Raw genomic sequence first — 46,899 nt, 5'->3', positions numbered from 1 at the left:
AATCCACACCGAACCCGGAAGGCCCTCACCCGTTCAAGATCCCACGGCCGAGACCTGGCTCACTGTCCACAACCTCCCCGGACAGAACACCTAGGGCGTCTTGCCGATGCCCGGCGATGCGCGGATCTTGCACGTTGGGATAGCGTTCGGTGGGAGGTACGGGCATGAGTTTTCGGCTGGCGGCGTACGCCGTGTGCATCGAGGACGGGCGGGTCCTGCTTGCCCATCACGTCTCAAAGAACTGGACTTTTCCGGGCGGCAGGGTCGAGCACGGGGAGGATCCGTTCGATGCGGTGATCCGGGAGGTTGCCGAGGAGACCGGTTGCGACGCGATGGTCGAACGCCTGCTGGGCGTGGACTCAAGGGTGATCCCCGCCGCCGAACGCACCGTCCCCGGGGGACCAGAGCACCAGAATGTCGGCATCTTCTACCGGGTCCGCATCATTGGCGGCCAACTCCGGCCTGAGCCGAACGGCGAAACCGCCGAGTCCGTCTGGACTCCGATCCCCGACGTGGCCGGCCTGCGCCGGTCGTCGCTGGTCGATATCGGCCTCGCTCTGGCGCGGACCCTTCCGGCAACCGGCCATGTCCCTCCCGTCTCGGTCGGCGGCCTCATCCAGCACTGACGCCACCACCAACATCTTGTGAGGTAAGTACGGGAAGGCGGCGCATGCCTTCTCCGAACTACCGCCAGAGAGGCCGTTTAGCGTCCGACTGCGGCGTGCTTAGTCCGTCTTGTTCAGGTTTTGGGCTTCCCGGACCGCTAGTTGCTTGATCGTCGGCATGCCGACGAATACCGGCGAGCTCTTCCGCCTCTCGCTGGCGTCAATCTGGCTGATCTTGTCGTGGGTTGCGGTGAGGCTGACGGTCAGTTGCTCGACGTCGCCCAGCCATCCTTCCCGTTCGGCTTCGGTGATCCTGGCGTGGAGGTTCTCGCGGATCTCTTCCAGACGGGGCCGTTCGTCCGGCCCCACGATCAGTACCGGGCATCGCACACAGGCGTGCTCGTGGACACAGCTACTTCCGTATGCTCGGCCGCACTGCCCCAGGGCCAGCTTGCGCCGCTCGAAGTGCCCGAGGAACTCCTGCCACTCCTCGTCGGTCACCGCCCGGTATTCCCCGGCGGGTCGTAGACCGCGGCGCCGGGCGATGAAGGCTCGGTGAGCCTCGATGGCATCTTCCGGGTAGATCGCGGCATACCCCATCGTGGTTCCAATGTGGTCGTGACCAGCAATAACCTGGGCGATGTGCGGCGGCAAGCCGTTGAGGATGGCGTCGGTGATGAAGATCCTGCGGAAGTCGTGCGGCTGGAAGGTCAACGGCTGTCCGTGGGCGTCGGTGATGCCGGTATCCGCCAGCAGCGTGTTGAGTGACTGGCGGATCGTGGTGGTGGAGATCGTCCTGTTTTCGCCGCCTACGGGCCACTGGTAGAGCAGCGGCATGGGTGGGTTCCAGACTTTCTCGTGCAGGCCATAGGACGGGATGCTCGGCACCCTGCCGTCATGCCCGCGAACACGGCTGATCACGGCGCTGAGAACGTCGGCGAGCTCAGGGCTGACCAGCAGGAGGCGCTCTTGGTCCGTCTTGGAGGGCGCGATCTGCAGGAGCGGGATCACCTCTCCGGTGGTCGGCAGCTTGTAGCTGATGATGCTGTGGTGGCCGAGTTCCCTGAGCTCTTCGATGCGCATCCCGGTGTGCCGGAGGATCTCCACGGTCGCCCAGCCGTAGAAGGCCAGCTTCTCCTCCGTTCGGAAGTCGCGCCTCGCTCCTGTGGCGTCAACGACCGTTGAAGGTTTGCCGCCGGCTCGCTCGGTAGACCGGGGCAGGGTGAAGCTCTCGTCGAGCACCGTGATGGTGGATCTCAGGTCAGCCGCCTCCAATGCCTCCAGCCGCTCCTTGGCCTCGTTCAGCCGACGGGCAGCTGCCTGTACCAGCGTGGGCAGGACCGGCAGCCTCTCTCGGGTGCGGGCATCGGATCTGGTGCGGACCTCCCGCTCGACGTTCTTGGCAGAGCAGTCGGCTTCTGTCACCGGGGCCGGAGCGGCCCACGGTCCCCAGCGCTCGGGCTCGTCCAGAGCCCACTCGGCGATGTCCAGGTAGAAGCCCCGCACTGCCGTCCTGATACTCAAGGCTGCGATGCGCGGCTCTGTTGTCCTGGCGACCGTGCCGTTCGGCATGCGGTACTTGACCGTCTTGACCGCGATCCGGGCCTTCCACGCGTCGCGCACCTCCGGGGCCAGGTGAAGGCTGTCGATCCCGGGGTGGTGCCGTTCCAGGTCGGCCCAGAAGTAGCCGACCAGATTGCTCGACAGTTGCACCAACGTGACGTAGTCGATGGAGGGCTGTCGCTCGGTCAGGTAGCTGACAAGCAGGTCGCGGATCGGCTTGCACTTCACGTCGAACCGGTCGACGAGCTGGGCCGGGCTCACCTGTCCGGCACGTATCTCGATGCTCCGCAGGGTCTTGGGTGCGTCAGGGGGAAACTGGCCGCGCCTCTGAAGCAGGGCGTAGGCGATTCGCGTGTGGCTCGTGGAGGTCCCCGTGGCCGCCAACAGCAGTTCGAGGACATCGCCGACCACGATGTCGTCGGTGCCGCCGCCCTTCGCCGCGAAGATGCGGGCCACGGCCTTGAGCGCCTTCGATGTGCGCCGCGGGTCCGGCTGTCCGGGCATGCGTGCGTCACGAAGTTCGGCAAATCCCTTGGGATCGCGGGCGGCTTCGATGGCTTCGCGCAGGTGGGGAGAGAGGCTGCTTGCGAGCCACGGCATGCTGGGACGGATGACATCAGCGCAGACCAGGGCCAGCAGCCCGGACCCGAGCCCTGCCTTCTGCGGCCTCCTGCCGTGAACGATCCCCCAGGCAAGCGGGGCCTCGGTCCAGCCGACCGAGGTGGCGGAGCCCGGGCTGGCGTTCCAGCGTTGCTGCCAGGTCTTCCCCTCGAAGGTCTCCAGCCATCGCAGCAGCAGGCGCGCACCGACCATCCGCATCTGGTGGGTGGAGTCTTTGCCGTTCTTGAACGGCGGCCGCTCCAACCTGTGGAGAACCTCCTCGCGGGAGATCCGGGTAGTGGGCCAGTCGGTTCCCGGGCTACGTGGCGGAAACCTCTGCAGCTGGGCATCGATCTCGCTGCCGGCCAGGCTCTTCGCGGTCAGGGCCGGCGGGGTGACGAGCGGGACGGTGGTAGTTGTCACCCGGGGCTCCCGCCGAAGAGGACGTCGAGGGAGTCCCGGTTGTAGGCCGGCGCGGGCGGGGCCGGAGGCGGGTTGTTGCGCTTGTGCTCCTGGCGGGCGTGGTGTGCAAGCCCTGCCGAGATCACGTCGTCCCTGGTGGGCCGGTTGTAGATGTCCAAGGTGGACAGATGCTTATGGCCGAGGATGTGCTGAACGTAGACCGGCGGCATGTTCGGATCGTCGAGCATCAAGAACGTCGCCGATCAAGTTGTGTCCGCAGAGGCTGTGTGCAGATGGGTTCGTGTGTCATTGAGCTGGGTGGTGGAGGACGACGCGTTCGCGACGCTGACAACTGGCCGTGTTGCATTCCGATGGCCCGAATGTGAGGCAAGCCACTTCCTGGGTGACCGGATCGAGTGAACCGATGGGTGTGTGGCACGGGTCTCTGGGGCCATCGCTAGCTGTACTGACCGGGCACGTTGATTGAGAACAGGGGACCTGATCGGCAATCACGATGCGGGGGTTGAGTGTCTGTCAGCCAGGTCCCTGGCGAGCTGACTGATGCGTGCGCGGGCCGTCTCAGGGGCGAGCACCTCGATGTGGTCGCCGAACTGAAGAAGCTGACGCACCGACTCGATGTCGGGGTAGCGCACGACGACGACGCACGAGCCTTTTTCCGCGTCGGAGACATGGTGGATGCGGGTGCCGAGGATGCGCCGCGCCAGGTCGAGACCCTTTTCCGGCAGGCGGATGGTCACGCTCACGCGATCTTGCTCCTCAGTGCGTTTCTTCAACACGGCCCATCTGGTGCGGAGGGTTTCGCCTGGTTGGAGCACGGCTGGTGCGTCTAGCTGTTCGAAGGCCGACAGTCGTTCCAGAGCGAGCAGCCGGCTGTCGCCCTGGTCATCGGCGACGAGATACCAGCGACCTGATTTCGCCACGATCCCGTACGGGTCGACCACCCGTGTCGAGGCCTGGCTCTCGGCGCTGCGCCGGTACAGGATTCGAAGGCGCCGCCGGTGTCGCAGGGTCGAGGCCAGATCCGATACTTCGACCGCTGCCTCGGGGGCAGCAAACCACGCGGTGCTGTCGACAAGCACAAGGTCAGCCAGCCGCAGCGGGCTCGGCGACTCAGGTGCTGCAGCCTGGCGGGCGGCGATCTTGCGCTCGGCCGACTCCCACGCCGCAGTTAGGCCCATTCGCTCACGTAGTGCGCTGTCCAAGCCGGCCACGGATAGGGCCTCCAGTTCTGGTGGTTCCAGATGGGATGCGCTGAGCCGTGCACCGGGGAGCAGGACGATCCCGCCGTTCCGCCCACGTTCGGCATAGACGGGCACGCCCGCTGTCGATAGCGCCTCGACGTCCCGCAGCACAGTCCGCCGGGACACCTCAAGACGCGCGGCGAGCTCCGTGGTAGTGAGCCGCTGACGGGTCTCCAGGAGCAGCAGGAGATGCAGGAGTCTTGAAGCCTTCATGCTTACCCATGTTCTCAGAAAAGGTGACAGGTTCCGTCGCGATTGGGTGATCCACTGAGTGCTGGACCGAGAAATCAACGAGTTGAGGAGCACTCCATGCCCGCACCGAACCTGTTCCTGATCGGCGTCCGCGACGCCGAGGCCGCCACCGCCTTCTACCGCGACCTGTTCGAGATCGAACCGACCTTCACCAGTCCCCACTACGTAGCCTTCGAAGCTGCCCCCGGTGTCCTGTTCGCACTGTGGACGGGCTACAGCGAGCACGCGGTCCCGAGCCTCCCTCGTACGACAGAGATCGGACTCATGGTGCCGGGGCCATCGCAGGCGATTGACGAGATCTTCACGAGGTGGGCCTCGAAGGGCGTCCACGTTGTGCAGGAGCCGCATGATGCTGTCTTCGGCCGCACGTTCGTGATTACGGACCCTGACGGCAACCTCATCCGAGTCTCCCCGGTCGACTGACCTGCACTATCCCTCCCCGCATATCTCCAAGCTGAAGGGCCGGCCACACACCATGGTCGGCCTTTCAGCCTGTCTAGGAGCTCAGAAATGTCGCATTCGAACGTGGCCCTCACCCCGCGCCACCGGCTGAAAGTCGCTCGACTCGTCGCTGACGACGGCTGGCCAATCAGCGAAGTCGCGGCCCGCTTCCAGGTGTCCTGGCCGACCGTGAAGCGCTGGGTCGATCGCTACCTCGCAGGCGAGTTCATGCAGGACCGATCCTCACGACCGCGGAGCTCTCCGGCCAAGACACCCAAGACCGTGACGAAGAGGTGCGTCAGCCTGCGACTACGTCTGCGGGAAGGGCCGGTCCAGCTCGCTGCGAGACTCAATATCGCCCCGTCGACAGTGCATCGAATCCTGCGATCGGCCCGCCTGAACCGACTCGCCTACGTCGACCGTGAGACCGGTGAGCCCGTCCGCCGGTATGAGCACGACCATCCGGGATCACTGGTGCACGTGGACGTGAAGAAGCTCGGGAACATCCCCGACGGTGGCGGCTGGCGCTACGTCGGCCGCCACCAAGGCGAGAAGCACCGCGCCGCGACGCAGAGCAAGTCACGCAACGCCTACGGCGGCCCGAAGGTCGGATACGCATTCGTGCACACCGTCATCGACGACCACTCCCGCGTCGCCTACACCGAGGTCCACGACGACGAAACAGCCGTCACCGCCGTCGGCTTCCTGCACCGGGCTGTCGACTGGTTCGCTGACCGTGGCGTCACCATTGAGAGGGTCCTGTCGGGCAACGGCGGCGCGTACCGCTCGTACCTGTGGTGCGACAACTGCGAAGCGCTTTCGATCACCTCGAAGTTCACGCGCCCTTACCGCCCGCAGACGAACGGGAAGGTCGAGCGTTTCCACCGCACCATGGCCGATGGCTGGGCCTACGCCCGCTGCTACACCAGCGAGCAAGAACGACGCGACACACTGGCCGGTTGGCTCCACCAGTACAACCACCACCGGCCCCACACCGCGTGCGGCAACCAGCCGCCATTCTCACGATTGATCAACGTGCCCGGTCAGTACAGCAGCGTCGCGGTATGACCAGTACGAATGACGACCTTGTGATCCGGCTCGAAGCGCGGGCCGAGTTTGAGAAGGTCTATCTCCGGGTTTCCCCGACGATCTCCAAGGAGGCCATGGAGGTCCTCCGTGACGTGGGTGCCGAGGCTGGTGAGATCCAGGAATTCGAGCTCGAACCGGTGCACGTTGTTATCGGCGTGACAGCCGGGCCGGGAGTCTGGCTCAACCTGCGCGTCGCGATCAACGCCCTGGGAGCCCGACACAAGGAAGAAGACCTTCCGACTGGAACTGTCCGGAGAGGAGTCCATCGAGGCGAACGGACATTCCGCCAAGGACACCGAACGGCTGCTGAAGGCCAGCATGGAGTTGTATGCCCAGCGTGCGGCCCTCGATGAAGCCTGGCGGCGCCGTGCGCGCGGAGAGGAATGAACCAGCAGCACGCATCAACTGCACGACCCGATGACCTTGCTTGCTGAGCGGGTTGTGGGGAGTCGGGTGACACGGTCGGCCCTGGCGGCGGCTTCGCGAAGGCGGCCGATCTCTTCGTGCTGTGCGGCGAGCTGGGCCAAGGACTGGGTGCGGAAGTCCGTTAGGTCGTCGATCGTCTGCTCCGACTGGGCCAGTCGCTCCTTGAGCTTGGTGTTCTCTGTCTTGAGGCGGGCGATCTGAGCCTCGCGAGGGTCGGGGATCTCGCCGGCGTCTTGCAGCGCCTGGACCCGTCGTTCGAACTCGATGCGGAGGTGAGCGTAAGGGCGGGTGCCGTAGAACGCGGTGCGGTCGACGCCGGCTTCGTTGGCGAGTGTCTTGATGTCGCATTTTGCGCCGGGCGGGATCTCGCCGCGCAGGAGCCGGTCCATAGTGGCCCGGATGCGGTTCTCGTTCTCGGTCCGTTGGGCTGCGGAGATTCTCATGCGGACTCCTCGTCCTTGATGGTGCTGGCGGCGTCGATCTCGGCGACGACGCGGAGGGCCCGGTCGTAGTCGGCTTGGAGCCGGGTGCGTTCGGTCTTGCGTGGTGCGCCGAGCTGGCCGAGGAAGGTCTTGGTGCGTTCGGCATGCTCGGCCCAGACGGGGCGGTGACAGGGATGGTGGGTGGCCTGCGGGCAGCGGGCCGAGTCACACATGCCGACAAGCGGGCGGTCGGCGGTGGGGGTGCCGGCGAGTTTGAGGCAGAGCGCGCGTGAAGGGTCGGTGAACCAGCAGTAGTTCGCCGGCCCGAGGTGGAGGGTCCTGGCCCGTTTGGCCAGCAGGTTGAGCACATCGCGGTCACTGCGCTGGGTCTTCGGCGTCGGCGCTGCCATCGGGTCGAGCTTGGCGTCGATGCTGGCGAAGAATTCGGTCAGGCTCCGGGCTCCCGGCCCGGACGGGAGGACGCCCTGCTGGTAGTTTCGGAACTCGGCCAGGACCAGGTCGAGGTTGCGGTCGCCTTCCAGCTTGCTGACCTCGGCCAGCAGTTCGGCTTGGGCCCCGCCGGGGCGAGAACTGTAGCCCTCGGTTGTCGCGACAACGATGTGCTTCAGATGGATCTTGGTCGCGCGGACGCCGCCAGGCCGGTAGGCCATTTCCAGTGCAAGGGTCCTGCGTAGTCGCCGCAGGTTGACGAGGCCGTCCGGGATGGGGGCGAGGCCGAGCCGTACCCCGGCTTCGGAGTTGACCCAGTTCCGGAACCACCGGTAGCGGACATCGAAGGCGAACCGCCCCAGCAGTGTCGCTCCTTCGACAGGGGCGGGGTGCAGGCATTCGATGAGTTCCACAGCGCGGTAAGCGGGTTCGATGACCACCCATTCGTCGACGACGCCGCCGAGTCCCTGGCCTTTGATTACCTTGCTGACCAGCCGGTAGCGGATCAGGCCGGGGCGGGTTCCTCCGACGGGCGGCAGCCGACTTCCAGTTCCATCAGCTCGGATGAGCGCATCCCGGAGGCCGCTGCCAGGACGATGACTGCGGCGGTACGGACGATGCCGACCAGCGCGACAGCCTGCTGTCGGTGCAGCGGCGACGTCCACGGCACGGTGGTGTCCCCGGTGGCCACCGTGACCGCGACCGCGTTCCTGCCGAATTCCCGCTCCGCGCCGACCGACGCAAGAGTCTCCTCCAACGGCCCTCGCAGCGCGGGCAGCCACCGAGGGCTGAAAAAGCTGAACCCGGCCCGCCGTGCGAGGAGGTCCAGAGAGATGCCCACCAGTGGATCACGCTTCGACCAGCCCTTGGCGATCCTCTCCGTAACGTGGTGGTCAGGCAGCAGCGCCAGCGGATCGCTCGTCCGTCTGTGCTCGGCGAGCAATGCGGTGATCTTCGGTTCCGGATCCTGAGCCCGGGCCTTCTTCCGTCCCTGGACCCGTCTGACGTCGCGGGACTTGCGGGCTCCGAGGCGGTCGGCTTCCCGTATCTGCTCGGTGAGCGAGATGGCGTGCGGGCCGAATACTGTCAGCAGGTAGAGAGCGGCAGCGAGCATCGGCTGCAGCACGCCGTCCTCGACGGGCTGGGTCTTGTTCTCGTCCCTTCCGTTGGGCATCTCGGCGACGGCCGAAGGGGTGGCACCGCCCCACGGAATCAGGTCGGCGGTAGGCCGGTCGGCGGTGAAAAGCTCGCGGTAGTTGACCAAGTCGACCGGGACCATGGCGGCAGCCCGCCGGGTTGCCGGGCTCTGGCTACCGACCACGGTGCCGTTCTCGTCGAGCACGTAGCGCCGGTGCCACAGATATGCCTCACAGCACTCCGTGTCTACCTGGCCCAGCGAGGTGACGCCCCGAACGTCGAGCCAGCGGAAGAAACGGCTGAGCTCGGCGAGGCGCCCCGCGCACGTCCACAGATGCAGCGCGGTGCGGTAGGCGCGAGGCAGCGGCGCGACCACCGGGTGCCGCGGTGCCACCATGGCCATCACGAGTTCTTTGGCGACCAGGCGCCAGTCCGGAGACGCAATGGTGGCGAAGTCCAAGCGTCGGGTGCTCAGCGGCATCTGGACCGGCAGTCCGATCACTTCGGTGAAGTCCCACAGGTCGTCGTCGAAGAACACGCGGTCAGCCCCTGCGGGCAGCTGGAGGCCCGCCTCCTTGCAGACGTCTGCGAGGACGAAGGGGGACGCGGCATGCGCGCTGTGTGCGAAAGTCGAAGTCATGCCGGTCACGCGGTCAACTCCTCTGGCCTCAGGGGTAGTTCTTCATCCTGATCGGTGACCTGGGTGGCGGCCTGCGCCAACGCGGTCCGGGTCGAAGCGGTCCAGGACTTGCTGGATTCGGGTGGCGTAGGGGCCGAAGACGGCCATGAACTGGGCGGCGGGCATCTGCTGCCACTGCCGGGAGAAGAACGCCTTGAGCCGCAGCAGGTTCGCCGCGTGCCGAGGTGCGAACACCGCGAGTGGGCAGAGCAGGCAGACCCAGGGGCGGGCTGGGCAGGGCTTGCCCTTCGGACCGTGCAATCCGGAGAGCTGGTCGCCGCAAGCCGCGGAGAACACATCGCGCTGCCCGCCGACCAGTTCGGCGAGGGCTGTTTCGCCCATATCCATCGCGGCCACGAGCTGCGGATAACCCTCGGCCAGGATGGCGGCGTCTTCGTCGGTGAGGACCGTGGGCGGTTGGGCGCGTGCGAGCAGGTCGTGCTGGGCGTCCTCGACGATGGCCTCGACAGCTCTGCGCTGGGCCGGCGTCGTGGCAGTGAGATAGTGATCGCCCTCAACGGCCGGGCTGTGGTTCGGATCGATCGTCGCCCGCCCGCCCGCTGCCGGTCCAGGTCTGCTTGTCGCGCATCGCGTGGTGGGTGGTACGTATCCTGGCCCGGTGGATTTTCAGAGGTCTGCCGTCAGCACCGATGATGCCGTGACGCTGGGCCCACCTCTGCCGGGGGCACTCGAAATCTTCTGGGCCGCGAGGGCGGGGTTGCCCGGACGAGCCAGGCAGAGCCAGAGCCGATCCCGGTCTCCGGGCGGCATGAAGCTCCTCAGCAGCGCGGAATGCGCGAGCCACTGTTCCAGCAGGCGCACGGCCCGGCGTGGCAGGTTCAGGCTCTCGGCCGCGGTGCGGCCTTTGACGTAGGACAGCAGGATCGAGGCGTCCCCGGCCCAGTCCACGTCTCCGATCCCCAGCCCGTCGATGCCGTCCGGCACGATGCCGCAGTAGATGCCGAACAGCAGCCGGTAGGCGATCGCCGCGTCTAGGTGAGGGAAGAGACTTTGGAGAGCTTCGTGGAAGTCAGCGGCCCCCTGCCGGTGGACGACCTCGAACGTCACGCCGAGGGTCCGTGCAAGGTCGGGGGTTCCGATGGGTCCGACCCGGGACAGCAGCCATCGGAAGTTCTCCGGTGTCCAGCCGCCTTCGACAGGATGTCGGCCGCGTGTGGCGGTGACGAGGGCCTGCCGGTGAGCGGCGTACGTTTTCTCGACCACGGTGCGGCAGACGGTGGTGAGGCGGTCCCACTCCTCCTCCGGGTAGGGCGGCAAGGGCTTGCGATAGGGCTGCGGGTTGAAGTTCCTTCCGTTCGCGAATTCCTCCACCCCGGGTGCAAGGCCCCCACCGCCTGCGGTGAAGCCCATGATCATGCGGCGCGTGTGGGCCTCGCGGCCCATCGAGGTGCCCATCCAGTACCCGGCGAGCACGCCACGGCTCAACTGGTCGGCACCGCCGGTGAATCCTCGGCTTGCGAGGGTCCGCACCATGTGACGGGCGGAACTGACGTAGTGCATGACACTGCCTGCGGCATCGACCGTCCCGTGCGGATGGACGAGTTCGGCCAGGCCGCAGGCCAGATCCCGGGCCAGCTGGGGGTTCGGTAGGCCGTCCAGGGCGAACTCCGCGCGGCGGCCGTCGCTGAACACGCAGGCGATACCGAGCGGTTCATCGATGGGCATCGCCGGCATCAGGCGCCCCCGTCCTCGAAATCGTCGGAGAACTCCGCCGCGGCCTCGCGTTCGGCCGTCGCGTCGCAGGTCAGCCCAGCCGCAGCCCCGGCACCCTCGTATGCATCCCGGTAGATGAGAGTCGTATCCAGGCGCCGGAGGTACTTTTCCGTCGTCAGAACAGTCGAGTGACCCAACAAATCACGCAGCACCAGCAGCGGGTCCGCCCTGGAGAGGTAGAAGATCAGCGCGGCGTCCGCGTCCGTGTCCCGCACCAGCTTCGCTGCCTGCCGGTAGTGCCCGGTGACCAGGTACTCAAGGGTCCTCATCGAAAACGTGTGACGGCATCGGTGCGGCCAGACATGCGGGAAGCGGGGCTCGAAGCGGGCCCGGATCCGGTCCGAGGTCCGTTCGAAGACCGTCGCCCAGGCAGTGAAAGGGCCACCCCCGTTTTTCACCGCGAGCAGGCACGAACCACCGCTCGGGGCGACCAGACGGCGGCGCTCGGCCGGGGTGAGCAAGTCCCACGAGCGGCGGACTCCGTTGACCCGACCGCCCCGCGGGTCGGGGTGGGTGACCATGAGCGGTTCGCCCCACCGGCGCGGCGGCATCCAGCCGGAGCCCTCCGTGGTGGCCGCGCGGTCCAGTTCCAGGTAGTCGTGCAGCCCGGCGAGGGCCTCGTAGGAGGTCCACGTGGTACGGAACTTCTTGCCCTTGGTGATCCCAGCCGGCACCGGGAACGGGATGGGAACCCCGGTCGGCTCCGGCGGCAGGGCGGGGATCTCCCAGGGCAGGAGGTAGGTGAACTCCTGCAGCCGCATCCCACTGGCCAGCGCGTGATCCCCGACCGCCCCGTTGCGGGTCAACTCCCGCCCATGGAAACCAGTGTCCTGCGAGCCGTCCGGGGCGAGCCCGCGTAGCCCCTTGCGGAACAATTCGGTGAAGTCCGGCTCCAGGTACTTGATCGTCACGTGCGGCTTCGGGGTGCGGCGCACCGCCAGATTCACCCGCACCTCCCGGCTGGTCCCGGCGAACAGAGCCCGCGCGGCCCGGTAGGTGAACGGCTCAGCCGCCGCGTACCCCTCGTGCATCGCCCACCGGTAGAACAGCGACAGGATGCTCATGTGCTGGCCCCCGCGTCGTCGCCGCGAACCGAGCCTTCAACGGACCCGCCGCCCGATGCTCGGCGTACCGGCTCAGCCCGGCCTTCAATCGCTCGCGCGAGTCGAACAGGCCCACCCCGTGCTCGGCCAGGAACTCCATCCACTCCTTGACCGCTCGCGCGTAGTTCTCCCACGAACTCGGCGCCGGCGCCCCGCTGGCCGGAAGCTCACGCAGCCACCGATTCACCACCACCGTCGGACGCGGCACAGCGGGTCCGTCCTCGAAGCGCAGGTCGTCGTCGACGAGCACGGGCATCCGCTCGGGGATCAACGGCCGATGCTCGACGTCCCAGGACTCCCAGCCTCGGGACGAGAAGAAACTCAAGATCATGGGCGCTGACAGTAGAAACACCACACGGCTCAGCGCAAAGCCCAAACACCCAGGCCACCAGCCCCGCTGAAGTCAATCGCCACACGGAAACTAAGCAGAGACAATGTGCGCAGGTCGTGAAGAGTCCAGTTGGCGCCCAGGAGCTCGTTGGCGCGGTTGAACATCATGCGCGCCGCGTCGTACCCCAACGGCCGCCAGGGGCGGCGCAGAGTCCACCACAGCGGCTGCGCGCGGCTGCGGGGGAAGCCCTTGTTCCAGGATTCTTCCTGGTAGAGCCGCAGCCAGACGAACGCGTCGGGGGTGGCGGGCAGTTCCTGGTAGGCGCGCGTGCCCTTGCGGATCACGCCGATGGTCTGCTGGCCGACGACCGCATCACCCTGCTTGGCCGTGAGCAGTTCCTCGGCGCGGGCGCCGGTGGCGACCCAGAAGGCCAGGAGGGCACGATCACGGTGCGAGCGGAGACCCGCGAAGACCTCGGTGTACTTCTCGTCGGGGATGCGGCGCGGGATCCGCTTGGGGACCTTGGGCCGGTAGAGGCCGGTGCGCTGCTTGTTGTGTTCCTTCTCTGGGTTGTGGTGGGCGTTGGCTCGCGCCGAGCGCCGGCTTCGGACCAGGGGAAGGGATTGACCAGCAGCGATCCGGTGTTGCGCTCCAGGTGGAAGTCGTAGAAGGTCCGCAGCGCCGTCTCGCAATGCGCCCGGGTAGTGGGCGCGTACTTCTTGCCGACGATGGGCTTGCCCGTCACCGGGTTCGGAGATCCCGGCGCCGGACTGTCACGCCGGGCCGGAGGTATCGCAGCAGGGTCCTTGCCGCGGTGACGCCAGTGGACACGTACCGGCTTGTCCGCCAGCTTCATCCACAGCATGAAGTCCCGGGCATCCTCTCGAACCGCGCGGTCCCACTCGATGCCGAAAGCCCACAGGTAGCGCCACCAGCGCAGCAGATCCATCCCGTACGAGCGTGGCGTCAACGGCGAACTGTCCGCTGCCATCAGGTCTCTGAGGTACGTGGCGACAGGCTCGATCGGCCGTCCGAACGAGTCCAGCACCTGATACGGCTCCCAGGGGTCTCCCGTCTCCAGTAATTGGCCTAACTCAGGCAGCACAAAGTTCTTCAGATCCCTGCCGGGACGCTGTTCACCGGACATGCCGGGAAGCTAGCAGAAACCCCAACTGACCTGCGAGAACACGTGAGTTAGTTCGGTCAACGTGCCTCACGCCAAGAACCACCTCTAGATAACGGTGAGCCGCGCGAGTTCGGCCGCGACCCCGTACAAGTCGTTCTTGAGGGGCCTGGACCTGCTCTCGCCCAAGAGTCCTACGACGTAACGGAGTTGCCCGACCACCGCTGGTCGCAGCGTTTCGCCGCCGTGCTGGTCGTCGCGCCGCCAGTAGTCCTCGATCGACGCCCGTAGCGCTTTCAAGGTGGATGGGCTCGGATCGGGTGCCGAAGTCAGGGCAAGGATGCTGTCCACGTCCGCCCCGGGAAGGTCCACGGGCTTGGGCTGCTCTGGCAACAGCGACGGAGATTCGGCTGCCGGCTCCCGATCGGTCACGGTGAGGGACGGAGGCGTCTCCCATATCCGGCGGGCCAGCCCCAGCATGTGGCCTGGGATGCGCAAGCCGTCCGCGATGCGTTCGACCACATCCATGTGCTGCAAGCGGCGTTCCCCGGCGATCACTTCACCGACGCGGCTCGGGGTGAGATCGCACAGGCGGGCGATCATCGATGGATAGATGCCGGCCTGCTTCTTCACCAGCCGGAACACTCTGCTGAAGTCGCGGACCCGGCAGGCGCCGATCATCTCGGGATCGGTGAGCAGCCTGGTGGGAAGTTCGCGTGGCTGGGCTGACTTCGGCATGCGGTTGGCTCCCGCCGTTGAAGCTACGCGATGTCGCTCATCATCTACGGCTGGTGATGTTACCCAAGTTGGGTAATCAGCTGGGCCTTTGGCGGCCGTGCCCGCGTCGCGATGCTGCTGTGCATCGGTACCGGGCGGCTGCGACGTCTCCCGGCCTCAACAGCCCCTTGCCCGGGAGGGCCAAGATGACAAGGATCAGCACCAGAACCCCGGCCGTCCTCTATGTCTGCGCAACCCGTAGCGGACAGCCCCATGGCTTGGCCGAGCAGCGGGCCGTCGAGGAAGGCCACAGCTTCGCCGAGAAGCACAGCTTGCAGATCAAGGCGGAGATCTCCGACCCGTACGGGGAGCCGAACCCCTGCCTGCGCTCGGGGTGGCGGCTGGTGAGGGAGATGGCGGAGCGCGGTGAGGTCGACGTCGTTCTGACGCGCTGGCCGACCGCGCTGTCCTCCAAGCCCGAGCTGCGGTATCCGGAGCTGGATCACCTGGGACGCCACGGTGCGCAGCTGCTCTTCACCTGGGCGCCGTTGAGTGCGATGGCCGGTAGCGGGGCGGCACGGTGAGCGGCCGGCATGCGAGGGAGAAGCCGTCCCGTCCTGGGCTCGCTGTGGCTTTGTTGGGGGCCTTGGGCCTGATGCCACCTGCCCTCCTGATCGGCGGGGCAGCGAGGGCCGACAGCGCGCCGGTGCCGGTCTCCCGGGCCGATTCCGACTTCCAGACGTCTGTGCGGTGGCTGGATGGGCAACGTGCGTGGCAGCCACGGGACTTGAGGTGGCATCAGGCGCGACGGTGTCGTGCTCGCCGGCGGTGGTGGCCTGCTTGCACTTCATATCGGGATTCTGCGATAGTTCGATGTGTTGTTGATCGTCGGCGGGGTGCCGGCGACGTGCCGGAGGAGACGCGCCATGGGTGGGATTGACGGTCTGGATCTCGGGAAGTTCGGGATCTACACCTTCGACTTCGAGAACCAACCGGCGGCGCTGATGCGCGAATCCGTCCGGGAGTTGGAGGAGTCGGGGTGGCGGGCGTTCTGGGTCCCCGAGGTCGGCGGACGCGAGGCGCTGACGCACGCCGGCTTCCTGCTCTCCTGCACCGAGTGGATGCATGTCATCAACGGCATCGCCCGGATCTGGCCCCGCGACGCGCGATCGACCTACGGCGCGAGCCGACTCCTGGCCGATGCCTATCCCGACCGGCATGTGCTGGGCCTGGGGTTCGGCGGCGAACCGCGGCCCGGCGTCAAGCCGTTGGCGGCGATGAACGCCTACCTCGACGAACTGGACGCGCTCGCGGGTGCCGACCCCCAGCCGCGGGCCCCGATGCGCCGCGTCCTGGCCGCGTACGGACCCCGGATGCTGGAGTTGGCGCGTGAGCGCTCGGCCGGGGCGCACACGTACCACGTCAATGTGGCGCACACGGCGCAGGCGCGGGAGATCCTCGGTTCGGACCCGTTCCTGGGAGTGGAGCAGGCGGTGCTGTTCGAGTCCGACCCCGAGGTGGCGCGCGCCCGTGCGCGGGAGCATCTGCGCGGGTATCTGGCCACGCCGTACAACGTCGCGAAGTTCCGCCGGCTCGGCTACGCGGAGGAGGAGATCGCAGGCGGCGGCAGTGACCGGCTCGTCGACGACTTCGTGTTCTGGGGGGACGTGGATGCCATCGTCGAGAAGCTGCACGGTCATCTCGGCGCCGGTGCCGACCACGTCGGCGTGCAGGTGATCGGGGTCGAGCCGGGGCGCTCCGCGATGCCGTACTGGCGTCGGCTCGGTGACGCGCTGCTGCCGGGGAATGACGGTGCCTGATCTCGTGCGGGTGTGGTGGTGCGGCGATTTTGAGCGTCGCCTGCCCCTCTCGCTCCGCACCACCTCGTATCGAAGTTCTTCGAAACGTCGGTAGTAAACTTATACTCGGGGTCCATGACAGACACCGCACCCGCACCCGCGACCGCACCGGATGCTCCCGATCCCGAACTGCTGGATGTCCTGCGGGCGTTGGCCAATCCGATGCGGTTGCAGATGCTGTGGTGGCTGCGGGATCCGGTGCGGCACTTCGCGGAGTGGGAAGCGATCGCCGACCCGATCGAGGTGGGGGTCTGCGTGAGCCACCTCCAGGCCAAGGCGGGACTCGCCCAGTCGACGGTCTCGGCGTATCTGGCGGAACTGCAACGCGCGGGACTGGTGCGGGCGACGAGGGTGGGCAAGTGGACCCACTACAAGCGCGATGAACAGCGCATCGCCCATGTCGTCGCCCTGCTCGGCCGGACGCTGTAGGGAAGCGCCGGGCGTGCGGCAGGCGGAGCAGGGGGCCGGGCGCCGCGCACGGCCCGGGACTTCGCCATGGAGCTGCTACGGCCGGCCGCGTCGGGAACCGCCTGGCGGCCGGCGTGAAGGCCGGCCGTTCGGCGTCATGCCGTGGTGGCGAGCGGTGCGCGGGCGGGCAGTTGAGGGGGACCGGTGACGCCGGGCGGCATCCGGAGCCTTCCGGTGAGGGCCAGGAACGCGACCAGCGCGCCCATGACGATCCAGCCGGGCCAGCCGGTGAGTCCCATGTGCAGCGGGTCCAACCGGGCGGTGGGGTCGGCGCCTTGCTTGACCATGCCGACGCTCGCCGTGCTGACGAAGGCGTGCGCGAGGACGGCGGGCAGCACCGAACCGGAGCGCAGTCGCAGCCAGGTGAAGATCGGCAGGACGAGGGTGCAGCTGACCAGCATCGCGGGGACCGAGACGTACCACGGCCGGCCCGGATACTGGCCGCCCATCAGCAGCGTCGGTAGGTGCCAGAGCGCGAAGGCGCAGCCGGTGAGCAGGTACGCCGGCAGCAGGCGGGTGCCGCTTCCCGACCGGGCCAGGCGTGGGAACAGATAGCCCTGCCAGCCCAGTTCCTCGCCGAAGAACAGCGGCAGCGACACCGCGATCTGCACCAGCATGCCGACTGCCCACGTGCCCGTGGTGCCCCAGTGCAGTTCGCCCACCGGGTAGACGCCCGCGGCGCTGCCGAGGGCGAGCGCGGCGACGGTCAGGCCGGCGGGCACGGCGAGCCCCGTCAGACAGGCGCGCACGCCTCGTCCCCACGGACGCGGCCAGCGCAGGGCGAGGGCGTCCCGTACCCGACCGCCCGGCTCGACCAGGCGGATCACCAGGAGCGCGGCGAGGGCCGGGGCGAACATCGCGGCCGCGATGCACACTTCCGCCAGCGCACCGGTCTCCTCCCGCGCGTCACCACGTTGGAAGCCGCTGATCAACAGTGGCGACATCGCCGCCCACATGCCCAGGTTCGCGAGCACGAGGTACACCAGCGGCCCGCGCCGCCGTCGCAGGGGCTGCCGCCCTGCCTCTGCCGGGAGATTCGTCATGACGAGGACGCTATGGAGCCGCCGGGCGCCGGGGAATCCGGCTGTCCCCAGTGTTTCCCTCCGGCTGTCCCGACCTCTGGGGCGTCCACCCGAGCATCCTGCGGCCGCTCGGACGCCCCGCGACCCGCACGGGGCAGCCGATGGCGACGCGCTACACGCCGCCGGTCGATCGGGGCCTCAGGAATCCGCCGGTACCACTGCCCATGCCTCGACCTCGGCTCGGAAAGCCGGGTTCACCAGCCCCGCGACCTTCACCAGTGAACAGGCCGGCGGGTGTTCGGCATCCTGGTGCTCGTCCCGGACGCGGCGGAAGGCGTCCAGGTCCGCCAAGTCGGTCAGGTACACCGTCAGTTTGACGATGTGGTCGAGGCCGGAGCCCGCCGCCCTCAGGGCGGTCTCCAGGTTCGCGTAGATCTGGCGTATCTGGGCCTCGGCGTCGCCCTCGCCCACCAGCCGGCCGTCGGCGTCCGCGGGGACCTGTCCCGAGACCACGACTATCGGTCCAGTGAAGGCCACCGCATGGCTGTAGCCGTTGGTGGGCGGTGCTCCCTCGGGCCGGATGAAGTGCTCCATCGTCGTGCCTCCGTCTCTGTTTCGTCGGATGTGCCGGGCGGTTTTTGGCAGGGGCCGGTGTCCGGGGCCCGCGTCGGGCCCGCGAGCGCCCACCGCGGGGCCCGGTGCCCGCCACCCCAACGCGCCCTGCCGTCAGGCCTGTTCGGGATCGGTGAGTGCTGCCGCGGTGGCCTGGGCGAAGGCGTGGGGGTTGTCGAGCATGATGTTGTGTCCGCAGTCCGGGACCGGGCGCACGCAGACGCCCGCCGCGGTGAGTTCGTCCGCGCCGGGAAGCGGTCCGTCGGCGGCCGGCAGCAGGTAGGTGCGCGGGATGTCCAGCTTCAGCAGCTGTTCCCGCAGGGACGGGGTGGTGCCGCGGGTGAGGTGGACCGCGCTGCGGTGCAGGGCCTCGCGTCCGGCCAGGCGCATGGTGGACCACCAGTGCGCGTCGACCCGGTCGCGGATCTCCGCCCAGCCGCCGGCGAGGTATTCGGCCTCGGAGTAGTGGGCGATGCCGGTGCTGCCGCCGGCGCCGGCGCGCGGCTGGATCGGGTCCAGGTTGGCGTCGATCAGGACCAGTCGGGAGACCAGCTGCGGGTGCCGGGTGGCCAGGACGATGGCCACCGAGCCGCCCATGCTGTGGGCGATCAGCTGTGCGCCGGAGACCCCCGCCGCGGTCAGGGCGGTGGCCAGGGCGTCCGCGTGGGTTTCGAGGGTGTAGTCGGCGTCCGTCGGGCGGTCGCTGAGGCCGTGGCCGAGCATGTCGATCAGCAGCGAGCGGTGGCCGGCCAGCAGGGGGTGGGTCGCGCTCGCCGCGAAGTAGGCGGGCGAGGTGGCGCCCAGGCCGTGCACGTAGACGCGGGTGGGCTCGCGGCCCGGCAGTTCGACCCAGCGGATCCGGTCGCCTTGAGTCGTCGCTACGGCGCTGTGCACGGTCCGGGCTCCTCATGATCACGGTGGTGAACGGAGGATGAGCGTAGCGGCCCGTCCGGCGATCCTGCCCTGTGCCCCCTGTTCGTTCTGTTCGTTCGTTTCGCCGGCGGGCCGGAGCGGGCGCGCTCGTCGGGTGTGTCAGGTGAGCGCCGCCGGGGTGGCGTCCGATGCGGCTGTCGTCGGCCGGGGGCGCAGGATCGCGGACGCGGCCGCGGCGACGAGGCAGAGTGCCACGGGCAGGAGGAGGGTGAGGTTGAGCGGTACGGCGTGGGTCAGCGGGCCGATGACGGCGGGGCCGGCGAGCATGCCGAGGTAGCCGAGGCCGGCGACCCGGGAGACGTTGGCGCCGGCGTTGTCGTGGTCGAAGTGGCCGGCGGCGCTGAAGAGTTGGGGGACGCAGCCGGAGAGTCCGGCGCCGAAGACGGCCCAGCCGGTCAGGGCCAGCGGGATCCAGGGGGAGAGGGCGGCCGCGGTCAGACCGGCGGCGGCCGCGGCGGCGCCGTAGCGGAGGACGGCCACCGGGCCGAGGCGGGCGGCGATCCGGTCGGCCAGTAGGCGGCCGAGGGTCATGGCGGTGGCGAAGGCCCCGTAGGCGAGGGCGGCGGTGGCGGCGGGCGCGCCCAGGACCGTGCGGAGGTGGAGCACGCTCCAGTCGTTGGCGACGCCCTCGCACAGCATGATCATCAGGGCGAGGGCGGCCAGTACCCAGATGTGGCGCGGTGTGGTGCGCCGGGGGCGTGGGGTCGGGGCGGTGGCGTCCGGGGACGCGGAATCCCGCTGGTCGGTGCGTGGGGTGGCCTGTGGGCCGGTCGCCGGGAGCAGGGCCGGTGCGGCCAGTGCGGCGGTGAGCAGGCCCAGCAGGGCCACCGCGCCGAGGGCCGCCGCCGGGCTCCAGCCCAGGGCGAGCGTGCGCGCGCCCACGAGGGCGGCCAGGACGCCGCCGATGGAGAAGGTGGCATGGAACGCCGACATGACGGGCCGTCGGTAGTCGCGCTCGACCTGGACGGCATGGGCGTTCATGCTGACGTCCAGGCAGCCGTTGCCGAGTCCGAGCAGCAGCAGCGCGGCCCCCAACGTCCAGGCGTGGGTGGCCAGTCCGGGCAGGATCAGGGTGAGGCTGCACAGCGCCGCGCTGAGCGGGACGACGGTGCGGGCGCCGAAGCGGTCGGTGAGCGGCCCGACGAGCTGCATGCCGGCGAAGGCGCCCGCGCCGAGCAGCAGCAGGAGCCAGCCGAGTACGGCATGGCTGATCCCCGCTCGTTGCTCGATGGTCGGGATATGGACGATCCACATTCCCATCAGGAAGCCGTTGAGGGCGAAATAGGCGAAGGTGGCCGCCCGCCCGGCCCGCAGCCGGTCCGGCGGGGTGTCCGGACGCGTCCCGGTCCGGGATGTCTGAGTCTCCATGCAACGAACATAGCGAACGGAATTTCTGTTCGGAAGTTGCGTTCCGGGTGCGTGGTGCGTTCAAATGTGGCTATGGCTGGCACAGCGCGACTGAAGCGGATCACCGAGGCCGTACGCGAAGCGGGCAGCATCGGCGTCGCGGAACTGGCCGAGTTGACCGGCGCCTCGGAGATGACCATCCGCCGCGACCTGGAGGCGCTGGCCGCCCAGGGCGTCATCGAGCGGTACCGCGGGGGAGCCAGGAGCCTGCTGCTGCGCGGGGAGGAGCCCCCCTTCGCGCTGCGCGCACAGGAGGGGCGGGAGGCCAAGCGGCGCATCGCCGCCGAGGTCGCCGAGCTGATCGCGGACGGCGAGTCGATCGTCCTCGACGGCGGCACCACCTGCCTGGAAGTGGCCCGGGCGCTGGCCCACCGCCGGCTGACCGTCATGCCGCTCTCCCTGCACGCGGTCAACGCCCTGGCCGACGGCCCGCACCTCACCCTGCTGGTGCCGGGCGGCCGGCCCCGGCCCGGCGAGCTGACCCTGACCGGCCCGCTGACCGAGGCGTCGCTGACCGCCCTGCGCTTCGACACCGCCGTCATCGGCTGCTGCGGCCTCACCGCGGAAGACGGCCTGACCGCCTACGACTTGGAGGACGCCGCCATCAAGCGCACCGCCATCGGCTGCGCCCGCCGCGTCATCGCGGTCGCCGAGGCCGGCAAGCTCTCCCGCACCGCCCTCGCCCACGTCGCACCGGCCGACGCCCTGCACGCCGTCGTCACCGACGCCGCCCCGGACGACCGGACGGACCGCCTGACCGCCGCCGGCGTGACCGTCCGGACGGTGTGACCGATGGCCTCCGGAACCCTCCTCCTCGTCCTCTTCGACCTCTTCGGTGTCCTCGCCCGTCCGCGATCGGCCGGCTGCTAGACGGTGAGCACGAGCTTGCCCTGGAGGTGACCGCCGTCGAGCAGCCGGTGCGCGTCGGCGACGCGCTCGAACGGAAACGTCTCCTGCACGTGGACCCGGAGCCTGCCCTGTTCGACGAGTGCAACGAGACCGCGCAGGGCGACCGGATCGGGGTCGACCGCGATGCCGCTGAAGCGCATGCCGGCCGCCTCGTACTTGGCGATGAGGTCCGGGTCCTCCTCGGCGACCGCCGTCACCAAGTGACCGCCTGGGCGGAGCACTTCGAGCGACCGCTCCACGGTGTCGCCGCCGATCGTGTCGAGTACGACGTCGATGTCGCGGACCGCCTCGGCGAAGTCGACCGCCGTGTAGTCGATCACCTCGTCAGCGCCGAACCCCTCGACGAACTTCCGCTTGCCCCCGCTGGCGGTCGCGACAACGTGCGCGCCGAGCGCCTTCGCGATCTGGATCGCGACGTGGCCGACCCCGCCCCCACCACCGTGGACCAGGACGCGGTCGCCCTCGGTCACGCCGGCGAGGTCGACGAGGCCCTGCCATGCCGTCAACCCGACGACCGGCAGGGCCGCCGCCTCGACGTGCGAGAGCGAGGCCGGCTTGCGTGCCAGGTGCAACGCCGGCGCCGACACGACCTCGGCGTACGCGCTCGCCGCCCGCGGGAACAGCGGCATCCCGAACACCTCGTCGCCGGGCCTGAACCTATACGTCAGCGGCCCCTCCTCGACCACGCCGCTGATGTCCCAGCCGAGGATGAACGGCGGCCGGCCGAGCAGCGGCGGGAACTCGCCGGCGCGCAGGAGCGCCTCCAGCGGGTTCAGCCCGATCGCCTTGACGCGGACGAGAACCTCGGTGGGCAGGGGTTGGGGCTCGGGCGCGTCCACGATGGTGAGCACCTCGGGACCGCCGAGCATCTGCTGGGTGATGACGCGCATGACTCTCCTGGTTCTTTCAGGGGGAGGGGGAAGAGAACCCAGGCTAGGTTTTTGATAGGAACCAGCAGGTACCTTTGGCGCCATGAGCGGTTTTGGCCCCGGTGATCCCTTTCTCTCCGACTGTCCGGCGCGTCTGGCGGTCGAGCTGATCGCCGACAAGTGGACCGTGGTCGTGCTCTACGGCCTCAGCAAGGGCCCAGTACGCCATGGCGAGCTCATCAAGCTGATCGGCGGCATCTCCCGCAAGATGCTCACCCAGACCCTCCGACGGCTCGAGGCGCACGGACTCATCCGCCGCCACGCCTACGCCGAGGTGCCGCCCCGCGTCGAGTACGAACTCACCCCCCTCGGGGCGACGCTGATCGATCCGATCCACATGCTGACCGAGTGGGCGAGGGCGAACGGCGACGCGGTGCTCGACGCGCTCGACGCCGATCCCGAGCCGGTCACCCCTGGCGACTGAGGCCCCCGCCAGGGCACTGAGCATCGTCTCGACCGCTACTCGGTGTCGGCAGGGGAGCGTGACGTCGGCCGTTGCCCTGGCCGGCTTCCGGCGCTTCGTAGGAGAAGGCGTACCCGAAGTGGCGGACTCGGGCGAGCGGTTGCCCGGAGACGAGCCGTCGCGACGACTCGTCCGGCTGTGTCCTCCGACGGCCGGAGGGCGCAGTCGGGGGGCGATCGGATCAGTCGCGGCCGCGTATCAGGGCGAGGGCGCCGTTGCGGCGGCCGTGCAGCGTCACGACGGCCTGTGCCAGGCCCAGCGTGACGACCAGCAGCACGACGCCGAGCGTCGGCACGCTGTCGAGGGGGAGCGTATAGGCCATCACCACGCGGATGAGGGCGTCGAGGAGGAACGCAACACCCCATGCGACGCTGGCCACTTGCATCCATCGGCGGACGACGGGGTTGCTGTGCCACAGGCGGTCCAGGCGGTGCGCCATACCGGCCGGAGCGGCCTTGACCGCCGCGTCCAGGAGGAACGGGCGGGCCGTCGCCAGGGAGCCGAGGATCCACAGGCCCAGCGCCGCGGTGACCCAGCTCTCCCGTGCCAGCAGCGTGCGGGCGTCGCCGGTGACCATGGCGACCAGTACCGAGAGCACCATGGCGGCGATCACGAACAGCGCGGTCGGATCTACGCGTCGCTGGCGCGCCCAGGTGAGGAGGATGCCGGCGAGCGGTGCCAGGCCCGAGAGGATCAACGCCGGCAACTGGCCGATCCCCGCGGCCCGGCTTCCGTAGAACACCGCGAGTGGGACTGCCACATCACGTGCCAGAGCCGTCCATGCCCGTGCCGTGGACGGTTCCGATTCCTCGGTGCGTTCGGGTGCGGCGGCGGTGCCCCGGCGTTCGGTGTTCGCGTCGCCTGTTCCGTGCACTGGTAACTCCTCGTTGGTCACTTCGGTGTTGTCGATGTACGGGCTCACGCTCGTCCCCTCGTCGTGGCTCGGTCGAACGGCTCCACCGGATCGCGGTGGAGGACCGCCTGCTCGGTGATCCCCGCCCGCCGTGCGTTCCCGGTCGGTGACGCCTGGCGCAACCCCGGTATCCGCGAGGCCCTCGCGCGCAGTTCGCCGACTGCGCACGCCGCGCCTCCTCGATGAGGGTTCGCTCCTGCTTACCGCGCGCTCGATTTTTTGACCGTGCGGTAAAAACGTAGCATGCGCGCTCCCGTCGAGGGACGGGTTCCGGCGGCATCGCCCGTTGCCCCAACCTGCTTCGGTGCGGGACGCGTACGCCTTCTCGGCGCGCGCTCGGCCGACTGGCGGAGGCCGGCCCGTACGGAGTCGCGACGTGCTCGTCGTGGCGCGCGCCGTGACGGGGTATCGCGCCTAGCGTGATCGGCATGCGAGTACTGGTTACCGGCGGTGCCGGATTCATCGGATCGCAGGTCGTCGAGGCGCTCCTCATGCGTGGCCATGAGCCCGTCGTGCTCGACGCACTGCTGCCCTCGGCCCATGCGGAGCCCCCGCCGCCGCGCCCCGGGGTCCGCCGCATCGTCGGGGACGTGCGCGAGCGGGCGGTCGTCGAGGCGGGCCTGGTCGGCGTCGACGCGGTCTGTCATCAGGCGGCGATGGTGGGTCTGGGCAAGGACTTCGCGGACGCGCCCGACTACGTCGGCTGCAACGACCTGGGAACGGCCGTCCTACTGGCGGCCATGGCCGGGGCGGGGGTGCGTCAACTGGTGCTGGCCGGCTCGATGGTGGTCTACGGGGAGGGGGACTACCGCTGCCCCTCCCACGGCCCGGTGCGGCCGGGCCCGCGGGCGGTCGCCGATCTGGAGGCCGGGCGGTTCGAGCCGGGGTGCCCGCGCTGCGGGGCTCCGTTGCTGCCCGGTCTGGTCCGCGAGGACGCGCCCGTCGACCCGCGCAACGTGTACGCGGCGACCAAGCTCGCCCAGGAGCATCTCGCCGCCTCCTGGGCCCGGGCCACCGGCGGCCGGGCCGTCGTGCTGCGGTACCACAACGTCTACGGTCCGGGCATGCCGCGTGATACCCCGTATGCGGGGGTGGCCTCGTTCTTCCGGTCGGCGCTCGCCCGTGGCGAGTCACCCACCGTCTACGAGGACGGCGGCCAGCGGCGGGACTTCGTCCATGTCCGGGACGTCGCGGCGGCCAACACGGTGGCGCTGGAGGCCCTGCCGGGCCGAGCGCCGGGCACGCTGACCGCCTACAACACCGGCAGCGGGCACCCGCACACCGTCGGCGAGATGGCCCGGGCGCTGGCCGAGGCGTACGGCGGGCCGGAACCGGTGGTGACCGGGGAGTACCGGCTGGGCGACGTCCGGCACATCACCGCCTCCTCGCAGCGGATCGGCGAGGAGCTGGGATGGCGGGCGGAGACCGGATTCGCCGAGGGGATGGCGCAGTTCGCGCGGGAAGGGATGCGGGAGCGGCCACCGGCGGGCACCCGACCGGGAACGCGGGAGGGGACGGGGAAGGGCACGGCCCCGCCCGGCGCCGGTCCGACGGCGGGGCCTGCGCGCGGCGGGTCCCGCCCGGCGTCGGTGGACGTCGTGCTGCCCTGCCTGGACGAGGCGGCCGCGCTGCCGTGGGTGCTGGAGCGCATCCCGGACGGCTGGCGGGCCATCGTCGTCGACAACGGGTCGACCGACGGCTCCGCCGAGATCGCCCGGGGTCTCGGTGCCACCGTGGTCCAGGAACCGCTGCGCGGCTTCGGTGCCGCCGCTCACGCCGGGCTGCTCGCCGCCGACGCGGACATCGTCTGCTTCTGCGACTGTGACGCCTCGCTCGACCCGGCCTTGCTCGACCCGTTCGTCCGCGCCGTGCGCGACGGGCAGAGCGATCTGGTGCTGGGCCGCCGCCGCCCGCAGGGCCGGGGTGCCTGGCCGCCGCACGCCCGGGCCGGCAACCTCGTCCTGGCGCGGATGCTGCGCCGGCGTACCGGGCTGCGGCTGCGCGATCTCGGCCCGCTGCGCGCCGCCCGCCGCGCCGCGCTGCTCGACCTGGATCTGACGGACCGCCGCAGTGGCTATCCGTTGCAGATGGTCGTCAGGGCCGCCGACGCCGGCTGGCGCATCGAGGAGCGGGATGTGCCCTACCGGCCGCGTACCGGCCGGTCGAAGGTGACCGGCACCTGGCGCGGTACCTGGTACGCGGTCCGCGATATGCGCGGCGTCCTCAACCAGCCGCCGCTGACGGCCCGGGTGCCGGAGACGGTGCCGCGATGACCCGGCCCGCAGAGCGTCCAGCGGGTCCGCGGGACGAGCCGGGCGGCCGGCCCGGTCGGTCGCGGACGACGACCGGTCCGGCCGCGCCGGTCGGTCCGACGACGGTCCTGGTCATCGCGAAGGAGCCGGTGCCCGGACGCGTCAAGACCCGCCTGACGCCGCCCTATTCCCCTGATGAGGCGGCGCAGTTGGCCGAGGCGGCGCTGTGCGACACGCTCCGGGCCGTCCGTGCGATGCCCGCCCGGCGGCGGGTGGTGGTCCTCGACGGGCGGCCGGGCGACTGGTTGCCGCCGGGCTTCGAGGTCCGGCCTCAGGGCACCGGCGGCCTCGACGAGCGGCTGGCCGCGGCCTTCGCGGACAGTGCCGGACCGACGGTGCTCATCGGCATGGACACCCCTCAGGTCACCCCGCAACTCCTGGCCCCCGCACTGGACATCGGGGCCTGGGACGACTGCGATGCCTGGTTCGGGGCGGCCGAGGACGGCGGGTTCTGGGCGCTCGGCCTGGCCGCCCCCGATCCCGGTCTGCTGCGAGGCGTCCCCATGTCCACCGCCCACACCGGCGCCGCGCAGCGCGCCCGGCTGACCGCCGCCGGGCTCCGGGTGCGGGACCTGCCGCCGCTGCGCGACGTCGACACCGCGGACGATGCCGAGCGGGTCGCGGCCGTCGCTCCCGGCGGCCGGTTCGCCGCCACCCTGGCCCGGCTGCGACCGACGGACCGCCGGTGACCGCCCGCCCGCTCCGGCAGGACGGTGGAGACGTACGCGAGGACGGCGAGCAGGCCGGGTTGCCTGCCGATGGCGCCCCGGCGGCCGCGCCCGGACGCAGGCGGGCCGGGGTACGCGATCTTCGGGCGGTGGCGGCCGCGGTGGCGCTGTTCGTCCTCGCGGTGGTCGTCGGGAACGCCGTCAATCGGACCGTCTACGGGACCGAGGGGATTCTGCGACTGGGGTGGCCGCCGCTGTACGCGTCGTGGTTGCCGCACTGGGGCCCCGGGACCCCGGCCGCACTTGTGATCGCCGCACTCGTGGTGGTCTACGGCCCACGCGCCGCGCGGCGACTGCCCTGGCGGGCGTTGGTCCCGGCGGTATGGGGCGGGTCGATGGCCTGGATCTGGTCGCTGGCGCTCGTGGACGGCTGGCAGCGGGGAGTCGCCGGGCGGCTCACCACGAGCATGGAGTACTTGCGGTCCGTCGCCGACGTCCATGAACTGCCCGCGTTCCTTGGGGACTTCACCCACCACATCGTGGCCGACTCGCCGCACAACTGGCCCGCGCATGTGGCCGGCCACCCGCCCGGCGCGCTGCTGACGTTCGTCGGTCTGGACCGGATCGGGTTGGGCGGAGGTGCCTGGGCCGCGGCCTGGTGCATCACCATCGGGTCGTCCGGCGCGGCCGCGGTCCTGGTGACGGTGCGGGCTCTGAGCGGTGAGCGCCTGGCCCGGCTGGCGGCTCCGTTCCTGGTGCTGGCCCCGGCGGCGGTGTGGATCGGGGTCAGTGCCGACGGCTATTTCGCCGGCGTCTCCGCCTGGGCCCTCGCCCTGCTCGCCCTGGCGGCCACCGGCACCACCCGGGTGCCCCGCCTCACGGCTCTGGGAGGCGGACTGCTGCTGGGGCTCGCCTGGTATCTCTCCTACGGGCTGACCGTCCTGGTCGTGCTGTGTGCGGCCGTGCTGCTCCTGGCCCGTTCCGCCCGGCCTCTGCCGTACGTGGCGGCGGGTGCGATGCCCTGGGTGGTGGGGTTCACCGCCCTGGGATTCTGGTGGCCCGAGGGGTACACGACCCTCGTCGAGCGGTACTACCAGGGCGCCGCGAAGGTACGCCCGTACGCCTACTTCGTCTGGGCCAACCTGGCGGCCCAGGTGGTGACGGTGGGTCTGGCGACGGTCGCGGGGCTGGGGCGTGCCTTCCCCCGGGTGCGGCCGGCCGTGCGGCGGATGCGGCGTGCGGCACCGAGCGGGGCCGGCGCGCTGTCCGTACTGGTCGGAGCGGCCTTGTGCATGGTGCTGCTCGCGGACGTGTCCGGGATGAGCAAGGCGGAGACGGAACGCATCTGGCTGCCCTTCGTCCTCTGGTTGCTGCCTGCCTGCGCGTTGCTTCCATGCCGGATGCACGGCCGGTGGCTGGCGGGGCAGGCCGCCCTCGCACTGCTGGTCAACCACCTTCTGCTGACGGGTTGGTGACGGTGAATCATTGACTCTCCGCGCGACCCGAAGGGGCGGCCCGCCTCAGTGCGGTCTGCCGGCCGGTGCCGGGCCGCGGTCGGGGCCGGTGCCACGAGGTTGCCGCAGGACGAGGAAGTGGCGGTCGTCCAGCGTCCAGTGGTCTCCGGTCCGCCAGCCGGTGGCCGCCGCCTTGCGGCGCAGCGCGGGGATGCCGACGCGGGCCCAGGGAAAGGGACTGCCCAGGTGGCCGCGGCCGTCGTCGAACCGCACGTGAAGCCTTTCGTCGACGTCCTGGGGTGCCGCTTCCACCAGCAGCGTCCCGGCGGGAGCCACGAGCGAGCCGATGCGCGCCAGCAGCGCCTGCGGGTCGCCGCCGATACCGATGTTGCCGTCCATGAGCAGGGCGGTGGTCCAGAGTCCCTCGCCCGGAAGTCTGTCGAAGACGGACCGGCACAGCGCGATGCCTCCGGTGTGCTCGGTCCGCGCGACGGCCGCGCGGCTGATGTCGATGCCGAGCGCGACGCGGCCGCGTACGCGCAGGGCGCTGACCAGACGGCCCGGTCCGCAGCCGATGTCGAGGATCGCGCCGTGGCAGCGGCGCAGGACGCTGAGGTCGGCGGGGTCCGGTGCGGCGCACCAGCGGTCCACCTCCGACAGCAGGATGCCGCCGTCCGTACAGCGCATGTACAGGGGGCCGCGGCCGTTCGCGAGCGCGTGGGCGTAGGGGTCCTCGTGCCGGACGCGGTGGCCCGCGCCGGGCTCCGGTGCCTGTTCGTCGACGCTCATCGGACGGCCCCCTCTGCGCACCGCGGCCGGGCCTCGTGCCGTGCTGCGTGCCCGGTCGCGATGCGTGGTGCGGGGAGGAGAGTTGAGCGGGTGCGGTGCCGCGCGGGCGGGTCCTGTCCGGGGATCATCCGGGCTTCTCCGGCCGGGCGTCGCGCACCGGTGGCCGGCGGGACCGCGCGCGCCACAGGGTGACCAGCAGGCATACCGCGGAGAGGGCGAAGAGCGCGGCGGTGATCAGCAGCCAGCGCCCCCAGAAGACGTCGGCGGGCAGGGTGGTGTAGCCGGTGAAGCCCGGGACCCGGCGGAGGATGAGCGGGTACCAGACGAGGAGCAGCAGCAGGGCCACGAAGGCCGGTACCCGGAGGTAGTTGAGGCGACCGGTCACCGGACGGGAGGGGCGTGCCGCCGTCTCGCCCCGGCGCTTGTGGAAGAGGGTCTGCAGGGCGCGGTCGGTGACGGTGTAGAGGGGGAGGAAGACCAGGTCGTGCAGGAGCGCGGCGCCCACGAACCAGATGGCGATGCCGAGCGGGTTCCCTTGCAGCAGTTGGAATCCGGCGTAGCAGGTCAGGGCGAAGGAGCACAGGACGAGCAGCAGGTGCCAGAGGGAGCCGCCGTAGCGTGCGCGGATGCCCTTGGCCCGGCCTTGTGCCGGACCCTTCATCGTGGCGCTCCGAAGGTGAGGCGGGTGACCCATTTGGTCTGGTGCACACCGGGGTTGGCGGGGACGATGATCCGCGCGGGATAGCCGTGGTCCGTGGAGAGGTCCGCGCCGTTGACCCGCAGGGCCAGCAGTGACCTCGGATCGCGGACCTGGTTGTCGCGCAGGTGGACGGCGCTGAAGGCTCCGGTGCGCTGGGCGGACTCGACGAAGACCCCGGGCGGGCTCTCCCGGAACCCGACCAGGGCCGCCAGGTCGCGTAGCCGTACGCCGCTCCAGTCCTGGTTCTCGGTGGACCAGCCCTCCACACAGGCGATCGGCAGGGCCGCCGTGTGCTGCGGCAGGGCCAGGACCTGTTCCCGGGTGAAGCTCCGTTCCTGGCCGGGGCCTCGGAGGACCAGGCGCCAGGCAGGCCCGATGTCGTGGGTGCGGATACCGACCTGCGCGGCGGGCTTGTTGACCTGGAAGCCGTTGGGGCCGGTGCCGGGTTCCTGGCCGCGCGGCGCCAGCAGCGCGGTTTTGCGGAGGGCTCCGCCGATGCTCTGACCTGCCGTCACGATGAGCAGGGCCAGCGACCCGGCGCCCACCATGCCGAGCGCGCCGCGGCGGGACATGGTGGGGGGTGCGGGGTCGGGAGTCACCAGTCCGGTGTCGTCCGGCGGTTCGGGTCGGGTGTGCGCGGTGGGGGTGCGTAGCTCGCTGCGCCAGCGGCGGCTGCGCAACGCCGTTGCCATGGTGGGGATGCGGAAGGCGATGTGTACGACGAAGGCGCCGATGAAGATCCAGGCACCGTAGAAGTGCAGGGTGTAGAAGGAGCCGGGGAAGATGTAGTGCAGCTGGATGTTGAGCACGCCCGTGACGAACTCGAACAGGACGCCGCCCACGAGCAGCAGCAGCGAGAGCCGCTCCAGCGCGTGGCGCGGTGACCGCAGCGGTGGCCATGCGAACAGCTTCGGAATGACCGACCACAGCTTCGCCAGCAGGACGGGGATGAGCACCACGCCCAGGGTGACGTGGACTCCCTGGGTCAGGCGGTAGAGCCAGTAGGGCCGGGTCGGCCAGGGGAAGAGGTAGAAGCCCAGCCAGCCCTTGTCCGGCGTGTGGTCGTTGCTCGGTGCGAGGTTCGGGTTGTAGGCGGCATACGACAGCAGCCCGGTCACGAACATCACGGTGATGCCGATCAGCAGGACCAGGCCGAACACCGAGGTCAGCCAGGGCCCCCGCAGAGGGCTGCGCCAGAAACCCGGGCGCGCGGGGCCCGGTGGCGGAGTACTCGGCAGCGCGATCGGCCGACGAGGCGCGGCGGCACGCCGTTCGGCGGTCGCTCCGGTGCGGTCGGAAGGGCGGCTCGCCGGGCGGCCGGCGGGGCGCTCCGCAGCACCGTCTGGTGGCTGCGGACCGCCGCCGGCCCGCCCCTCCGGTCTGTCGGGCTCCGGTCGGCGCGGCTCATCGCCACGGTCACTACCCTCCACATCCGTCCCTTCCGGCGGCCAGGACACCGTGACCGCCACGCACGGCCACCGTATGCGGCATAACGGTCACAACACGCACAAGATAGCCATTGATGAACTCTTTTGGAGTTAGTGGCTATTTCGCTGCGGTGGTGGTGAGGTGGGACGCGGGGCTCACTGAAGTCGATGTCGGGGAGGGCGAAGGCGATGCCGAACACGTCGGCACCGTTCGAGGCCAGGGTGTACGTGCCGACGGTGGTGACGCTGTGGTTGTCGGCCTCGACGTAGGCGGTCGTGATCGGGCCGGATTTCGTGGCTGCGGTGGCCGGAACATCCGTGGATGATCCGCTCGTAGGACTCTGTCAACTCACCTGGGACGGGTGGTGTGTTGAGGTCTCCGGTTTCCCCCGCTGCGCTGCCGGTGCTCTGACCGCGGCGGTTCCGGGGCGGGTCGCGGCCCGCCCCGCACCGTCGCGTCAGCTCCCCGCGGGCCTCTCCGCCGGTGCGTGCTCCCGCAGGACGTCCATGAACGCCCGCATCCACTTCGGGTGGTCCGGCCAGGCGCGGGCCGACACCACCTTGCCGTCCACCACCGCCGGGCCGTCCACGAAGACCCCGCCGCCGAGCTCCACCTCCGAGGAGCAGGCCGGATAGGCGGACGTCCGGCGGCCCTTCAACACCCCGAGCGGAGCCAGCATGAGGGCCGCGTGGCAGATGTGCGCGACCGGCTTGTCCACGTCGAAGAAGTGGCCGACCACACGGCCGAAGTGCGGGTCGTGCCGCAGGTATTCGGGCCCCCGTCCACCGGGCAGGACCAGTGCCGCGTACTCCGTCGGATCGACCTCGGACAGCGCCAGGTCGGCCGGCCAGGAATGGCCCGCCGTCTCCGTGTAGGTGTCGAAGCCCTCGACGAAGTCGTGCGTGACGAACCGCAGTTTCTTGCGCGATGGTGCCGCGACGTGGACCTCGTAGCCCTCCTCCAGCAGCCGCTGGTACGGGTAGAAGAACTCCAGGTCCTCGCTGGCGTCACCGGCGACGATGAGAATCTTGGTCATACGGAACACTCCTCGCGGTGTCGATCGTCTCGGAACCATCGGTTCCCCGGCGACGCGCGTCCCTCACCACCCGAGGGGAAAAGAGCGCCCCGAAGGCGGCGCACACGGGTCGGAGGCGATGCGGCTCGGCCCCGGAGCAGGGCGATCGGCACGTGAGGCGCGGCCGGCAGGCTGCGCGGCAGCGGCCGCGGAAGTGGGAGCGACACCGACGGGCCGAAGCCGCGGTGAAGGACCTTGTCCTGCCGACGCCGGGCTACTGCCGTGACCGGCGATCGGTGAGGCCCTCCGACGGCCGGCGGCTGTGGGGAAGGCGCCGGCCGTCGAAGGGCCATGGCCGTGCGGTGCGGGTGTGCCGCCGCCGGGCCGGGTGGAGCTGTCGGTCAGTGGGACGGTCGGACCGGCGTCAGGTGTGCCGACGGCGCGGTCTTCGCCCCGGGCTGGGCGGCGCAGGCACCGCCCGCGCAGGCGGTGAGCCAGGAGTCGAAGTCGGCGTCGTAGCGTGTGCCGATGGTGGAGTTGTAGACCGCGTAGCCGCCCTGGTAGTCGCCGGTCCGGAAGTGTCCGAGGATGTTGGCGACGTCATCGGGGTGCTTCTCGATCATGTAGCGGGCCGCGAGGTAGCCCCAGGGGTAGGTGCGAGTGGTGTCGGTGTTGCTGTAGGTGGTCTGGAACAGGGTGCTGAGCTTGTAGGTGTGCTTGCCCGCCTCGCTGACCGCCTCGTCGTCGGTCTTCTTGCGGTAGGTGTACGAGACGTACTCGGCGAGGCCCTCTATCCACCAGACGTCCGGAACCGACGTCTGCTGGGCGAAGTCGCCCTTCATGTCGTCACGGGCGTCGAGGTAGTGCGTGTACTCGTGGTTGAGGTTCCAGATCCGGGCCGGGAAGCCGTTGTCGTCGCTCCTCTGGTACATGAGGGACATCGGCTTGTTGTCGGCTTTGGTCGGGTCCCCGATCAAGGTGATGCCGCCGTTGTTGGTGTCGACGCCGAAGATGGCCCCGGCGTAGGTCTGGTAGTCGTTGCGACTGCCGAACACCACGAGCTGGATGGTCGATTCGTGCTGGTCGGGGATCGGGCCGTTGTTCTTCACGACGTTCCGGAAGAACGGGTCCTGGCTCAGCAGGCTGGTGCAGGCGGCGTTGAGCTCGTCCGAGGTCAGCGACTGCGCCTTGATGGTGTGCGTCGCGTCGCAGGGGTGGCTGATCGGCAGCGCGGCCTTGGCCAGCTGGTCGGGCAGGTTGCAGACGCCGTAGAACGAGCAGTTGTCCCTGTCGTAGGCGGCGGCGTTGGAGGCGACGGTGACCCACAGGGACGCGGTCGGGCCGGTGATCTTCGAGGCGTCCAGCAGGCCCTTCATGAGCGGCTTGACTTTGTCCCGAAGCTCCTGGTGCTCGACGTACCGCGCGACGTTCATGCCGGCGTTGGAGTCGAGGTAGGAGTTCTCCTTGCCCAGCAGGTCCAGGTGGTCGAGTGCGAACTTGTCGAGGGTGTCGACGATGCTCGGGTCGGCCGTGACCGCCTTGACGTAGTCGGGGTTCCAGTTTCCGCGCCAGAGAGGCGTGTAGACGTCGTTGACGGCGGCCAGCATGCTGGGGAGGGAGTCGTAGGAGCTGTTGTACCCGCTGAGGAACTGCTTGTAGACGTTCAGGTAGCGGGCCTGCTCGTTGGCGCTGTCCGTGAGGATCAAGACCTCGCCCAGGACGTCGCCGTTGCCCGAAGTGACGTCCTTGGAGTGCGAGTTGGCGAAGAAGGTGTCCAGGCTGCCTTCGATGGCCGTTGCCAGCGTCGGGCCGTACTTTCCGACATCGTCCGGATGGCCGTACTGCACGTAGTAGCCGGCGCGCAGGAACAGCACCAGCTGCAATGCGTTTTCCTTGTTGTCGCCGGGGTACGCCGCGGCCGCGTCCTTGAAGGCGTTGGCCACGGTCACCATCTGCTCTTCGCGGAAGATGTCGTGTGCGTCTTTGCCGCTGACGCTGAACAGGGTGTTGACGCAGGCCGTCTCCGAGGCCTTGACGAACGTGACCAGGTCGGCTCCGGTCCGGCCGCCGAAGTCGGACGGACTGCACGAGCCCGCGCCGTGCTGCGTGCCTTTGTGCCGTGCCGCAGCAGTCGAAGAAGTGGGGGGATTCTTCGCGTTGAGCGGGCGGAGCTGGGTGACGCCGACCGATCGGCCCTGTTGCGCGGGCCGTTCGTTCGCGCCGACTGCCGGGCCGGTCGGCGGTATGGAGTGGGGGGTGGTCCGGGCGGTGGTGGCGGCCGGCGCCTGCGGCGCGGCCAGTGCCGGTGCGGTCAGTGCCGGCGCGGCGAGCAGGCCGGCTGTGGTGACGCAGGCGGCCAGGCCGCCGGCCAGACTTCTGGGCAGGGGGAAGCGGTAACGCATCCGTGCTCCTTCGTGGGCAGATGCGCCTTGGGATCGAGCTGAGGCGCGTGTGGCACCTTCTCAGCGCGACTGACCGCCGACAATAAGGTGTGACATAGCACATGGCCCCAATTGGCCATAACATCCGGCTGGACGGCCTCGCCGGCAGCCGGCAGCGAGGCCACCGGGGCGCTCCCGGAGTACCTACCAGCGCCCGGCCACACTCCAGGTACGCGAGGCCCAGGTCCGGAAGTGCGGTGACTGCGCGATGAGCGTGCGGTACGCCTCGGCGGCGGAGGCGAAGAGCGTGTCCGCGACCTCGTCGGCAGGGCTCTTGCGTCGCCAGGCCAGCACGTAACGGCACCACAGGGGGGTGCCGACCAGCGGTTTGACGAGGACGTCGGGGATCGGCCGGAGCGTCGCCTGCACGACGGCGACCCCGATGCCTTCCGCGATCATGTTCTGTAACTGCCCCTGGTCGCCCAGGAATTCATGGACCGCCGCCGGGGTGAATCCGGCCGCCCGGCAGGCCTCGTAGAACACCCCGGGCCAGCCCGCTCCGTCGTCCGGGGTCAGGAACCACGCGTCGTCGGCCAGGTCGGCGAGCGCCACCTCCGGACAGTGCCGGAGCCGGTGCCCGGCCGGCAGGGCGACGAAGGACGGCTCGGTGACCACTCCGCGGTGCGCCACGGCGGCCGAGTGCCGCAGTTCGCGCCCGGGATAGTCCGCGGCGATCGCGGCGTCCACCGCACCGTGCTCCAGGAGTTCGACGATCTCCGACGACGGATACACACTGCTCACCGTGAGCGCGAAATCGGGCAGTCGGCTCCGGAGCCGGATGAGCATGCCGGCCAGGACCGGCGAGTTGGTCGCGGCCAGCCGGAGGGATCGGCGGGTCCTCGCACCGTCTTCGGCCGGGCGCCCTATGGCAGCGGCCCGGGTGAGGACGTCACGGGCCTGGGCCAGGACCTCCGTGCCGTACCGCGTCAGCTCCACACCCGAGGCGTTCCGCTTGAACAGCGGCTGGCCGAAGTGCTGCTCGATCCGCTGGAGTTGGGTGCTCATGGCCGGCTGCGAGTACCCGAGGTCCGAAGCCGCCCGACCCACGCTCCCGGCATCGGCGATCGCACACAGCACTCTCAGGTGCCGAAGCTCCAATTCCACGCCCGCACTCCTCCCGCCCCGCTGAGCTTCGCGTCAAGCTACCTCTGCGCGACGGCGTACGTCTGGCCGCCGGTCAGACAGTACCGGTTCGACCAACTCCCCATGGGTAGCGGACAGATCGCTTGGACAGGGGCGACGCTCGACCTCGGGAAAGGCCCTGACCGAGGGCACGAGGGGGCGCCGCCCAGGGGGCTGGCAGACCGATCCGCGAGGTCGTTTTCCACGGTGAGAGCCGGTGCGTGGCCGTTAGCCTGGGCGGCAACGGATCCGTGATCGGAGCTGACCCCGCATGACCTTCGAAGAACCGCACTACGTGCTCGTTCAGGCCCGTGGTGAGCCGTCCGCGCTGTACGAGCCGGAGGAGCCCGGGGCCCACGAGGACCTCGGCGCCTTCACCCGCCACCTCGCGCTGGACGATGACCGGCTGCTCCTCCCGGCGGATCTGGCCGACGCACTGCGCTCCTGGTCGCTGTCCCGCCCGCCGGGGGGCTTCGCCTCCCGCCCGGACCTGCGCAAACACGTCAAGCAGGGGCTGGCGATCGCCCAGCGACTGGCACGGCACCTCGGGCCGTCGTGGGCGGTGCGCTACTGGGACGAGCGCCACAGAACGGCGAAGTGGGCGTGCTGGGGCTGTGACCGCCTGCTCTGGGAGCGCGACAGCCACGGCACACCGCCGCACCCGGTCCACCTCACGGTGGAGGGCGAGTTCACGTTCGGTCCGCTGCGCTCGGAGGGCTTCGGGGACTTCTTTCCCGACGATCCCGCCGCCGCGCTGCCCCTGTCCGATGGCCTCGTCGCCGCTCTGTCCACGTGGGCGAAGACCATCGACACCACACTCAACCTGGACGTGCGGGACCGGGAGGCCGGCAAGTACGACGCCGAGTGGGAGCGGCTGTTCCACGAAGGGGCAGAGTTGGCGCGACGCGTCGCCCACGAGCTCGGCCCTGCCCGGACGGTGACCTACAAAGGCCTGGCAAACGGTGGTCTGGCCGCGCTCACGTCCCTCACCTGGCAGGGGGACCGGCAGTTGTAACGCTCGCGCCCCCTGCACCGCTGGGCCCGCACTCGCCCGAGTGCGGGCAAGCGGATCATGGGGCAGATGCACAGCCGAGCCGGGTCCCTCCTGCTCCGTCACCTCCTGCGAGTCAGGGAAACCGGCAGCGCACCGGTAGGCGCTGCGGCTAGCCTGGCGGTATGGAAGCAATCCTGGTCAGCGCGTGCCTGCGCGGGGTGCCCTGCCGGTTCGACGGGCGGGACAAGGCGTCGCCGACGATCGAGGAGGCGGTGGCCGGCCGTGAGGTGGTCTCGTTCTGCCCCGAGGTCGCGGGCGGGCTCACCACACCGCGGCGGCCTGCCGAACTGGTGGGCGGTGACGGGCACGACGTGCTGGACGGGACGGCGCGGGTCGTCGAGGACACGGGGCGTGAGGTGACGGCCGAGTTCGTGGACGGAGCGCGACGTGCGCTGGCGGCGGCGCGGAACGCCGGGTGCACCGAGGCGTTGTTGATGCCGCGCAGTCCCTCGTGCGGACGCGGTGCGGTCTACGACGGGTCGTTCAGCGGCGAGTTGGTGTCCGGTGACGGGGTGACGGCGGCGTTGTTCGAGCGGAACGGAATTGCCGTGCGTTCCGCGCCCGGGGTGTGAGGGAAGGCTCCGAGCGGGCAGGGGAAGGCGGGGCCGGGGGCGAGGTGTACGGTTTCGCCTCTGATGGGCAGCTTGGACTGCTTAGGCCGTGCTAGGGCGTGTCCGGCGGGTCGCGGGCGGGTGACAGGGGGGCCACTGATGGTCTGATTCAGGCGGTGAGGGATGCAATGAACTGAATCAGTACAGATGTAGGGAGGTTACAGGTGGCTACCCCGCCGTGGTGGGAGGAACTGATCGGCGTCAGCGAGGTCCTGGCGAATGCTGACCGTGCCGGGATTGTTGCCTGGCGAGGCCCTGCGGCCGACATGGTGGAGGAGGACGAGGATGACGTTCCGCCGCTGACGGTTCGGCTGGGGGCTCTCGGGAGAGTCTTTGGCGAACAGTCCGCTGAGTTCATTCCAGAGCAGAGCCGGCGGGTACTTCAACTTTTGGAGCGGATTCAGGCGGAGGGCAGTCATGAGGACGGGGAGGCTGTTGCTACCGGGTTCTTCGAGGCGCTGCTGAACGCCTGGGACAATGGGTTCGATCTCAGTTCTGTCTGGGCGGACGTGGGCCCGGAGTCCCGTGCCTACTGCCGTGCCTGGAATGACTTCACGGGCGTCGAAACGCCCGGCTGGATGCGTTGAACTCGTCGGGCGGTCACGCTCGGAGCCAGAGCCGGATGGCTGCGACGGTGACGGTGCCGTGGAACACGTAGGCGCGCTTGTCGTACCTCGTGGCCACGGCACGGAAGGTCTTGAGCTTGTTTATGGTGCGCTCAACTTCATTCCGACGTTTGTATGCGGCGCGGTCGGAGCCGGGCGGGCGGCCACCGGCCGAGCCGCGAGCCACGCGGTGGCGAGCCGGGTCCTTCTTCTCCGGGATGGCCTGCGGGATCTGCCGTCTCCGCAGGTAGGAGCGTATGCGGTGGGACGAGTACGCCTTGTCCGCGCTGATCGCGTCGGGTCGGGTGCGGGGGCGCCCGCCGCCTCGACGAGACAACTCGGATCTGCTCGACGACGGCCTCGAGGACAGCGCCGTCGTGAGACTGGCCCGGCGTGACGAGAGCGCCCGAGTCCCTCGTCCGCACGATGGTGGGATGGCACCCCTTTTTTTGGCCCACTGGCGGGTGCCGCCTTGGGGGCGCCTGCGGCGTGCTGGTGAGCGCGGCAGGAGGTGGAATCCACGCCGGCCTGGCTCCAGTCCAGGCGCCCCTCGGCGTCCGCATCGGCCTGGACCGCTGAAAGCACTTGCGCGGCTTCTGTGCCACTGCGTGTCACAAGGCGATGAGCATCTGACGCCCGCGCCGGCGCCGTGTAAGGATCCTTGCCATGTCAGGCCAAGCCTTCCCTCCGCAGCAATACCCTCAGTACAACCAGCAGCCACCGCAGCCTTATCAGCAGCCGTACCCGTATCAGCAGGCTCCGCCGCCCCAGGGACAGTACGGGTACCAGCCGACGGATCCACAGCCGCCCACTCCGTACCAGTACCAGCCGACCGCCCCCCAAGTTCCGGCTCCGGCTCCTGCTCCGAACGTTCCCGAAGCCGTCAGCAAGTACCGCCGATTCTGGACGGCCGCGATCGACGGCACACTGGCCGCGGCTATCGTCATCCTCGGCTTCGGACTCGCCGGCAATCCCCGGCACGGAGCAAACATCGGGCTGTGCGCGGCCGTCGGGTTCTCCTTCGTCAACCATGTCCTCCTGACCCGCGTGGTCGGCGCGAGCATCGGCAAGCTCATCACCCAGACACACGTGGTCCTTTCCCGGGACGGCGGCCGCCCCCGCCTACCCCGACTGTTCCGCCGCTGGCTGGCCGGTTATCTCTTCGTGGCGTACTCGTACATCACAGACTGGGTCCGCAGGTTCCTCCGCCCCGACCACTTGGTCCCCGAAATGCCGGACCCGCCCAAGGACTTCTGCGGCATCCGCCTGGTGCGCTCCGACGACCTGCGCTCGGCCGGCTGATGCGGACGCGGTCCACGCACGGCGTCGTCCCGGTTCGGGACAGTAAGGCGCCGGAGGGTCCGGCCCTCTCCCTCTCCGCTGTGTCTTTCACCGCGTTCATCGCGGCCGTCAAGGGCAACGTGTTCTCCAACTGACCCTGGAGCGCACCGTGATCGCAGCGGAGCGGCGGCCCCCTTCCCAGCCATGGCGAAGGGGGCCGCTTGGACCCAGCGGGGTCAAACCCCCCTCCACCCAGTGCGACGAAGCCAGTCCTCGAAGGTCATCAAGTCGGGATGCAGGCGGCGTAGGAGGGTGAGGTCCCGGTCGCGGACGTAGAGGTCTCGGTCGGCGAAGAACTGAAACATGGCGGCGTAGTCGTGGCCGAAGTCGGGGAGGGCGGAGCGCAGTTCGGCGTGCGGCATCGGGGTGTAGGTGCTGGGAACGCCGGTGACGTGCGTGAAGGTGGTGGCGAGCTGCTCGCCGGTGAGGCTGTCGCCGATCACTGAAAGGTCGCGGGCACCCCAGGACTGCCAGTTGTCGAAGATGTGGCCGGTGAACCAGGCGATGTCGTCGAGGGCGATGAGCGGGTAGCGGGCGGTGCCGAGGGGGAGCCTGAAGTGCATGCCTCCGCGGCCGTCCGGTCGGGGAGCCAGGCGAGAGCGCAGATTCTCGAAGTACGGGGCGGTGGTCAGCACCGACACGTGGTGCGTGTACCAGCCGTCGGACTCCTGGCGGAGCATTTCCTCGGACCGCATCAGGTTGATGTGGGCGGCGACGGCGGCCTTGCTGTCGAAGTGCGGGACGGGGCGGCCGGTCAGGGACACCGCGCTGTCCAGCGAGGACCAGATGACTCGTGCCACGCCCGCCGCCCTGGCGGCGGCCAGCAGGTCCACACCTTGCCGGTACTCCCCGACGGCGCTGCCGGTCGCGAAGAAGTCGGTGTTGAGAAAGGCGCGGTCGGCGTTCTCGACCAGGGGGTGGACGTTCGCCGGGTCGAAGCGGACGAGTCGCACGCGGTCGGGCGCGGTGGCGGCGAGGGCGGTGGCGTGGGCGGATTCCGGATCGCGGGTGGGGACGGTGAGGGCGGCGTCGGTGGTGGCGAGCAGGCGCCGGATCACGTGGCTGCCCATCGCGCCGGTGCCGCCGACGACGAGGTAACGGGTCATGACTTCCTTCCCTGAGGTGTGAGGACGTGCTCGGCCAGCTGCGCGTGGGTGGCGACCCAGACGGCGTCGGACTCGCGGAGGCGGTCGAGGATCTGGGCGACCATGCCCGCCAGGAGCGGTCGGCCGCCGACGTGGGCGTGCACGGTGAGGTGGAAGACGCCGGGGCCCGGCGCGGCGAGCAGCTGGTCCAGCAGCTCCAGGTGCAGCTCGCGGTAGGCATGCGGGCCCGCCGCCGCGCTGCGGACGTCGGAGTGGTCGCCGTGCATGAGGGAGACCAGGGGCCCGTGGGCCGTGGGCAGAATCCGCGGGAGGTCGTGGTCGCCGTGGTCGCCGGTCCAGCGGTAGCCGGCCTCGGTGAGCAGGTCGGAGGTGTGCCTCGATCCGGTGGCGCGTGGGCTCATCCACCCCGTCGGGCGGACGCCGGTGACGTGGCTGAGGACGTCGGTACAGCGGCGGATGTTGTCCCGCTCGGCCTCGACGTCGAGCAGTGCCGGTACGACGTCCTGCGCCCAGGAGTGTGCGGCGATCTCGTGCCCCGCGTCGTGGACGGCCGCCACGGTCTCGGGGTGCCGTTCGGCGACGAGGCCGTTGGCGCCGACGGTGGCAGGCAGGTCACCGAGGACATCGAGAAGTCGCCAAATGCCCGTGGTGACACCGTAGTTCACCCATGAGGCGCTGTGCGCGTCCTCCGCGCCGGGCAACGGCCACGCCGCGGCCATCGGCGCGTAGGCGGGCCAGTGCCCGGGGGACCACAACTCCAACGCGACCGTGATCAGCGCGGCGACCTTCCGCCCGCCCGGCCAGTCGATCTCTGCGTCCATCAGGTTCCCTCCCTCGGTGGCTTCCGCTGGGGACGCTAGTGAGGCGCCGGGTACCTCCGGGTTCCTGGCGACGGGGTACCGTCGGGGCGTGGCTGCGTATCCCGGGAGCGTTTTCCTCGCCGACTGCCCTGCCCGGCTGGCGGTCGAGATCATCGCCGACAAGTGGGCTGTGGTCGTGCTCTACGCGTTGAGCCGGCAACCCCGCAGACACGGCGAGTTGGCCGGCCTGATCGGCGGGATCTCGCGGAAGATGCTGACCCAGACGCTGCGGCGGTTGCAGGGATACGGACTGGTCGAACGGCACGCCGTGGGCGGGAAGGTCGCGTACGCGCTGACCGACCTGGGCCGGACGCTGTTGCCGCCGATCGCCGTGTTGACCGAGTGGTCTCATGTGCACGGTGGGGCCGTGGCGGAGTTCCAGGAATCCCAGCAGAACTGCCCGTAGGCCGCAGGCAGTTGGCCACAAGCCCTGGACAGCCGCTCGGCAATCCCCCTACGGTGCATCGACGTGCCAGGTTGCAAAGACTCGTTGAGCGCCCCTGACCGACCACACCACCGGTGGCTGCGCACCTGCGCGGCCGCAGCGACCTTGGTCCTGCTCGCGGCCTGCAAGTCGCCGCAGGCCACCGCCGCCCAGGACCCCCACGACCAGGCCGCGTCGTCGCGGCCGTGCGACATCTACGCCGCCGCCAAGACCCCCTGCGTCGCCGCCTACAGCCCCGCCCGCGCGCTGTTCGCCGCCTACCGCGGCCGGCTCTGCACCGGGTCCTTCTTCGAGGGCGTGATGACCGCCGGCTATTCCACCAACGCCGCCGACAACGCCGTCCAGGCCGATGTCGTCGCCCAGCACTACGGGTAGCCCGGCAACGGCGACGGACCCCTCGGTTTTGTTGGAAAGCGCCGATCCCACCGTCATTCGTCACTCAACGTCAGCCGGTGGGCCGGCGCGTGGGCGATGAGGGTCACGCCGTCCTTCTCGCAGTTCCACACCGTGGGTGCGACGCGCTCCATGTCATGCCCGCCGAAAGGGCAGTTGACGGAGTGGTCGTCAGGGCCGGCGGTTTCCGGTGCCGGTCCGGTCGGCTGGTCGGCGATGATGCGCGCTAGCAGGCGGTGCATGGTCGTCCTCGTCCGTCAGTCTTCTTCCCGCCGTTGGGGCCCTCCGACTGCTGGTTCCGTTTGTTGTTCTTCTGGCTCAAGTCCTCGGTGGTGCCGCTCATTTGCGCGCCGCCTTCACCATGGTCGGTGGGCACAGTCACCCGTACGGTGACACTGTGCGTTCAACTGGTCACGAAGCTATGAGGTGGGAGCTACGCTGGCGAGCGATTCATCGACCGGCTTGGGGGCTGGTCGGTATGGCATATGTGAATCGCTGTGACCTGCAAGAACGCCGACACCGGCCACCGGGACCGGTTGCGTGGTCAGGGGGAAATGATGGGAAATGGGAACGACCTTGACAGCGGACGGGGAGAGGAAGTTACCGACTCGCGAAGGGAGTTCGCCGAGGAACTGAAAAGTGCCCGGGAGCTGCACGACCCCAGGGCCTTGAGCCAGGAGGCGCTGGGTCGGTTGGCCCGAACGTCGAAGTCGACGATCAGCCGGGTGGAGACCTGCAAGGGCCACATCCCCCCGGAGCTACCGGCGAAGCTGGACGAAGTCCTGGGGACAGACGGGACGTTCAAACGGCTCTACGAGGAGATCGTGTCGCGCAGCTTCCCCTCGCTGTACCGGCAACGCATGGCACTGGAGCGCTCAGCCGTCGCGATTCGAGAGTGGTCGCCGACGATCGTCCCAGGACTCTTCCAGACCGCTGACTACGCGAAGTACCTGCTCCAGGCCGGTACGCCGCGCGCCGGAGAGGACGAGGTCGCGCGGGATGTCAGCAACAGGCTGCGCCGACAATCTCTGCTGGACGGAGATGTTCCGCCGGACGTGCAAGTAGTGCTGTGCGAATCTGTGTTGCGTCGGAGGTTTTGCCCTCATGAGGTCATGCGGCGACAGCTCAAGACCCTGTTGGAGCTGGGAAAGCGTTCGACCGTGCGACTCCAGGTGCTGCCGCTGGACGCCCCGGGAAGTCTCTTCATCGATTGGCCGGTCTCGCTGATCACCTCTCCGAATCACGCTGTCTCGGTGTGCGTCGAGACGTACCGAACGGCGAACATCATCGATGAACCCGATCACGTGCGGAGGGCCATTCGGACCTACGATGAACTGACTGGCGAGGCACTTTCCACACGGGTGAGTGCTCGCATGATCGAAGAGCAGATGGAGTCACTGTCGTGATCACCGGTCTGACCCAGTGGGTAAAGAGCAGCTACAGCAGCCCAGAGGGCGGCAACTGTTTGGAATGGTCCCCTACTTCGGCCCGCGCGACCGGCATCGTCCCGGTCCGGGACAGTAAGACCACCCCGGAGGGCCCGGCCCTCTCCTTCTCTGCCGAGTCCTTCTCCTCCTTCATCTCGGCCATCAAGAGCGGGGCATTCTCCAACTGACCCTGGAGATCCCCACGAGTGCGGCAGACGGCCCCTTTCACCCATCGGCTCACGGTGAAGGGGCTGTCTGCATCCGTCGGGGAAGTGGGCGGCCACTCTCAGGGGGGAACGGGTGTTTTGGTACAGACGTGATGGTCCTACGGCATTCGTCGCTCCGGTGAGGGGGAGGAATGGAGTTCACCGGGATGGAGTTCACCGGGGTTCCGGGAATCCGTGGACTGCTGAGCAGGAATGGGGAGTTCGTGATGCGTAGGAGCATGCGGAAGGTCGTCGTCACCGCTGCCGTGACCGTGTTGGTCGGTGTCTGGGGAGGGGGGCCGGCGCAGGCGTCGTCACCGACTGCCGCGACGTCGCCGGGCGCCACCCTGGCGCCCTCGTCGTGCCGACCGGCGAACCACATCGCGAAGATCAGTGCGGCCCCGGCGACCTCGGGGCATCGCCATTACCGCGTCACCCTGACCGCGGCGCCCGGGTACGAACCGTGCAGGCTGGCGGGATCGCCGACCGACGTGCGGTTCCACCATCATGGCTCCCCGGTCGGCGTCACTGCCGGCCGGTACGGCTCGCAGAACAGGGTGGTGGCCTTCGGGCCCGGTCACCCGGTCCACTTCGACATCCAGGTTCCCAACGGCGCCGCCGGCGCTCCCGCCGACGAGGCGACCTTCACGCTCAGGGCCCCGGGCGGAGTGATCCCCGGCGAATCCTCTGCCCAGGGCCGGCTCGCCGTCGACGCCGGCACCGTCATCGGCCCGGTCCGGCCAGGCGCCTGACCTTTGCAGGACGCAGTCCGGTCCGCCGCGGACGGTCGCACGGGGCCTGTTCGGGCGGATCGGCGGCGTCGGTCTGGCGTGGCCGGGTGGCAGGGGACCGTTGTGCCCTTACTCTCCGTCTGACCGACCAGCCGCATACGGACCACCGGCCGGACGTTCCCGGTCGGGGCCCGCCCGTTTCCTGGGGAGACCCGTGAACTGGCCCACCACGCCCCGTACTTCGCCGACCCGCATCGCTGCCGGGCTGCTCCTGGCCGCGCTCTGGCTCGCCGGCTGCACGGGGACCGTACCGAGCGGACCGCCTGGCGCCCTGCACGGGCGTATGGCCGAGGACAGGCCCACGCCGGCAGGCGCGGGGCCGCGGCTCCAGGACCCGCCGGAGGTGGCCAGCCGCCACGGCGTGCTCAGGACCACGATCGTGGTGGAACGCCGCAAGGTCCGGGTCGGCAACCGCCAGTTGTACGCGACGACTTACAACGGGGCGTACATGCCGCCCACGTTGCGCGTGTGGCCCGGCGACCGCATCGACCTGACCATGACGAACAACGCCGACAAGTACACCAACCTGCACACGCACGGACTCTTCGTGTCGCCGCGTGCGCCCTCCGACGACATCTTCCTCTCGATCAAGTACGGGCAGTCGTACCACTACGCCTACCGGCTGCCGCGCAACCATCCCACCGGCACCTTCTGGTACCACTCACACGCCGACATGCTGTCCGCCCCGCAGGTCGCGGGTGGTGAGTCGGGCATCCTCGTCGTCGAGGGCCTGAAGCGGCACCTGCCTGCGTCGTTGCGGCACATCACCGAGCACACCATCGCGCTCAAGGACTTCCAGGTCGCCGGTGACGCCATCAAGACCCATCCTCTGAGCATCGGCGCAGCCACCCACCGCACCGTCAACGGCCAGCAGAACCCGGTGATCCGCATCAGGCCGGGCGAGACCCAACTGTGGCGGCTGGCCAACATCGGCGCCAACATCTACTACAAGCTGCACCTGCCCGGCATCCGCTTCCACGTGATCGCTCAGGACGGCGTCCCCGTGGGGAGGGTCCATGCCGAGGACACGCTGCTCGTCCCCGCGGCCGCTCGCTTCGATGTCCTGGTCCAGGGCGGCTCTCCCGGCACCACCGCGCTGGAGACCCTGCCGTACAACACGGGCCCGGCCGGGAACCAGTTCCCCAGGGCCGGCCTCGCCACGGTCGTCACCAGCGGCACGCCCATGACGCGGGCCGCGCTCCCGACCGGCCTCGGCCCGTACGAGGATCTGAGCCACGCGACGATCGCGGACCGCAAGACCGTCGTCTTCACGGAGAACAAGGCCGGCACGGTCTTCTACATCAACGGCCGGACGTACGACCCGAACCGGACGGACTTCGTCTCCCGCCTCGGCACCGTCGAGGAGTGGACCGTCCGCAACGACTCGGACGAGGACCACAGCTTCCACCTGCACACCAACCACTTCCAGCTGATGAGCGCCGACGGGAAGGCCCACGACCCCGCCCAGGGCGTCTTCGACACGGTGAATGTGCGGAAGCGCGGTGCGATCGTCGTGCGCATCCACTTCAGGGACTTCACCGGCAGGACCGTGTTCCACTGCCACATCCTCAATCACGAGGACATGGGCATGATGGGCGTCCTGGACATCGTTCCCCCCGGCGCACGGCCCCGGGCCACGCACGGGGGATGAATCCCCAATTACCTCAGACCATGGCCTTTCGGCCCGGGGCTCGCGTGGTGGTGAGGTAGCAGTCGGTCTCGTCGTCAACAGGCGGTACATGCCCTGACCTTGCCGTGTGGCCTTGGTCACTCGAATCCTCTACTGTCTTGACCTCGACCAGCCGATGGAAGGCCAGGAGGTTTCGTTGTCCTCGGCACCGCCATCTCCGAGTAGCGACCCGAGCCCAACCCCTGACTCGGGTTCCGGACCATTACCTTCACCCCGGCCGCGATCGCGCACGCGCCAGGCACGGGAGTGGTTCGGCAGTCTGACCGAGGCCAGCAAAGTCGCTCTTGTCACAGCTGTGATCACGACCGTCGGGGGAGGGGTGTTCGGCGTGGTCAGCGCCGCCACCTCCGCGTTGGGCGGCGGGGGCGGCGCGGCCGGCGAGGGAACGCCGCAGAAAGCCGCCGAATGCGAGGTCCGCTCCAAGGTCCTGTACTGCACAGGCACCAAGACGGAGATCAAGTTGTACCGCCAACGCGACTACGATTCCGAGGTCGTCCACAAACTCGCCGCCGGCACCTCCAGCCGGTATTCGTGCTGGGGACATGGCGCCCCCCACTCGGGAGGCAACGACATCTGGTACTGGGCGCACT

50 protein-coding genes and 3 pseudogenes (1 of these 53 running past the window's edge) are annotated in these 46,899 nt (G+C 69.5%); 24 read left to right on the top strand and 29 right to left on the bottom strand.

Translation table 11 applies throughout. From position 1 onward, the window contains the following. Positions 1–164: 164 nt before the first annotated feature. Positions 165–626 (top strand): NUDIX hydrolase, encoded by a 462-nt coding sequence (locus ACIQE0_RS12200; protein ID WP_402331043.1) that lies wholly within the window; start codon positions 165–167, stop codon positions 624–626. 99 nt (positions 627–725) lie between these two features. Here the strand turns inward: ACIQE0_RS12200 and ACIQE0_RS12195 are convergent, their stop codons facing one another. The 3 genes from ACIQE0_RS12195 to ACIQE0_RS12185 all read right to left on the bottom strand — a co-directional run bounded on the left by ACIQE0_RS12195 (position 726) and on the right by ACIQE0_RS12185 (position 4,645). Next, positions 726–3,191: a tyrosine-type recombinase/integrase gene (locus ACIQE0_RS12195; RefSeq protein ID WP_402331041.1), complete on the bottom strand. Its 2,466-nt coding sequence runs from the start codon at positions 3,189–3,191 to the stop codon at positions 726–728. Next, the gene (locus ACIQE0_RS12190; RefSeq protein WP_402331039.1) at positions 3,188–3,400 is read right to left on the bottom strand and encodes a hypothetical protein; all 213 of its coding nucleotides are present in this window, start codon (positions 3,398–3,400) and stop codon (positions 3,188–3,190) included. The genes ACIQE0_RS12195 and ACIQE0_RS12190 overlap by 4 nt, the downstream gene beginning before the upstream one ends. A 279-nt stretch (positions 3,401–3,679) precedes the next feature. Then, on the bottom strand, positions 3,680–4,645 hold the full coding sequence (locus ACIQE0_RS12185) for a helix-turn-helix transcriptional regulator (protein WP_402331037.1): 966 nt from the start codon (positions 4,643–4,645) through the stop codon (positions 3,680–3,682). Positions 4,646–4,741: 96 nt separating this feature from the next. On the opposite strand from ACIQE0_RS12185, the gene ACIQE0_RS12180 reads away from it, so the two are divergent. Both ACIQE0_RS12180 and ACIQE0_RS12175 read left to right on the top strand, forming a co-directional pair. After that, complete coding sequence (locus ACIQE0_RS12180; protein ID WP_384097144.1) at positions 4,742–5,107, top strand: VOC family protein; 366 nt, start codon at positions 4,742–4,744, stop codon at positions 5,105–5,107. Between the two features lie 87 nt (positions 5,108–5,194). Then, a complete protein-coding gene (locus ACIQE0_RS12175) occupies positions 5,195–6,193 on the top strand; it encodes an IS481 family transposase (RefSeq protein WP_402331035.1) in 999 nt (332 codons plus the stop codon). Here the strand turns inward: ACIQE0_RS12175 and ACIQE0_RS12170 are convergent. From ACIQE0_RS12170 to ACIQE0_RS12125, 10 genes and pseudogenes are all read right to left on the bottom strand, one after another. Continuing rightward, positions 6,169–6,612, bottom strand: coding sequence for a hypothetical protein (locus ACIQE0_RS12170; RefSeq protein ID WP_402331033.1), 444 nt, complete (start codon positions 6,610–6,612; stop codon positions 6,169–6,171). The two genes, ACIQE0_RS12175 and ACIQE0_RS12170, sit on opposite strands and share 25 nt — an antisense overlap. 3 nt (positions 6,613–6,615) lie before the next feature. Then, positions 6,616–7,083: a hypothetical protein gene (locus ACIQE0_RS12165; RefSeq protein ID WP_402331031.1), complete on the bottom strand. Its 468-nt coding sequence runs from the start codon at positions 7,081–7,083 to the stop codon at positions 6,616–6,618. Continuing rightward, entirely contained in the window at positions 7,080–7,925 is an 846-nt protein-coding gene (locus ACIQE0_RS12160) for a hypothetical protein (RefSeq protein WP_402331029.1), read from the bottom strand. Before ACIQE0_RS12160 ends, ACIQE0_RS12165 begins: the two co-directional genes overlap by 4 nt. 92 nt (positions 7,926–8,017) lie before the next feature. Continuing rightward, positions 8,018–9,187 (bottom strand): hypothetical protein, encoded by a 1,170-nt coding sequence (locus ACIQE0_RS12155; RefSeq protein WP_402331027.1) that lies wholly within the window; start codon positions 9,185–9,187, stop codon positions 8,018–8,020. A 144-nt stretch (positions 9,188–9,331) separates the two neighbouring features. Beyond that, positions 9,332–9,685, bottom strand: a complete 354-nt coding sequence (locus ACIQE0_RS12150; RefSeq protein ID WP_402331025.1) for a hypothetical protein — start codon at positions 9,683–9,685, stop codon at positions 9,332–9,334. 270 nt (positions 9,686–9,955) lie between these two features. After that, positions 9,956–11,023, bottom strand: coding sequence for a hypothetical protein (locus ACIQE0_RS12145; protein WP_402331023.1), 1,068 nt, complete (start codon positions 11,021–11,023; stop codon positions 9,956–9,958). After that, complete coding sequence (locus ACIQE0_RS12140; protein ID WP_402331022.1) at positions 11,023–12,126, bottom strand: site-specific integrase; 1,104 nt, start codon at positions 12,124–12,126, stop codon at positions 11,023–11,025. The genes ACIQE0_RS12145 and ACIQE0_RS12140 overlap by 1 nt, the downstream gene beginning before the upstream one ends. Next, positions 12,068–12,520 (bottom strand): hypothetical protein, encoded by a 453-nt coding sequence (locus ACIQE0_RS12135; protein WP_402331020.1) that lies wholly within the window; start codon positions 12,518–12,520, stop codon positions 12,068–12,070. Before ACIQE0_RS12135 ends, ACIQE0_RS12140 begins: the two co-directional genes overlap by 59 nt. 5 nt (positions 12,521–12,525) lie before the next feature. Continuing rightward, positions 12,526–13,188, bottom strand: a complete 663-nt coding sequence (locus ACIQE0_RS12130) for a hypothetical protein (RefSeq protein WP_402331018.1) — start codon at positions 13,186–13,188, stop codon at positions 12,526–12,528. A 548-nt stretch (positions 13,189–13,736) separates the two neighbouring features. Further along, positions 13,737–14,357: pseudogene (locus ACIQE0_RS12125) on the bottom strand (hypothetical protein); the annotation flags it as partial. Positions 14,358–14,542: 185 nt separating this feature from the next. On the opposite strand from ACIQE0_RS12125, the gene ACIQE0_RS12120 reads away from it, so the two are divergent. From ACIQE0_RS12120 to ACIQE0_RS12110, 3 genes are all read left to right on the top strand, one after another. Beyond that, on the top strand, positions 14,543–14,920 hold the full coding sequence (locus ACIQE0_RS12120) for a hypothetical protein (protein ID WP_402331017.1): 378 nt from the start codon (positions 14,543–14,545) through the stop codon (positions 14,918–14,920). 342 nt (positions 14,921–15,262) lie between these two features. Further along, entirely contained in the window at positions 15,263–16,156 is an 894-nt protein-coding gene (locus tag ACIQE0_RS12115; RefSeq protein WP_402331016.1) for a TIGR03620 family F420-dependent LLM class oxidoreductase, read from the top strand. A gap of 114 nt (positions 16,157–16,270) precedes the next feature. After that, the gene (locus ACIQE0_RS12110) at positions 16,271–16,624 is read left to right on the top strand and encodes an ArsR/SmtB family transcription factor (protein WP_402331014.1); all 354 of its coding nucleotides are present in this window, start codon (positions 16,271–16,273) and stop codon (positions 16,622–16,624) included. 134 nt (positions 16,625–16,758) lie between these two features. On the opposite strand, the gene ACIQE0_RS12105 is transcribed toward ACIQE0_RS12110, so the two are convergent. From ACIQE0_RS12105 to ACIQE0_RS12090, 4 genes are all read right to left on the bottom strand, one after another. Beyond that, positions 16,759–17,706: a CPBP family intramembrane glutamic endopeptidase gene (locus tag ACIQE0_RS12105; RefSeq protein WP_402331012.1), complete on the bottom strand. Its 948-nt coding sequence runs from the start codon at positions 17,704–17,706 to the stop codon at positions 16,759–16,761. 177 nt (positions 17,707–17,883) lie between these two features. Then, entirely contained in the window at positions 17,884–18,279 is a 396-nt protein-coding gene (locus ACIQE0_RS12100) for a RidA family protein (protein ID WP_402331010.1), read from the bottom strand. Between the two features lie 132 nt (positions 18,280–18,411). Beyond that, positions 18,412–19,191, bottom strand: a complete 780-nt coding sequence (locus ACIQE0_RS12095; RefSeq protein WP_402331008.1) for an alpha/beta fold hydrolase — start codon at positions 19,189–19,191, stop codon at positions 18,412–18,414. A 138-nt stretch (positions 19,192–19,329) separates the two neighbouring features. Beyond that, positions 19,330–20,598 (bottom strand): MFS transporter, encoded by a 1,269-nt coding sequence (locus ACIQE0_RS12090; protein WP_366333525.1) that lies wholly within the window; start codon positions 20,596–20,598, stop codon positions 19,330–19,332. 72 nt (positions 20,599–20,670) lie between these two features. On the opposite strand from ACIQE0_RS12090, the gene ACIQE0_RS12085 reads away from it, so the two are divergent. Continuing rightward, positions 20,671–21,426, top strand: coding sequence for a DeoR/GlpR family DNA-binding transcription regulator (locus ACIQE0_RS12085; RefSeq protein WP_366333523.1), 756 nt, complete (start codon positions 20,671–20,673; stop codon positions 21,424–21,426). Between the two features lie 77 nt (positions 21,427–21,503). On the opposite strand, the gene ACIQE0_RS12080 is transcribed toward ACIQE0_RS12085, so the two are convergent. Continuing rightward, a complete protein-coding gene (locus ACIQE0_RS12080) occupies positions 21,504–22,436 on the bottom strand; it encodes an NADP-dependent oxidoreductase (RefSeq protein WP_402331006.1) in 933 nt (310 codons plus the stop codon). Positions 22,437–22,518: 82 nt separating this feature from the next. Between ACIQE0_RS12080 and ACIQE0_RS12075 the strand changes: the two genes are divergently transcribed. Beyond that, complete coding sequence (locus ACIQE0_RS12075) at positions 22,519–22,899, top strand: winged helix-turn-helix transcriptional regulator (RefSeq protein ID WP_384090647.1); 381 nt, start codon at positions 22,519–22,521, stop codon at positions 22,897–22,899. A gap of 220 nt (positions 22,900–23,119) precedes the next feature. On the opposite strand, the gene ACIQE0_RS12070 is transcribed toward ACIQE0_RS12075, so the two are convergent. Beyond that, positions 23,120–23,860, bottom strand: a complete 741-nt coding sequence (locus ACIQE0_RS12070) for a VC0807 family protein (RefSeq protein WP_402331005.1) — start codon at positions 23,858–23,860, stop codon at positions 23,120–23,122. Positions 23,861–24,279: 419 nt separating this feature from the next. On the opposite strand from ACIQE0_RS12070, the pseudogene ACIQE0_RS12065 reads away from it, so the two are divergent. The 4 genes and pseudogenes from ACIQE0_RS12065 to ACIQE0_RS12050 all read left to right on the top strand — a co-directional run. After that, positions 24,280–25,356, top strand: a pseudogene (locus ACIQE0_RS12065) (NAD-dependent epimerase/dehydratase family protein); the annotation flags it as partial. Positions 25,357–25,440: 84 nt separating this feature from the next. After that, positions 25,441–26,124, top strand: coding sequence for a glycosyltransferase family 2 protein (locus ACIQE0_RS12060; protein WP_402331078.1), 684 nt, complete (start codon positions 25,441–25,443; stop codon positions 26,122–26,124). Next, complete coding sequence (locus ACIQE0_RS12055) at positions 26,121–26,852, top strand: DUF2064 domain-containing protein (RefSeq protein ID WP_402331003.1); 732 nt, start codon at positions 26,121–26,123, stop codon at positions 26,850–26,852. The genes ACIQE0_RS12060 and ACIQE0_RS12055 overlap by 4 nt, the downstream gene beginning before the upstream one ends. Before the next feature lie 59 nt (positions 26,853–26,911). Next, the gene (locus tag ACIQE0_RS12050) at positions 26,912–28,306 is read left to right on the top strand and encodes a hypothetical protein (protein WP_402331076.1); all 1,395 of its coding nucleotides are present in this window, start codon (positions 26,912–26,914) and stop codon (positions 28,304–28,306) included. A 45-nt stretch (positions 28,307–28,351) separates the two neighbouring features. On the opposite strand, the gene ACIQE0_RS12045 is transcribed toward ACIQE0_RS12050, so the two are convergent. The 6 genes from ACIQE0_RS12045 to ACIQE0_RS12020 all read right to left on the bottom strand — a co-directional run bounded on the left by ACIQE0_RS12045 (position 28,352) and on the right by ACIQE0_RS12020 (position 35,762). Continuing rightward, positions 28,352–29,074: a methyltransferase domain-containing protein gene (locus ACIQE0_RS12045; protein WP_366333513.1), complete on the bottom strand. Its 723-nt coding sequence runs from the start codon at positions 29,072–29,074 to the stop codon at positions 28,352–28,354. Between the two features lie 124 nt (positions 29,075–29,198). Beyond that, the gene (locus ACIQE0_RS12040; RefSeq protein ID WP_366333511.1) at positions 29,199–29,735 is read right to left on the bottom strand and encodes a hypothetical protein; all 537 of its coding nucleotides are present in this window, start codon (positions 29,733–29,735) and stop codon (positions 29,199–29,201) included. After that, positions 29,732–31,018, bottom strand: a complete 1,287-nt coding sequence (locus tag ACIQE0_RS12035) for a molybdopterin-dependent oxidoreductase (RefSeq protein WP_402331074.1) — start codon at positions 31,016–31,018, stop codon at positions 29,732–29,734. The genes ACIQE0_RS12040 and ACIQE0_RS12035 overlap by 4 nt, the downstream gene beginning before the upstream one ends. 641 nt (positions 31,019–31,659) lie before the next feature. Then, entirely contained in the window at positions 31,660–32,238 is a 579-nt protein-coding gene (locus tag ACIQE0_RS12030) for a DJ-1/PfpI family protein (RefSeq protein ID WP_366333509.1), read from the bottom strand. A 380-nt stretch (positions 32,239–32,618) separates the two neighbouring features. Further along, positions 32,619–34,619: a collagenase gene (locus ACIQE0_RS12025; protein WP_402331000.1), complete on the bottom strand. Its 2,001-nt coding sequence runs from the start codon at positions 34,617–34,619 to the stop codon at positions 32,619–32,621. A gap of 183 nt (positions 34,620–34,802) precedes the next feature. Then, complete coding sequence (locus ACIQE0_RS12020; protein ID WP_366333505.1) at positions 34,803–35,762, bottom strand: LysR family transcriptional regulator; 960 nt, start codon at positions 35,760–35,762, stop codon at positions 34,803–34,805. A gap of 289 nt (positions 35,763–36,051) precedes the next feature. On the opposite strand from ACIQE0_RS12020, the gene ACIQE0_RS12015 reads away from it, so the two are divergent. The 3 genes from ACIQE0_RS12015 (at position 36,052) to ACIQE0_RS12005 (ending at position 38,032) form a co-directional block, all read left to right on the top strand. Continuing rightward, the gene (locus ACIQE0_RS12015) at positions 36,052–36,795 is read left to right on the top strand and encodes a hypothetical protein (RefSeq protein WP_402330998.1); all 744 of its coding nucleotides are present in this window, start codon (positions 36,052–36,054) and stop codon (positions 36,793–36,795) included. Positions 36,796–36,956: 161 nt separating this feature from the next. Then, complete coding sequence (locus tag ACIQE0_RS12010; protein WP_366333501.1) at positions 36,957–37,406, top strand: DUF523 domain-containing protein; 450 nt, start codon at positions 36,957–36,959, stop codon at positions 37,404–37,406. A gap of 203 nt (positions 37,407–37,609) precedes the next feature. Then, on the top strand, positions 37,610–38,032 hold the full coding sequence (locus ACIQE0_RS12005) for a hypothetical protein (RefSeq protein ID WP_402330996.1): 423 nt from the start codon (positions 37,610–37,612) through the stop codon (positions 38,030–38,032). Between the two features lie 13 nt (positions 38,033–38,045). On the opposite strand, the pseudogene ACIQE0_RS12000 reads toward ACIQE0_RS12005, so the two are convergent. Further along, positions 38,046–38,680: pseudogene (locus ACIQE0_RS12000) on the bottom strand (IS5 family transposase); the annotation flags it as partial. A gap of 36 nt (positions 38,681–38,716) precedes the next feature. Here ACIQE0_RS12000 and ACIQE0_RS11995 point away from each other — a divergent pair. Next, positions 38,717–39,352 (top strand): RDD family protein, encoded by a 636-nt coding sequence (locus tag ACIQE0_RS11995; protein WP_402330994.1) that lies wholly within the window; start codon positions 38,717–38,719, stop codon positions 39,350–39,352. Next, complete coding sequence (locus ACIQE0_RS11990; RefSeq protein WP_402330992.1) at positions 39,352–39,486, top strand: DUF397 domain-containing protein; 135 nt, start codon at positions 39,352–39,354, stop codon at positions 39,484–39,486. The genes ACIQE0_RS11995 and ACIQE0_RS11990 overlap by 1 nt, the downstream gene beginning before the upstream one ends. An 81-nt stretch (positions 39,487–39,567) precedes the next feature. On the opposite strand, the gene ACIQE0_RS11985 is transcribed toward ACIQE0_RS11990, so the two are convergent. Together ACIQE0_RS11985 and ACIQE0_RS11980 are read right to left on the bottom strand one after the other, a co-directional pair. After that, positions 39,568–40,497: an NmrA family NAD(P)-binding protein gene (locus tag ACIQE0_RS11985; protein ID WP_366333495.1), complete on the bottom strand. Its 930-nt coding sequence runs from the start codon at positions 40,495–40,497 to the stop codon at positions 39,568–39,570. Further along, the gene (locus ACIQE0_RS11980; RefSeq protein WP_402330990.1) at positions 40,494–41,318 is read right to left on the bottom strand and encodes a polysaccharide deacetylase family protein; all 825 of its coding nucleotides are present in this window, start codon (positions 41,316–41,318) and stop codon (positions 40,494–40,496) included. Before ACIQE0_RS11980 ends, ACIQE0_RS11985 begins: the two co-directional genes overlap by 4 nt. An 88-nt stretch (positions 41,319–41,406) precedes the next feature. On the opposite strand from ACIQE0_RS11980, the gene ACIQE0_RS11975 reads away from it, so the two are divergent. Together ACIQE0_RS11975 and ACIQE0_RS11970 are read left to right on the top strand one after the other, a co-directional pair. Further along, positions 41,407–41,763: a winged helix-turn-helix transcriptional regulator gene (locus ACIQE0_RS11975; RefSeq protein WP_402330987.1), complete on the top strand. Its 357-nt coding sequence runs from the start codon at positions 41,407–41,409 to the stop codon at positions 41,761–41,763. A gap of 84 nt (positions 41,764–41,847) precedes the next feature. Next, a complete protein-coding gene (locus ACIQE0_RS11970; protein ID WP_402330985.1) occupies positions 41,848–42,177 on the top strand; it encodes an arabinofuranosidase catalytic domain-containing protein in 330 nt (109 codons plus the stop codon). Between the two features lie 53 nt (positions 42,178–42,230). On the opposite strand, the gene ACIQE0_RS11965 is transcribed toward ACIQE0_RS11970, so the two are convergent. Then, positions 42,231–42,437, bottom strand: a complete 207-nt coding sequence (locus tag ACIQE0_RS11965; RefSeq protein WP_402330984.1) for a hypothetical protein — start codon at positions 42,435–42,437, stop codon at positions 42,231–42,233. Positions 42,438–42,692: 255 nt separating this feature from the next. Between ACIQE0_RS11965 and ACIQE0_RS11960 the strand changes: the two genes are divergently transcribed. The 5 genes from ACIQE0_RS11960 to ACIQE0_RS11940 all read left to right on the top strand — a co-directional run. Then, a complete protein-coding gene (locus ACIQE0_RS11960) occupies positions 42,693–43,601 on the top strand; it encodes a helix-turn-helix domain-containing protein (RefSeq protein WP_402330982.1) in 909 nt (302 codons plus the stop codon). Next, positions 43,598–43,810, top strand: coding sequence for a DUF397 domain-containing protein (locus tag ACIQE0_RS11955; RefSeq protein WP_402330980.1), 213 nt, complete (start codon positions 43,598–43,600; stop codon positions 43,808–43,810). Before ACIQE0_RS11960 ends, ACIQE0_RS11955 begins: the two co-directional genes overlap by 4 nt. Positions 43,811–44,055: 245 nt before the next feature. Further along, a complete protein-coding gene (locus tag ACIQE0_RS11950) occupies positions 44,056–44,580 on the top strand; it encodes a DUF4232 domain-containing protein (RefSeq protein WP_366333483.1) in 525 nt (174 codons plus the stop codon). A gap of 193 nt (positions 44,581–44,773) precedes the next feature. Next, positions 44,774–46,270 carry a multicopper oxidase family protein gene (locus tag ACIQE0_RS11945; RefSeq protein ID WP_402330977.1) on the top strand — a complete coding sequence of 499 codons (1,497 nt, stop codon included), beginning with the start codon at positions 44,774–44,776 and terminating at the stop codon, positions 46,268–46,270. A 334-nt stretch (positions 46,271–46,604) separates the two neighbouring features. After that, positions 46,605–46,899 carry the 5' portion of a hypothetical protein gene (locus tag ACIQE0_RS11940; protein ID WP_402330975.1) on the top strand. Its footprint extends 89 nt past the window's final position, so the window shows 295 of its 384 coding nt (coding positions 1–295); it begins with the start codon at positions 46,605–46,607; its stop codon lies off the right edge, out of view.

Origin of the sequence: Streptomyces sp. NPDC093097 (assembly GCF_044754325.1) — a bacterium.
In the GTDB taxonomy this organism is placed as follows: domain Bacteria; phylum Actinomycetota; class Actinomycetes; order Streptomycetales; family Streptomycetaceae; genus Streptomyces.
This window is presented reverse-complemented; position numbering and strand designations above follow the sequence as displayed.

Coding starts and splice junctions, on each gene's coding strand:
- ACIQE0_RS12045 (WP_366333513.1), bottom strand. CDS start 29,074: ATGAGCGTCGACGAACAGGCACCGGAGCCCGGCGCGGGCCACCGCGTC.
- ACIQE0_RS12175 (WP_402331035.1), top strand. CDS start 5,195: ATGTCGCATTCGAACGTGGCCCTCACCCCGCGCCACCGGCTGAAAGTC.
- ACIQE0_RS12030 (WP_366333509.1), bottom strand. CDS start 32,238: ATGACCAAGATTCTCATCGTCGCCGGTGACGCCAGCGAGGACCTGGAG.
- ACIQE0_RS11985 (WP_366333495.1), bottom strand. CDS start 40,497: ATGACCCGTTACCTCGTCGTCGGCGGCACCGGCGCGATGGGCAGCCAC.
- ACIQE0_RS12180 (WP_384097144.1), top strand. CDS start 4,742: ATGCCCGCACCGAACCTGTTCCTGATCGGCGTCCGCGACGCCGAGGCC.
- ACIQE0_RS11990 (WP_402330992.1), top strand. CDS start 39,352: ATGCGGACGCGGTCCACGCACGGCGTCGTCCCGGTTCGGGACAGTAAG.
- ACIQE0_RS12055 (WP_402331003.1), top strand. CDS start 26,121: ATGACCCGGCCCGCAGAGCGTCCAGCGGGTCCGCGGGACGAGCCGGGC.
- ACIQE0_RS12120 (WP_402331017.1), top strand. CDS start 14,543: ATGACAAGGATCAGCACCAGAACCCCGGCCGTCCTCTATGTCTGCGCA.
- ACIQE0_RS12145 (WP_402331023.1), bottom strand. CDS start 11,023: ATGCCGGCGATGCCCATCGATGAACCGCTCGGTATCGCCTGCGTGTTC.
- ACIQE0_RS11995 (WP_402330994.1), top strand. CDS start 38,717: ATGTCAGGCCAAGCCTTCCCTCCGCAGCAATACCCTCAGTACAACCAG.
- ACIQE0_RS12080 (WP_402331006.1), bottom strand. CDS start 22,436: ATGCGCGTCATCACCCAGCAGATGCTCGGCGGTCCCGAGGTGCTCACC.
- ACIQE0_RS12115 (WP_402331016.1), top strand. CDS start 15,263: ATGGGTGGGATTGACGGTCTGGATCTCGGGAAGTTCGGGATCTACACC.
- ACIQE0_RS12110 (WP_402331014.1), top strand. CDS start 16,271: ATGACAGACACCGCACCCGCACCCGCGACCGCACCGGATGCTCCCGAT.
- ACIQE0_RS12165 (WP_402331031.1), bottom strand. CDS start 7,083: ATGAGAATCTCCGCAGCCCAACGGACCGAGAACGAGAACCGCATCCGG.
- ACIQE0_RS12090 (WP_366333525.1), bottom strand. CDS start 20,598: ATGGAGACTCAGACATCCCGGACCGGGACGCGTCCGGACACCCCGCCG.
- ACIQE0_RS11965 (WP_402330984.1), bottom strand. CDS start 42,437: ATGCACCGCCTGCTAGCGCGCATCATCGCCGACCAGCCGACCGGACCG.
- ACIQE0_RS12015 (WP_402330998.1), top strand. CDS start 36,052: ATGACCTTCGAAGAACCGCACTACGTGCTCGTTCAGGCCCGTGGTGAG.
- ACIQE0_RS12200 (WP_402331043.1), top strand. CDS start 165: ATGAGTTTTCGGCTGGCGGCGTACGCCGTGTGCATCGAGGACGGGCGG.
- ACIQE0_RS12100 (WP_402331010.1), bottom strand. CDS start 18,279: ATGGAGCACTTCATCCGGCCCGAGGGAGCACCGCCCACCAACGGCTAC.
- ACIQE0_RS11950 (WP_366333483.1), top strand. CDS start 44,056: ATGCGTAGGAGCATGCGGAAGGTCGTCGTCACCGCTGCCGTGACCGTG.
- ACIQE0_RS12075 (WP_384090647.1), top strand. CDS start 22,519: ATGAGCGGTTTTGGCCCCGGTGATCCCTTTCTCTCCGACTGTCCGGCG.
- ACIQE0_RS12010 (WP_366333501.1), top strand. CDS start 36,957: ATGGAAGCAATCCTGGTCAGCGCGTGCCTGCGCGGGGTGCCCTGCCGG.
- ACIQE0_RS11980 (WP_402330990.1), bottom strand. CDS start 41,318: ATGGACGCAGAGATCGACTGGCCGGGCGGGCGGAAGGTCGCCGCGCTG.
- ACIQE0_RS12040 (WP_366333511.1), bottom strand. CDS start 29,735: ATGAAGGGTCCGGCACAAGGCCGGGCCAAGGGCATCCGCGCACGCTAC.
- ACIQE0_RS12025 (WP_402331000.1), bottom strand. CDS start 34,619: ATGCGTTACCGCTTCCCCCTGCCCAGAAGTCTGGCCGGCGGCCTGGCC.
- ACIQE0_RS12185 (WP_402331037.1), bottom strand. CDS start 4,645: ATGAAGGCTTCAAGACTCCTGCATCTCCTGCTGCTCCTGGAGACCCGT.
- ACIQE0_RS12105 (WP_402331012.1), bottom strand. CDS start 17,706: ATGACGAATCTCCCGGCAGAGGCAGGGCGGCAGCCCCTGCGACGGCGG.
- ACIQE0_RS12190 (WP_402331039.1), bottom strand. CDS start 3,400: ATGCCGCCGGTCTACGTTCAGCACATCCTCGGCCATAAGCATCTGTCC.
- ACIQE0_RS12140 (WP_402331022.1), bottom strand. CDS start 12,126: ATGAGCATCCTGTCGCTGTTCTACCGGTGGGCGATGCACGAGGGGTAC.
- ACIQE0_RS12085 (WP_366333523.1), top strand. CDS start 20,671: ATGGCTGGCACAGCGCGACTGAAGCGGATCACCGAGGCCGTACGCGAA.